48 protein-coding genes and 1 pseudogene (2 of these 49 running past the window's edge) are annotated in these 56523 nt (G+C 65.8%); 20 read left to right on the forward strand and 29 right to left on the reverse strand.

Annotated features, from left to right (window positions below; genetic code table 11):
* Window positions 1-675 carry the 3' portion of an LLM class flavin-dependent oxidoreductase gene (locus ACSUZJ_RS22300; RefSeq protein WP_499416644.1) on the forward strand. The gene continues 312 nt to the left of window position 1, outside the view, so 675 of the gene's 987 nt are visible here — the last part of the coding sequence; its start codon lies beyond the left edge, outside the window; it ends in the stop codon at window positions 673-675.
* 63 nt (window positions 676-738) lie between these two features.
* On the opposite strand, the gene ACSUZJ_RS22305 is transcribed toward ACSUZJ_RS22300, so the two are convergent.
* Complete coding sequence (locus ACSUZJ_RS22305) at window positions 739-1329, reverse strand: isochorismatase family protein (protein ID WP_499411793.1); 591 nt, start codon at window positions 1327-1329, stop codon at window positions 739-741.
* 202 nt (window positions 1330-1531) lie between these two features.
* The gene (locus ACSUZJ_RS22310) at window positions 1532-2668 is read right to left on the reverse strand and encodes a PQQ-dependent sugar dehydrogenase (protein WP_499411794.1); all 1137 of its coding nucleotides are present in this window, start codon (window positions 2666-2668) and stop codon (window positions 1532-1534) included.
* Between the two features lie 166 nt (window positions 2669-2834).
* Here ACSUZJ_RS22310 and mepK point away from each other — a divergent pair, with 166 nt between their 5' ends.
* The 8 genes from mepK to ACSUZJ_RS22350 all read left to right on the forward strand — a co-directional run bounded on the left by mepK (window position 2835) and on the right by ACSUZJ_RS22350 (window position 8926).
* Complete coding sequence (gene mepK / locus ACSUZJ_RS22315; protein ID WP_499411796.1) at window positions 2835-3371, forward strand: peptidoglycan L,D-endopeptidase MepK; 537 nt, start codon at window positions 2835-2837, stop codon at window positions 3369-3371.
* Between the two features lie 5 nt (window positions 3372-3376).
* Window positions 3377-4234 carry a hypothetical protein gene (locus ACSUZJ_RS22320; protein WP_499411797.1) on the forward strand — a complete coding sequence of 286 codons (858 nt, stop codon included), beginning with the start codon at window positions 3377-3379 and terminating at the stop codon, window positions 4232-4234.
* Window positions 4231-4554: a hypothetical protein gene (locus tag ACSUZJ_RS22325; protein WP_499411799.1), complete on the forward strand. Its 324-nt coding sequence runs from the start codon at window positions 4231-4233 to the stop codon at window positions 4552-4554. Before ACSUZJ_RS22320 ends, ACSUZJ_RS22325 begins: the two co-directional genes overlap by 4 nt.
* Window positions 4555-4678: 124 nt before the next feature.
* Window positions 4679-6151 (forward strand): PQQ-dependent sugar dehydrogenase, encoded by a 1473-nt coding sequence (locus tag ACSUZJ_RS22330; protein ID WP_499411800.1) that lies wholly within the window; start codon window positions 4679-4681, stop codon window positions 6149-6151.
* Between the two features lie 18 nt (window positions 6152-6169).
* On the forward strand, window positions 6170-6613 hold the full coding sequence (locus ACSUZJ_RS22335) for a thioesterase family protein (protein WP_499411801.1): 444 nt from the start codon (window positions 6170-6172) through the stop codon (window positions 6611-6613).
* Between the two features lie 80 nt (window positions 6614-6693).
* Complete coding sequence (locus tag ACSUZJ_RS22340) at window positions 6694-7272, forward strand: RNA polymerase sigma factor (RefSeq protein WP_499411803.1); 579 nt, start codon at window positions 6694-6696, stop codon at window positions 7270-7272.
* Between the two features lie 16 nt (window positions 7273-7288).
* Window positions 7289-7792, forward strand: coding sequence for a hypothetical protein (locus tag ACSUZJ_RS22345; RefSeq protein WP_499411804.1), 504 nt, complete (start codon window positions 7289-7291; stop codon window positions 7790-7792).
* A gap of 21 nt (window positions 7793-7813) precedes the next feature.
* Window positions 7814-8926, forward strand: a complete 1113-nt coding sequence (locus ACSUZJ_RS22350; RefSeq protein ID WP_499411805.1) for a hypothetical protein — start codon at window positions 7814-7816, stop codon at window positions 8924-8926.
* 73 nt (window positions 8927-8999) lie between these two features.
* Here the strand turns inward: ACSUZJ_RS22350 and ACSUZJ_RS22355 are convergent, their stop codons facing one another.
* Window positions 9000-9497 carry a DUF3016 domain-containing protein gene (locus tag ACSUZJ_RS22355; RefSeq protein ID WP_499411806.1) on the reverse strand — a complete coding sequence of 166 codons (498 nt, stop codon included), beginning with the start codon at window positions 9495-9497 and terminating at the stop codon, window positions 9000-9002.
* Window positions 9498-9663: 166 nt separating this feature from the next.
* Between ACSUZJ_RS22355 and ACSUZJ_RS22360 the strand changes: the two genes are divergently transcribed.
* Together ACSUZJ_RS22360 and ACSUZJ_RS22365 are read left to right on the forward strand one after the other, a co-directional pair.
* Window positions 9664-10401 carry a DNA-formamidopyrimidine glycosylase family protein gene (locus tag ACSUZJ_RS22360; RefSeq protein WP_499411807.1) on the forward strand — a complete coding sequence of 246 codons (738 nt, stop codon included), beginning with the start codon at window positions 9664-9666 and terminating at the stop codon, window positions 10399-10401.
* 176 nt (window positions 10402-10577) lie between these two features.
* A complete protein-coding gene (locus ACSUZJ_RS22365) occupies window positions 10578-12095 on the forward strand; it encodes a DUF3369 domain-containing protein (RefSeq protein ID WP_499411809.1) in 1518 nt (505 codons plus the stop codon).
* Between the two features lie 238 nt (window positions 12096-12333).
* On the opposite strand, the gene ilvC is transcribed toward ACSUZJ_RS22365, so the two are convergent.
* From ilvC to ilvB, 3 genes and pseudogenes are all read right to left on the reverse strand, one after another.
* On the reverse strand, window positions 12334-13350 hold the full coding sequence (gene ilvC / locus ACSUZJ_RS22370; RefSeq protein ID WP_499411810.1) for a ketol-acid reductoisomerase: 1017 nt from the start codon (window positions 13348-13350) through the stop codon (window positions 12334-12336).
* Between the two features lie 153 nt (window positions 13351-13503).
* Window positions 13504-14490 (reverse strand): annotated as a pseudogene (gene ilvA, locus ACSUZJ_RS22375) (threonine ammonia-lyase, biosynthetic); the annotation flags it as partial.
* A complete protein-coding gene (gene ilvB / locus ACSUZJ_RS22380; RefSeq protein WP_499411812.1) occupies window positions 14480-16273 on the reverse strand; it encodes a biosynthetic-type acetolactate synthase large subunit in 1794 nt (597 codons plus the stop codon). The gene ilvB and the pseudogene ilvA, both read right to left, overlap by 11 nt.
* A 51-nt stretch (window positions 16274-16324) precedes the next feature.
* Between ilvB and ACSUZJ_RS22385 the strand changes: the two genes are divergently transcribed.
* The gene (locus ACSUZJ_RS22385) at window positions 16325-16834 is read left to right on the forward strand and encodes an Lrp/AsnC family transcriptional regulator (RefSeq protein ID WP_499411813.1); all 510 of its coding nucleotides are present in this window, start codon (window positions 16325-16327) and stop codon (window positions 16832-16834) included.
* 295 nt (window positions 16835-17129) lie between these two features.
* On the opposite strand, the gene ACSUZJ_RS22390 is transcribed toward ACSUZJ_RS22385, so the two are convergent.
* On the reverse strand, window positions 17130-19082 hold the full coding sequence (locus ACSUZJ_RS22390; protein ID WP_499411814.1) for a GAF domain-containing sensor histidine kinase: 1953 nt from the start codon (window positions 19080-19082) through the stop codon (window positions 17130-17132).
* A 66-nt stretch (window positions 19083-19148) separates the two neighbouring features.
* Window positions 19149-19304 (reverse strand): hypothetical protein, encoded by a 156-nt coding sequence (locus ACSUZJ_RS22395; RefSeq protein WP_499411816.1) that lies wholly within the window; start codon window positions 19302-19304, stop codon window positions 19149-19151.
* 50 nt (window positions 19305-19354) lie between these two features.
* On the opposite strand from ACSUZJ_RS22395, the gene ACSUZJ_RS22400 reads away from it, so the two are divergent.
* Both ACSUZJ_RS22400 and ACSUZJ_RS22405 read left to right on the forward strand, forming a co-directional pair.
* On the forward strand, window positions 19355-19894 hold the full coding sequence (locus ACSUZJ_RS22400; RefSeq protein ID WP_499411818.1) for a hypothetical protein: 540 nt from the start codon (window positions 19355-19357) through the stop codon (window positions 19892-19894).
* A gap of 15 nt (window positions 19895-19909) precedes the next feature.
* Window positions 19910-20707: a S41 family peptidase gene (locus ACSUZJ_RS22405; protein WP_499411819.1), complete on the forward strand. Its 798-nt coding sequence runs from the start codon at window positions 19910-19912 to the stop codon at window positions 20705-20707.
* Here the strand turns inward: ACSUZJ_RS22405 and ACSUZJ_RS22410 are convergent.
* Both ACSUZJ_RS22410 and ACSUZJ_RS22415 read right to left on the reverse strand, forming a co-directional pair.
* The gene (locus ACSUZJ_RS22410) at window positions 20701-21204 is read right to left on the reverse strand and encodes a hypothetical protein (RefSeq protein ID WP_499411821.1); all 504 of its coding nucleotides are present in this window, start codon (window positions 21202-21204) and stop codon (window positions 20701-20703) included. The genes ACSUZJ_RS22405 and ACSUZJ_RS22410 overlap by 7 nt on opposite strands.
* A gap of 111 nt (window positions 21205-21315) precedes the next feature.
* On the reverse strand, window positions 21316-21537 hold the full coding sequence (locus tag ACSUZJ_RS22415; protein ID WP_499411823.1) for a hypothetical protein: 222 nt from the start codon (window positions 21535-21537) through the stop codon (window positions 21316-21318).
* 427 nt (window positions 21538-21964) lie between these two features.
* Between ACSUZJ_RS22415 and ACSUZJ_RS22420 the strand changes: the two genes are divergently transcribed.
* Entirely contained in the window at window positions 21965-22342 is a 378-nt protein-coding gene (locus ACSUZJ_RS22420) for a hypothetical protein (protein WP_499411824.1), read from the forward strand.
* 308 nt (window positions 22343-22650) lie between these two features.
* Here the strand turns inward: ACSUZJ_RS22420 and queC are convergent, their stop codons facing one another.
* On the reverse strand, window positions 22651-23370 hold the full coding sequence (gene queC / locus ACSUZJ_RS22425) for a 7-cyano-7-deazaguanine synthase QueC (protein WP_499411825.1): 720 nt from the start codon (window positions 23368-23370) through the stop codon (window positions 22651-22653).
* An 85-nt stretch (window positions 23371-23455) separates the two neighbouring features.
* On the opposite strand from queC, the gene ACSUZJ_RS22430 reads away from it, so the two are divergent.
* Window positions 23456-25384: an autotransporter assembly complex protein TamA gene (locus ACSUZJ_RS22430; RefSeq protein ID WP_499411826.1), complete on the forward strand. Its 1929-nt coding sequence runs from the start codon at window positions 23456-23458 to the stop codon at window positions 25382-25384.
* Window positions 25384-29817 (forward strand): translocation/assembly module TamB domain-containing protein, encoded by a 4434-nt coding sequence (locus ACSUZJ_RS22435; RefSeq protein WP_499411827.1) that lies wholly within the window; start codon window positions 25384-25386, stop codon window positions 29815-29817. The genes ACSUZJ_RS22430 and ACSUZJ_RS22435 overlap by 1 nt, the downstream gene beginning before the upstream one ends.
* Before the next feature lie 60 nt (window positions 29818-29877).
* Here ACSUZJ_RS22435 and ACSUZJ_RS22440 read toward each other — a convergent pair whose 3' ends face one another.
* The gene (locus ACSUZJ_RS22440; protein WP_499411829.1) at window positions 29878-30045 is read right to left on the reverse strand and encodes a hypothetical protein; all 168 of its coding nucleotides are present in this window, start codon (window positions 30043-30045) and stop codon (window positions 29878-29880) included.
* Between the two features lie 141 nt (window positions 30046-30186).
* Here ACSUZJ_RS22440 and ACSUZJ_RS22445 point away from each other — a divergent pair, with 141 nt between their 5' ends.
* Window positions 30187-30699, forward strand: a complete 513-nt coding sequence (locus ACSUZJ_RS22445) for a CcdC protein domain-containing protein (RefSeq protein ID WP_499411831.1) — start codon at window positions 30187-30189, stop codon at window positions 30697-30699.
* Window positions 30700-31018: 319 nt separating this feature from the next.
* Here ACSUZJ_RS22445 and ACSUZJ_RS22450 read toward each other — a convergent pair whose 3' ends face one another.
* From ACSUZJ_RS22450 to ACSUZJ_RS22470, 5 genes are all read right to left on the reverse strand, one after another.
* On the reverse strand, window positions 31019-33841 hold the full coding sequence (locus ACSUZJ_RS22450) for an ATP-binding protein (protein ID WP_499411833.1): 2823 nt from the start codon (window positions 33839-33841) through the stop codon (window positions 31019-31021).
* 15 nt (window positions 33842-33856) lie between these two features.
* Entirely contained in the window at window positions 33857-34561 is a 705-nt protein-coding gene (locus tag ACSUZJ_RS22455) for a hypothetical protein (protein ID WP_499411834.1), read from the reverse strand.
* Window positions 34554-35927 carry a hypothetical protein gene (locus tag ACSUZJ_RS22460; protein ID WP_499411835.1) on the reverse strand — a complete coding sequence of 458 codons (1374 nt, stop codon included), beginning with the start codon at window positions 35925-35927 and terminating at the stop codon, window positions 34554-34556. Before ACSUZJ_RS22460 ends, ACSUZJ_RS22455 begins: the two co-directional genes overlap by 8 nt.
* A gap of 327 nt (window positions 35928-36254) precedes the next feature.
* On the reverse strand, window positions 36255-37010 hold the full coding sequence (locus tag ACSUZJ_RS22465; protein WP_499411836.1) for a DUF3108 domain-containing protein: 756 nt from the start codon (window positions 37008-37010) through the stop codon (window positions 36255-36257).
* A 2-nt stretch (window positions 37011-37012) separates the two neighbouring features.
* Complete coding sequence (locus ACSUZJ_RS22470; protein WP_499411837.1) at window positions 37013-38134, reverse strand: DUF3108 domain-containing protein; 1122 nt, start codon at window positions 38132-38134, stop codon at window positions 37013-37015.
* A 111-nt stretch (window positions 38135-38245) separates the two neighbouring features.
* On the opposite strand from ACSUZJ_RS22470, the gene ACSUZJ_RS22475 reads away from it, so the two are divergent.
* A complete protein-coding gene (locus tag ACSUZJ_RS22475; RefSeq protein ID WP_499411839.1) occupies window positions 38246-38860 on the forward strand; it encodes a PhaM family polyhydroxyalkanoate granule multifunctional regulatory protein in 615 nt (204 codons plus the stop codon).
* 154 nt (window positions 38861-39014) lie between these two features.
* On the forward strand, window positions 39015-42305 hold the full coding sequence (locus ACSUZJ_RS22480; protein WP_499411840.1) for a patatin-like phospholipase family protein: 3291 nt from the start codon (window positions 39015-39017) through the stop codon (window positions 42303-42305).
* 213 nt (window positions 42306-42518) lie between these two features.
* Here ACSUZJ_RS22480 and ACSUZJ_RS22485 read toward each other — a convergent pair whose 3' ends face one another.
* From ACSUZJ_RS22485 to ACSUZJ_RS22540, 12 genes are all read right to left on the reverse strand, one after another.
* Window positions 42519-44210, reverse strand: coding sequence for a response regulator (locus ACSUZJ_RS22485; protein ID WP_499411841.1), 1692 nt, complete (start codon window positions 44208-44210; stop codon window positions 42519-42521).
* 8 nt (window positions 44211-44218) lie between these two features.
* Window positions 44219-44926, reverse strand: a complete 708-nt coding sequence (locus tag ACSUZJ_RS22490) for a sensor histidine kinase (RefSeq protein ID WP_499411843.1) — start codon at window positions 44924-44926, stop codon at window positions 44219-44221.
* Window positions 44927-45019: 93 nt separating this feature from the next.
* Window positions 45020-46693, reverse strand: a complete 1674-nt coding sequence (mnmC1, locus tag ACSUZJ_RS22495) for an FAD-dependent 5-carboxymethylaminomethyl-2-thiouridine(34) oxidoreductase MnmC1 (protein ID WP_499411844.1) — start codon at window positions 46691-46693, stop codon at window positions 45020-45022.
* The gene (locus ACSUZJ_RS22500) at window positions 46690-47256 is read right to left on the reverse strand and encodes a DNA-3-methyladenine glycosylase I (RefSeq protein ID WP_499411846.1); all 567 of its coding nucleotides are present in this window, start codon (window positions 47254-47256) and stop codon (window positions 46690-46692) included. The genes mnmC1 and ACSUZJ_RS22500 overlap by 4 nt, the downstream gene beginning before the upstream one ends.
* A 194-nt stretch (window positions 47257-47450) precedes the next feature.
* The gene (locus tag ACSUZJ_RS22505; protein WP_499411848.1) at window positions 47451-48332 is read right to left on the reverse strand and encodes a DUF4142 domain-containing protein; all 882 of its coding nucleotides are present in this window, start codon (window positions 48330-48332) and stop codon (window positions 47451-47453) included.
* Between the two features lie 263 nt (window positions 48333-48595).
* On the reverse strand, window positions 48596-50242 hold the full coding sequence (locus ACSUZJ_RS22510; protein ID WP_499411849.1) for an acid phosphatase: 1647 nt from the start codon (window positions 50240-50242) through the stop codon (window positions 48596-48598).
* Window positions 50243-50384: 142 nt separating this feature from the next.
* A complete protein-coding gene (locus ACSUZJ_RS22515) occupies window positions 50385-52394 on the reverse strand; it encodes a hybrid sensor histidine kinase/response regulator (RefSeq protein ID WP_499411850.1) in 2010 nt (669 codons plus the stop codon).
* Window positions 52395-52593: 199 nt separating this feature from the next.
* Window positions 52594-53697, reverse strand: coding sequence for a hypothetical protein (locus ACSUZJ_RS22520; RefSeq protein WP_499411851.1), 1104 nt, complete (start codon window positions 53695-53697; stop codon window positions 52594-52596).
* A gap of 53 nt (window positions 53698-53750) precedes the next feature.
* Complete coding sequence (locus ACSUZJ_RS22525; RefSeq protein WP_499411852.1) at window positions 53751-54014, reverse strand: PAAR domain-containing protein; 264 nt, start codon at window positions 54012-54014, stop codon at window positions 53751-53753.
* A complete protein-coding gene (locus tag ACSUZJ_RS22530; protein WP_499411854.1) occupies window positions 54011-54847 on the reverse strand; it encodes a hypothetical protein in 837 nt (278 codons plus the stop codon). The genes ACSUZJ_RS22525 and ACSUZJ_RS22530 overlap by 4 nt, the downstream gene beginning before the upstream one ends.
* A gap of 37 nt (window positions 54848-54884) precedes the next feature.
* On the reverse strand, window positions 54885-55859 hold the full coding sequence (locus tag ACSUZJ_RS22535) for a hypothetical protein (RefSeq protein WP_499411855.1): 975 nt from the start codon (window positions 55857-55859) through the stop codon (window positions 54885-54887).
* Window positions 55860-55886: 27 nt separating this feature from the next.
* A protein-coding gene (locus ACSUZJ_RS22540; protein WP_499411856.1) for a hypothetical protein crosses the window boundary here: on the reverse strand, window positions 55887-56523 show its end. The gene runs 917 nt beyond the window's last position; only the last 637 of its 1554 coding nucleotides appear in the window; its start codon lies off the right edge, out of view — the gene reads right to left on this strand; the stop codon is at window positions 55887-55889.

The following is a 56523-nucleotide window of genomic DNA, read 5'->3' on the forward strand; positions in this document are numbered from 1 at the left end:
GGCCTGGGCCGCGCGCCCGGTTCCGACCACGTCACCGCGCGCGCCCTGCGCCGCAACCTGGCCTCGGACGCCGACGAGTTCCCGCAGGACGTCGTCGAACTGCAGGACTACTTCGCCGACTCGCCGCGCCGCCAGGTGAAGGCGGTGCCGGGCGCCGGCCTGAAGGTGCCGCTGTGGATCCTCGGCTCCAGCCTGTTCGGCGCCCAGCTCGCCGCCGCGCTCGGCCTGCCGTACGCCTTCGCCTCGCACTTCGCGCCGCAGATGATGATGCAGGCAATCGAACTGTACCGCGCGAATTTCCGTCCGTCGGCCCAGCTCGACAAACCCTATGTGATGCTCGGCTTTAACGTCTTCGCCGCCGACAGCGACGAGGAAGCCCATTACCAGGCCACCTCGATGCAGCAGGCCTTCGTGAACCTGCGCAGCGGCCGCCCGACGCGCCTGCAGCCGCCGGTGCGCGGCTACCTGGAGCTGCTTGCGCCCCAGGAACGCGCGATGCTCGATTCGGTACTGTCGTGCTCGGCAATCGGCTCGCCCGCCAGCGTGGCGGAACAGCTCAAGGCCTTCATCGCGCACACCCGTGCCGACGAGCTGATGATCACCTCGCAGATCTTCGACCACGCGGCGCGCCTGCGCTCGTACGAGATCACGGCCGAGATCCACAAGGCCGGCTGAGGCGAGACCCAAGCCGGGCCAGGAGGCCGAGGCGCCGCCGGGGCAGACCCGGCGGCGCTTTTTTCATGCGTCGCCGGTGCCGGCCTGCAGCGCGTCGATCAGCTCGCGCGTCTTGCGCACCCGCCCCATGATGCGGAAGGTGTTCTTGCAGGCGAAATCGTGGGCTTCGGCGCTGATGCCGCTCATCGCGTCCTCGGCGAACACGAGCGCGTAACCCAGGTCATGGGCCGCGCGCGCGGTCGACTCGACGCCGATGTTGGTGACGATGCCGCCCAGGATGAGCGTCCTGATGTGGCGGCGGCGCAGCAACTGGTCCAGTTCGGTGCCGTAGAAGGCGCCCCACTGGCGCTTGGTGATGACGATGTCGGTCGCCTCGATGCCGGCCTCGGGCGCGAACTGCGAGGCGTCCGGCGGCGGGGGCGGCGCATCGGCCGCATGCAGGGGCGCGTCCGCCGGGCCCGGCTGCAACTCGTTCAGCAGGACCCGCACGAACACCACCATCGCGCCGCGGCTGCGCATTTCCTGCGCCAGCAGCACGCAGTTGCCGAGCACCTGCTGGCTCGAATACGGCGCCAGCTCGCGCGCCATGTTGCCGTTCTGTAGGTCGATCAGGACCAGCGCGGTGCTGGCCAGGTCTATCTTGAAGTCGTCCATCGTTCCTCCTTGTGTGGCCAAATGCTGTCAAATCACGGACGTAGGGTGGGCGCCCCGTGCCCACGCGTAAACGATGAGAAGACGCTGCGCTTCATGAATGCCAACACGACGCAGGCGTCACGCGTGGGCACGGGGGCGCCCACCCTACAGTGGTCCCCCAGTATCGGCCAAGGCGATGGGTGGCGGCGTCCGTTAGCGGCGCTCAGCCTTTGTCGGGCACGATCCGCAGCAGGCGCGACTTGTCCTCGTCGGTCAGCACGTAGAGCTGGCCGTCCGGACCCTGGCGCACGTCGCGCACGCGGGCGCCGATGTCGAGCTTTTCCTGGCGCACGGCCTTGCCGTCCTTGTCGAAGGCGATGCGGCGCAGGTCCTCGCCGGCCAGGCTGCCGGAGAACAGGCTGCCGCGCCATTGGGGGAAGGCGCTGCCGGTGTACCAGGCCAGGCCCGAGGGGGCGGGCGACGGCGACCAGGCCACCACCGGGTCAACCATGCCCGGTACGCTGTGCTTGCCGATCGGCTCGCGCGAGCTGTAGTCCAGGCCGAAACTCTGCAGCGGCCAGCCGTAGTTCTTGCCGCCCTCGATGCGGTTGATCTCATCGCCGCCGCGCGGGCCATGCTCGCTGGCCCAGACGCGGCCTTCGGGATCGACGGTCAAGCCCTGGATGTTGCGGTGGCCGTAAGACCAGATCTCCGGCAGCGCGCCGGACCTGCCCGCCAGCGGATTGCCGGGCGCCGCCTTGCCCTCCAAAGTCAGGCGCAGGATGGAACCGTTGTGGCTGCCCAGGTTCTGGGCCTGATCGCGCGCCAGCATGTTGCCCACGCGCTGGGGCGGATTGCCGCCGTCGCCGATGCTCATCAACAGGGTGCCGTCGGGCAGCCAGGCGATGCGCGAGCCGAAGTGCTGGCCGCCGCTCTTCGAGGGCGAAGCCTGGAACAGTGTTCTGACGCCGCCGACCTTCCTGCCGTCGAAAACGCCCTGCACGAGGATGGTGCGGTTCTCGCTGCTGGTCCCGTTCGCCATGGTCATGTAGACGCGGACCTTGCCGTCCTTGTCCGCCGGGTGGACCGCGATGTCGAGCAGGCCGCCCTGCCCGCCCGTCATGAGCCTGGGCAGCCCCTCGATCGGCACTGTCGTCACCTGCTTGCCGGCGACCAGGTGCAGGCTGCCTTCCTTGCCGGTGACCAGCATGCGTCCGTCGGGCAGCCAGGCCATGCCCCAGGCGCGCGGCAGGGCGTCGGTGACCGTTTCAAGGCGCCAGCCCTTGACCTCGGGCGGCGCGCCGGTAGCTTCCACCTGGGCCAGCACGGGCAGGGCCGGACCCGCCAGGAGGCCGGCCATGCAGAGGTAACGAATTGACTTCCGAAGTTGACGCAATTGCATGCAATACCCCTTTAAAAGTTGTTAACCTTACGCCATCACATCGCATTTTCGCTCTATTTTCTGCAGAATTAGCGAAATCGGGCTATCATGGCGGTCTTATCTGAACCAGCGCAAAGGATCTTGAATGAACCACCGCCGCTCTTTCCTCAAAGGCTCTGTTGCACTCGTATCGGCGATCAGCCTGCCCGCCCTGGCCAAGACTGCCCAGGCCGCGCCCGGTGAACGTACGCTGCGCCTGTACAACACCCATACTGGCGAAACCGTACGCAGCGTGTTCTGGGCCGAAGGCCAATTCATTCCGGATGCATTGCAGGACATCAACAAGGTGCTGCGCGACCATCGCAATAACCAGATCGCGCCGATCGATCCGCAATTGCTGGTCCTGCTCAACGAAGTCAGCACGAAGTTCGGCAACAACCAGCTGGTACACGTGATTTCCGGCTACCGCTCGCCCGAATCGAACGCCAAGCTGCGCGCCAACAGCACTGGCGTGGCCAAGCACAGCATGCACATGGACGGCAAGGCCATCGACATCCGCCTGCCGGGCAAGGATCTGGCGCAACTGCGCAAGGCCGCCATGGCCATGCGCGGCGGCGGGGTCGGGTACTACCCGGACTCGCAATTCGTCCACATGGACACCGGCCGCGTCCGCTACTGGTAAGCGCCATGCGGCCGCTCGCGTGCTGCATCCTGCTCGCCTGCGCCTTCGCCGCCGTCACCACGGCGGCGAGGGCGCAGGATACCCGTGCCGATACCCCTGCCGACACCCCCGTCGCCACCGTGAACGTCACCTCGACGCGCGACCCGGTCGACAAATCCTACCGCAAGATGATCCGAGGCATGGAACGCTTCGAGCGCGAGCACCGTTTCGCGCCCGCGGCGAACCTGCGCTTCCAGCTGCTGCCGCGCACGCCCGACGTGAAAATGACGGGCATCACCTTGCGCGTGGCCGGCGACACCGTCTCGGTGCCGGTACCGGTGGCGCCCGACAACAGCTTCGTGCTGCCGCGTAACGAGCAGGCCCTGCGCGAAGACGCGGCCGTGCTCGCCAACCGCAAGACCACCAGCATGACGTGGCGCGCCCTGATCAGGACCCCGGGCCTGCCGCCCGACACGCGCCGCCTGGGCGACCTGCGCCTGGAATGCCGGGTTGGCGTCGAGGCCGGACTGGTCTCGAACAGTTCGCCCCTGTTCGGCTGGCTCTCGGATGCCCTCACCACGCCCGAGGGGGTCTGCAACAGCCCGCAAGGCAATTACCTGTTCTTCGCCGACCGCCCCATCTTCGCGGTGCGCCTGCGCGCCGGCGAACGCAGCGAAGTGCTGCCCTTCGACATGCTCTACGCCGGCGGCATCCAGACGCGCGAGATGCTGCCCTTCTGCGACTGCCAGGTGCTGCTCGACCGCACCTATTACGCGCCGATCTGGGACACGAGCTGGCCCGACGACACCCTGGTCGAGTTCGAGTACATGGTCGATGCCGCGCCGCCCGCAGCCGCGGCCCCCGCCGTGGAGGAGAGCCGATGAAGCCGCATGCCCTCGTCCTGGTCCCGGCGCTCGCCCTGGCGCTGCTGGCAGGTTGCGCCACCGGCACGATTCCGGCGGGCACCCAGGTCGCGGCCGAGCGCCTCGCCGCCTCCGTCGTACCCGGCCGCACCACCAGGGCCGAACTGCTCGCGGCCTTCGGCAAGACCAAGGCCGTCGTGTTCGACAGCGGCTTCGAGGCCTGGGTCTACCAGTCCCCGGCCGGCGGTGGGCGCTTTTCCGAATTCGTGATCCTGATCAATCCTTCGGGCGTGGTCGCCAAGACCCGTCAGCGCGCCCCCTCCGTCCCCACGCAGCCCTGAGCCAGGCGGGCAATTTCTCTGGCGCGCCCTCCGCCTACTGGAACAGGTTCTTAATGTGCGCGCCAGACCCGCGTCCGCTGGCAGAATGACACCGTGGATGTGCTCATTCCTGTGGGGGCCTGTCATGCTGGTCGATCGCGCACGGAAGTTCCTGCTGTCCCTCCTGCCCCTGTTGTTCCTGCTGGCCGCCTGTGGTGGCGGTGGCGGCAATCCGGGCAGCGTTCCGGCGCCCGGTCCCGGCGCCAGCACCGGCTCCCTGCAAGTCAACATCACCGCCCTGCCCGCCGGCACGAATGCGGCGGTGCGCGTGACCGGTCCCAACAATTTCACACAAGACTTAACCAGCTCGCAGACACTGAGCGGCCTGGCGCCCGGCAGCTACACGGTTGCCGCCTCGAATGTCACGGTCGGCGCCGCCACCTACACGCCCACGCCGGCCACGCAAAGCGTGAGCGTGAGCGCCGGCGCCACCGCCAGCGCCAGCGTCGCCTACGGCGCCGGCACCCTGGGGCTGACGCTGTCCCAGGTCGGCGGCGACTTCGACGCCCCCACCTTCGTTGCCGCACCCGCCAATGACGAGCGCCTGTTCGTCGTCGAGCGCGGCGGCACCATCCGTGTGCTGCAGAACGGCACGGCGCTGACCGTTCCCTGGCTCGACATCAGCGGCCGCGTCTTCACCGGGGGCGAAGGCGGCCTGCTGTCGATGGCCTTCGACCCCGACTTCGACCGCAACGGCTATTTCTATGTGTATTACACCGATCTGCAGCAGAACATCATAGTCGAGCGCTTCGGCTCCTCGCCGCTGCCGAACGTGGCCGACGCCACCTCGGGCCTGGTGATCCTGCGCCTGCCGCATCCCCAGTACATCAACCACTTCGGCGGCCTGGCCGCCTTCGGACCGGACGGCCTGCTGTATGTCGGCACGGGCGACGGCGGCGGCGCGGGCGACCCTTTCGGCAACGCCCAGAACCTCGCCGTGGGCCTGGGCAAGCTGCTGCGCGTGGACGTGCGCGGCGCCAGCGCCGGCCAGCCCTACAGCATCCCGCCCGGCAACCCCTACCTGAACCAGCCCGGGCGGCTGCCGGAAATCTGGGCGTCGGGACTGCGCAACCCCTGGCGCTTCGCCTTCGACGCCGACCGCCTCTACATTGCCGACGTCGGCCAGGGCGAGCGCGAAGAGGTCAACATCGCGCCACTGTCCGAAGCTGGCCTGAACTACGGCTGGGACATCATGGAAGGCAGGGCCTGCTTCGGCACGGGAAGCTGCGACCGTAGCGGCCTGACCCTGCCCGCCTTCGAGTACGAACACGGCGACAACGACGTCAACGGTTGCTCGATCACCGGCGGCTTCGTCTACCGCGGCAGCGCGCTTCCCGAACTGGCCGGGCATTATTTTTATTCCGACTACTGCGGCGGCTACCTGAAGAGCTTCCTGGCCAGCGGCAACGGCAACAGCAACAGCATCGGCGAACAACGCGACTGGGGCATTGCCTCGCCCGGACGGGTCGTGTCCTTCGGGCGCGACAGCGCCGGCGAGCTGTACATCGTCAGCGGCAATGGCCGCATCTACAAAATTGTGAGGGCTCCCGCCTCCTGATGAGGTTAGAATTCCCTGATGGCACGCTTACATCTCAATTTCCCCGAAGACCAGTATTACTATTCCACGCCCTTGACGGTGCGCGTCACCGACATCAACGGCGCCAACCACCTCGGCAATGACTCGATGATCTCGATGATCTCCGAGGCGCGGGCCCGTTTCCTGTTCGAGTTCGGCGTCCCCGAAACCGAGCGCGACGGCACCGGCATCATCGTCACCGACCTGGCCACGACCTACCGCGCCGAGGCACATGCGCGCGACCAGCTGCTGTTCGAGGTCGGCGTGATGGACTTCAACAAGTATGGCGGAGACATCATCTTCCGCATCACCCGCCCGCGCGACAGGAAACTGGTCGCCATGGCCAAGTCCGGCTTCGTCTTCTTTAACTACAAGACCAGCCAGGTGGTCGCCATGCCGGAAGACTTCCGCAACAAGTTCGATCGCGTGAACTGGATCGACTGAAAACGCCGCGCCCGGGGAGCGCGACAAAATAGCTGGAACTTTCCGGCCTGCCGAGCGGAATACGGGTGAGAGATGACACCATGACCATCACACCCGCCACCCCTGACGATGACCTACTGCGCCGGATGCGCGCCGGAGACGCCGCCGCCTTCGCGGCGCTGTACCGGCGCCACCAGGGCCCGCTGTACCGCTTCGCCCTGCTGCGTTGCGGCTCGGCCGACACTGCCGCCGACATCGTGCAGGAATGCTTCATGGGCCTGCTGACCGGGCGCTTCGCCTTCGATGCGCTGCGCGGCAGCCTGCAGCATTTCCTGTTCGGCGTGGCGCGCCTGCTGATCCTCAAGCACGAGGAGCCGCGCCGGCGCGAGTCGCCCCTGCCGGACCCCGACCTGGACGACGGCGCATCCGAACCGCCCTGCGAAGCGGCCGGCCCCCTGGGCCGGGTGCTGGCCGACGAAACCGCCGAGGAAGTGCGGCGCGCGCTGGCCCGGCTGGCGCCGCACTACCGCGACGTCCTCATCCTCTACGAACTGCACGACCTGTCCTATCTCGAGATCGCCACGATCTGCCAGGTCGACATCGGCACCGTGCGCTCGCGCCTGTCGCGCGGCCGCGCCGCCCTCGCCAAACACCTGCGCGCCCACGCCGGCGCCGCCTGAGATGGAAGCTGCACGCATGGAACCCGACGACACCCCCGAACTCGACGCCCGCCTGGCCGCGCTGCGCGGCGCGATGAACGGCATCGATACGCCGCGCTGCGTGGAAAAGGAATTGATGCAGGCCTTCGCCGCACAGTTCCCGCCCCGGCAGCCCTGGTACCGCCGCCTGCTACCGAAGCTGAGCCTGCCCGAATGGGGCGCGGCGGGCGCCTGCGCAGCCGTGACCGCGGTGGTGCTGGCCACCCTGCTGGCGCCGCCCCGCCCCGCCGACGAACTGGCCCTGCGCACGCCGCCCTGGCGCCTGGAGAACGGCGCCGCCTTCATCGCCCTCGACTCGGTCGAGCGCATCGAGCAGGAGCCCGAGCCGCGCCTGGTCGAGGCCGAGGTGCCGCGCGCCATGCTCGCCGCGCTCGGCCTGCCGGTCGCTCCCGAGCAGGCGGGCGAGGCGGTGCGCGCCGAAATGCTGGTCGCGGCCGACGGCGAACCGCTGGCGCTGCGCCTGACTTCCATTCACGACTGATCCACCTTGACGAGGACAAGCATGAACACCAGACCCCTGCTGCTGGCCGCCCTGCTGGCCGGTTTCCTTTCCCCCGCCCTGGCCGAGGAAGAGGCCGATGCGCCCCTGCGCGTGGTGCAACACGAACACATGCGTGTGGACGACATGGGTGCGGGCGACATGCGCTTCCATGAACTGCGCCTCCACGGCCGGGCGGTGAAGAACGCGCCCTACAGCGCCCAGGCGGTCTCCGAGCGCATCCAGCAACTGGCCGACGGCAACCAGATCGAGCGCCGCACGCGTTCGGCCAGCTACCGCGACAGCGCCGGCCGCACCCGGCTGGAAGTCCTCGACGACAAGGGCGAGCTGCGCAACGTGACCATCAACGACCCGGTCGCCAACGCCACCTGGATCCTCAATCCGCGCACGCGCACCGCGACCAGGCTGCCGCGTCCCGGCATCGCGCGTGCGGAGGCTGTCGCCGCGCGCGAAGCCGCCCAGGCCGCCCGCGCTTCGGCCGATGCTGCGCGCAGTGCTGCCGAGGCCTCGCGCGGTGCGGCGGAGGCGGCGCGGGCGCGCGTCGAGCAGTTGCGCCGCGAGGGCAGGCTGCCGCAGGTCGAGCAGCGCGAGGGGCCGAACGGACGCGAGATCGTGGTGCGCCGCGTCGAGCGCGATGCCGGCGGTACGCGCGAGACGGTGCGTGTGATCGAATTGCCGAAACCGGGGCCGAACGCGGGCCCGGACGCGCGCGCCTTTGCCGCGCGCATCGGACCGCTGGTCGCCGGCGCGGCCGGGGACGGCAAATGGGCCGCCAAGGCCGTCAGCCGCGAGCTCGGCACCCGCGAATTCGATGGCATCAAGGCCGAGGGCAGGCTGCGCAGCTACGAGATCCCGGCCGGCGAGATCGGCAACCGCGCCCCCATCGTGGTCGCCGACGAGAGCTGGTATGCGCCGGACCTGCAGATGACGGTCTACGCCAAACACAGCGACCCGCGCAGCGGCGAATTCGTCTACCGGCTGGAAAATGTAAAACGCGGCGAACCGGAGGCCGCGCTGTTCGCGGTGCCGGGCGATTACACGGTGCGCGACGTGCAGGCCGTGGCCGAGCACCGCGTGAGCAGGAAGGAAGAAGCGGCGAAAGGGGAAGGGAAATAAAAAGCGCCGGCTGCCCGGACCACGATGGGGCCAGGCAGCCGGCGTCCGCTTCTTTACCGTTGGCGTGCGCTGCTCAGCGGCGCGCGGCGCGGTCGCGCGGCATGATGGTCGAGTAGAACCATTCGTCGACCATGCGCTTCTCGAAGCGCAGCGGGTCGCTGTCGCCGGCACGCACCATGCGGTCCATGAAACCCATGTCGCGCAGCTGGGCGTCGCCGCTGCGCAGCACGCGACCGTCCTGCTCGACCGTGTAGTGCAGGTCGATACGCGGCCAGTCGGGACCATTGCTGCGCACCACGCGCAGGTCGCGCCCGCCACGGCCCGGGAATTCGCGGCCGGCCAGGTCGACGTCCTTGACGTCGATGCGCAGGTCCTGCCCCGGCGGCAGTTGCGCGCCCAGCTTGGCGAAATGCTCGGTCAGGCTCTTCAGCGTTTCTTCGCGCTCCCAGGGCGTGAACGGCACATCCGTAAAGCGGTCGGGCTCGATGTAGTTGACGGTCACGCCGGCGGACGCGGCGCCGGCCAGCGCCAGCAGCCCGGCAGCAGCCAGGTGTCGAATCACAGTCTTCATGGCGATTCCTTTCTTGGGTAATCTTTTTACCGTTCAAATATACGCCGGTTTGGCGGGGTCTGCCCGGGGTGTCTCGTCTCTCGCCGGTAAATCCTGTTTCGAATTGTTAGTCCTCGCACAGCCGGACCGGACAGGCAGGGGCAGAATGGCCGCAAGGAGGTCAACCGTGCCCGAAGGACCATCGCTCGTCATCTTGAAGGAAGCAACCACCGGCTTCGTCGGCCAGACCATCGTCGAGGCCGGCGGCAACGTCAGGGCCATCGATCCTGCGCGCCTGGTCGGCCAGACCATCGTCTCGCTGCGCACCTGGGGCAAGCATTTCCTGATCGAACTACCGACCATGGTGGTGCGCATCCACTTCCTGCTGTTCGGCACCTACCGGGTGAACGAAAGGCGCGACAAGCCGCCCAGGCTTTACCTGCGCACGGCCGATGGCGGCGAACTGAATTTCTACGCCTGCGCGATCCGCGAGATCGATGCCGACCTCGACAGCCAGTACGACTGGAGCGCCGACGTGATGTCGGATGCCTGGGACCCGAAACGGGCGCGCAAGAAGCTGCGCGCCCAACCCGGGATGCTGGCCTGCGACGCCCTGCTCGACCAGGACATCTTCTCGGGCGTGGGCAACATCATCAAGAACGAGGTGCTGTTTCGCATCCGCGTCCATCCGCTCTCGACAATGGGCGCGCTGCCGGCCCCCAAGCTGCGCGCCCTGGTCGAAGAAGCCCGTCAATACAGTTTCGATTTCCTGGCGTGGAAAAAGGAATATGTGCTCAAGCAGCACTGGCTGGCCCACGCCAAGACGACCTGCCCGCGCTGCCATATCCCCTTCAAGAAGGCCCACCTCGGCCGCACCAACCGGCGCAGTTTCTTCTGTGAGCGTTGCCAGAAGCGCTATGAATGAGTCTTTCCTCCAACATTAAGCATATTGCCGGCGGAACGCTTCTATTGCCTGTTGTTAAGGAAGTGAAGGCGTACTACAATCGATTCGCCTGTATATTGATCAGGCGCAATACCACTCATCATCGTTGTATTTCATCGACTCGTTTGTAGCGCCCCTTTAACGGTATCGGAAACGCCATGTCTTTTCTGTCTGCAGCCGCGCCCAAGCTCGCCCCGTGGAAAGTTCTCCTCGTCGACGACGAACCCGACATCCACGACATCACCAAGCTGACGCTGAGCCGGTTCCGCCTCGATGGGCGGGCGCTGACTTTCCTGCACGCCTACAGCGGCGTGGAGGCCAAGGAAATCCTGGCGCGCGAAGAGAACATCGCCCTGGTTTTCCTCGACGTGGTGATGGAGCGCGAAGACAGCGGCCTGGAAGTGGCGCGCTGGATGCGCCAGGACCTGGACAACCAGTTCACCCGCATCGTGCTGCGCACCGGTCAGCCGGGCCAGGCGCCGGAAGAACGCGTGATCGTCGACTACGACATCAACGACTACAAGGAAAAGACCGAGCTCGATCGGACCAAACTGTTTACCACGACCTTCGCGGCGCTGCGCGCCTACCGCGACATCATGAAGGTCGAGGATGCGCGCCGCGTCCAGCAGAGCTACCGCGAAGGCCTGGAGCGCGTGATCGCGGCGTCGAGCCACATCTTCCAGCAACGCAACCTGAAGGACTTCGCCAGCGGCCTGCTGCAACAGGTCGTCGCGCTGCTTCGCCTGGAGCAGAGCATGCTGCTGCGCCTGAAGGGCGCCAGCGTGATCACCGGCGAGAGCCAGTACGAGGTGCTGGCCCGCATCGGCGACTTCGACAAGGATGGTGGCAAGGAGGCGATCGGCCCCGAACTGCTGGCCCAGCTCGACGAGGCGCGCCACAACCGCATCTCCAAGCTGCACGGCGACACCTACGTCGGCTACTTCCCGAACAACAGCGGCAAGGCCTCCCTCCTCGTGCTGCACGGGGTCGAGGAAATCTCGGAAATCGACGCCCAATTGCTCGAGGTGTTCTGCTCGGGCGTGGCGATCGCCTTCGACAACATCCTGCTGAACCAGGAAATCACCGATACCCAGGCCGAGCTCATCCTGCGCCTGGGCGACGTGGTCGAATCGCGCTCGAACGAGGCCGGCAACCACGTGCGCCGCATGTCCCAGGTCTGCCACATGCTGGCCCAGGCCTCCGGCATGCCGGACGACGAAACCGCGACCCTGATGCACGCCGCGCCGATGCACGACGTCGGCAAGATCGCTACCCCCGACGCCGTGCTGCTGAAACCTGGCCGCCTGACGCCGGAGGAATGGGAAATCATGAAGCAGCACCCGACGGTCGGCCTGCAGATCCTGGACGGCTCGACCCGCCCGATCCTGAAAGCCGCCGCCGTGATCGCCCACCAGCACCACGAGAAGTTCGACGGCACCGGTTACCCGCAAGGCCTGAAGGGCGAAGATATCCACCCCTACGCCCGCATCGTCGCCGTGGCCGACGTCTTCGACGCCCTCAGCCACGAGCGCTGCTACAAGGAAGCCTGGCCGGTCGAACAGGTGACCGACTACCTGCGCGAAGTGGCGGGCAAGCACCTCGACCCGTATTACGTCGACCTCTTGATCAAGAACATGGACAAGGCGGTGGAGATCAACCGGCAATGGCCGGATTGATTCAGCGACTTCGAACGTAGGGTGGCGCCCCGGTGCCCACCGAGAGCAGGCGTCAGCTTAGCCATCGTAGGTAGTCTGCTACACCCGGGCGACCGATTTGCCTGCGGCTTCGGCACCACTGTACAGAACGAAAAAGCTGTCACTAATCAATGGGAACAAGCAGACAAGCGCACCAACCGATGACATTGCTTAGATCACGATAACTGTCACTACCCTGCAGAGCGCGCCGAAAGCCAGCTTAGTTCTTCGACTGATCCACCAGCTTGTTCTTCGCGATCCACGGCATCATCGCGCGCAGCTTGGCGCCGACTTCCTCGATCTGGTGCTCGGCGGTCAGGCGGCGGCGCGAGATCAGGGTCGGGGCGCCGGCCTTGTTCTCGAGGATGAAGCTCTTCGCGTACTCGCCGGTCTGGATGTCCTTCAGGCACTGCTTCATCGCCTCTTTCGTCGCCGAGGTGACGACCTTCGGACCGGTCACGTACTCGCCGTATTCGGCGTTGTTCGAGATCGAGTAGTTCATGTTGGCGATGCCGCCTTCGTAGATCAGGTCGACGATCAGCTTCAGTTCGTGCAGGCACTCGAAGTAGGCCATCTCGGGCGCGTAGCCGGCTTCCACCAGGGTCTCGAAGCCGGCCTTGATCAGCTCGACGGTGCCGCCGCACAGCACGGCCTGTTCGCCGAACAGGTCGGTCTCGGTCTCTTCGCGGAAGTTGGTCTCGATGATGCCGGCGCGGCCGCCGCCATTGGCCATGGCATACGACAGCGCGATGTCGCGCGCCGCGCCCGACTTGTCCTGGTAGACCGCGACCAAGTGCGGCACGCCGCCGCCCTGCTTGTAGGTATTGCGCACGGTGTGGCCCGGGGCCTTCGGCGCGATCATGATGACGTCGAGGTCGGCGCGCGGCACGACCTGGCCGTAGTGGACGTTGAAGCCGTGGGCAAAGGCGAGGACTGCGCCCTGCTTCGCGTTCGGCTCGACGTTTTCCTTGTAGACCTGGGCGATGTTCTCGTCCGGCAGCAGGATCATGATGACGTCGGCATTCTTGACGGCCTCGTCGACCTCGGCGACCTTCAGGCCGGCCTGTTCGACCTTGTTCCAGGAAGCGCCGCCGCGGCGCAGGCCGACGGTGACGTTGACGCCCGATTCGCTCAGGTTCTGCGCGTGGGCGTGGCCTTGCGAGCCGTAGCCGATGATGGCGACGTTCTTGCCTTTGATGAGGGAGAGGTCGCAATCTTTGTCATAAAAAATTTTCATAGCAATCAATGTTAGCTTGTTTTGATGCAAATACTCATTGTCATCGCGTGCACGCCGCGTTCCTTAGTTGCGCCTCACAGACGACTTCAAGGCACGGGAAGCACATCAATGACCACCTGCTGAGATAGTGGTGCGCATGTCTCTGTTCATGCCAGCTCGTTCGGAGACGAATTTCAGACGCGAAAAGTCGATATTTGCGCCGCTGGCGATTGCAATCAGGGCCTTGTCGCAAACGGGCACTCCGATTGCTTCTTGATCCCTTACATATGCCTTCATGCCGGCCACTGCCAACGCTCCCGATGGTTCGAGGATCCCGCGCGTATCCTTGAACACATCCTCGATCGCTGTGCAGATATCATCGGTATCCACCACGATGACCTCGTCTACCACTTTCTGGACAATACGAAAGGTTTCCTCGCCAACGAGCTGCACAGCAGTGCCATCGGAAAAAAGTCCCACTTCTGGCAAGGTGATCCGTTTATTCGCTTTCAAGCTGCGTGCCATCGCATTGGAGTCACTTGCCTGGACGCCGATGATCCTCGTGTCTGGGCGGCATTCTTTGACGTACGCACCAACGCCGGCGATAAGCCCCCCTCCGCCGACCGGAACAAAGATTGCATGGATGGGGTCGGGGTGCTGATGCAGAATTTCCATTCCAACCGTCCCTTGTCCAGAGATGACGTCAGGATCGTCGAAAGGATGTATGAACGTTAACTTTCGTTCGGACGCCAGCGTGAAGGCGTGGTTTGCCGCGTCTGAATAGGACCGTCCATGCAGTACGATGTCGACAAAATTGCCCCCGTGCCGCTTAACCGCATCGACCTTGACGACGGGTGCTGTTACAGGCATGACAATCGTGGCGCGGCAACGCAACAGTGCGGCCGATAACGCGACGCCCTGCGCATGGTTCCCTGCTGAGGCGCAGACGACTCCGCACTGCCGCTGTACTGGCTGTAGACGTGCCATCTTGTTATAGGCACCCCGCAGCTTAAAGCTGAAGACGGGCTGCATGTCCTCACGTTTGAGATACACACGGTTTCCCGTGTGAAGAGAAAGCGATGGAGCATATTCCAACGCGGTCACCTCGGCAACGTCATAGACCCGGGCTGCGAGAATTTTTCTCAAGTAGTCAGCTGTCATCAACAGCTCCGTATAGCTCGTCTTTCGACAGCATGACCTCATGATGACCGCGACCAGCCGGGATCATTGGAAAACAGTTCTCAGTCTGCTCGACCGCCACATCGAGAAGAAATGGCCCGTCGGTTGACAAGCATTCCTCGAGTGCGGTCTCGAGATCGCGTGCATGCACGACCCGGCGTCCGCGCCAGCCGAACGCCCGCGCCAGTGCCACGAAATCAGGCAAGGCGTCTGACCAGCTGTGGCTGTAGCGTCCTCCGTGATGGAGCTCCTGCCACTGGCGCACCATGCCCATGCAGCCGTTATTTGAAAGCACGATCTTGACCGGGCAACGGTGCTGGACAGCAGTCGCCAGCTCCTGAATGTTCATGAGAATGGAAGCATCGCCGCTGATGCAGGTGACTAATGCTTGAGGGTGGGCAATCTGCGCGCCGATCGCGGCCGGCAGGCCATAGCCCATCGTGCCCGCACCACCCGACGTCAGCCAGCGTCGCGGCTTGTCGAAGCCCAAGTACTGGGCAGCCCACATCTGATGTTGCCCGACGTCGGTCGAGACAATGGCGTCTTTGCCGACGAGCTGTTTTGCGAGGGTGTGCATCAGCATTTGTGGTGAAATGCTCCGTCCGGTGCGCGCGAATGCAAGACAGTTGACCTCGCGCCAACGCTGGATCCGGCGCCACCACTCCTGAGTAGGAACAAGGGCCGCTTTAGAAACGTCGAGCCACTTCTCAAGTTCGGCCAAGACCACATGACAGTCTCCGGCGAGCCCAACATCCGCTTTCACGAGCTTTCCGATCGAGGCCGGGTCGATATCGATGTGGATGATTTTTGCATGCGGACAAAACTGATCCAATCGTCCAGTTACCCGATCATCAAATCGTGCGCCGACACAGACAACCAGATCGGCCGCATTCATAGCCAGGTTCGCTTCCAGCGTTCCGTGCATGCCCAGCATGCCCAACCAACGATGATCGGAGGCCGGGAACGCGCCCAGCCCCATGAGAGTCAACGTGCAGGGGGCATCTTTCTTCCGCACGATGCTAGCGAACTTTTCACAGGCTGCGTTGCCTGCGTTGATCAGGCCTCCGCCACCATAGAAGACCGGTCTACGCGACGCCGCGATCAGAGCGGCCGCCGCTTCGAACTGGGCATCGGTATTCTCCAGCAAGCGCGCGTGCCGCCTTCGCACCGATGGAGCCGGCGCAAAAAGCGCTTCCGGCCGAAGCGCGAATTCCTGTGCCTGGATGTTTTTCGGTACATCGACCAGCACCGGACCAGGCTTGCCTTGCGTCGCCTGGCCGATTGCTTCGCGCACCGTATTCGCAATGTCGCCATAGGCTTCGATCTTCGCATTCCACTTCGTGACCGTACGCGAAATGCCGATCGCGTCGCACTCCTGGAATGCGTTCGTTCCGATGAGATGGGTGGCAACCTGGCCGCTGATGCACAGCACCGGGATCGAATCGCAGAGGGCATCGAGCAGGCCAGATGTCGTGTTCGCAATGCCTGGCCCGGAGGTGACGAACACTACACCCAAACGCCCCGTCGACCTGGCATATCCTTCCGCAGCGTGTACTGCGGCCTGCTCGTGCCTGACTAGCACGTGGCGTAGGCGAGGCTCCCGATACAAGGCGTCATACAGTGGAAGCACGGCGCCGCCGGGGTAACCGAACACAGTATCAACGCCTGCCTCTATCAATATCGACAGCAAGACCTGTGCTCCGGTAAGCGTGACACAGGGAACGACCGGCACTGGAGCGCCGGGATTATTCAATAAGGTAGTCATACGAAAATTGTATAGACGACGCCCCTGAAAGTGCTTCATAATTTCAGGAATATGCAAGCTTTTACGGAAAATTTTATGGAAAATGGGGCGGAAACAGGAAAAATATTCGACCGGCAAGATCTGGCGATATTGCGCATCCTGCTTGCAGACTCACGCACACCTCTACAGGAAATCGGTAATGTGGTCGGACTGTCGACAACGTCTTGCTGGAATCGTATAAAGCGCATGATGGATGCCGGCGCGATCCAGGCGTATACGATCAAGGTCGATCTTGCGAAGATCGGCTATCAGGACTCGGTGATCGTTCAGGTAACGCTTGGCAGCCATAGCCAGGAAACGCTGAATGCGTTTGGTAGTGCCCTTCAGTCGATTCCCGAAGTTCTCGAAGCTTTCCTTATTTCAGGAGATTACGACTACTTCATCAGAATCGCGGTAAAAGACACCAGGGATTACGAGCGTCTACTGCGCGAGAAGCTGTACATGATTCCTGGCATCCGCCACAGTAAGTCGAGCTTTGTTCTCCGCACTTTGAAGAAAGAGGACACGCCGCTTACCAGTTGAAACCCGTTGCGTGTTGATTGCGGTCTGTGCGGTTGTCAGGAATCGGCGAGATGCGGAAATAAATTTCAGTTAGATTTGCAGCTATAACAAGATCCGGATCAAGCTGGGGGTCTTTACGCGGTCGTTATGACCTTGTTCTTCGACGTTTCGGTCAGGAGAAAGTTTTCTGCATCCGCCTCATTTGAAACCCTGCGGGGGTGCGTGCCGGAACTGAACGCGTGGACGGCGCGCCTGCCGCGACCACGCGTCGACTTCGGGTGGAGCCGTCCACCCTGCAACCCACCAGACATGCTCCTCAGGCCGCCAGCTTCTCGACCCGCACGCTGCGCGGGAAACTCAGCGAATAACGCAAGCCCTGCCCAGGCGCACTATCTACCTGCACGGTGCCGCCCAGCGCCCCCGTCACCAGGTTGAACAGGATGTGCGCCCCCAGCCCGCTGCCGCCGCTGCCGCGCTTGGTGGTGAAGAAGGGATCGAACAGTTTATCCAGCGATTCCTTGTCCATGCCGGCGCCGTCGTCCGTATAGCTGAAGGCGACCGTATTGCCCTCGAGCGCGGCGCGGATCGCGATATGGCCGGGCTGGTCGCGCTCGAAGCCGTGCACAAGAGAATTGACGACCATGTTGGTGACGATCTGCGACACCGCGCCGGGGAAGCTGTCCATCACCAGGTCGGGCGGACAGTCGACCTCGACCTTGATCGGGCGGCCCTTGAGCTTGGGCTGCAGCGAGAGCAGCACCTCGTTGATGTAGGCGCGCAGGTTGAAGCTGCGGATGTCGCCCGAGGACTGGTCCACCGCCACCTGCTTGAACGAGCGCACCAGGGCCGCGGCGCGCTGGGTGTTGGTGGTCATGATGCGCAGCGACTGGTCGACGATGTCGAAAAAGCTGTTCAGGCTCTCTTCCGTCATCTCGCCGGCCGCCAGTTCCCCGCGCGTCAGGCGCAATTCCTCGACCAGGTGGCTGGTCGCGGTCACGCAGATGCCCAGCGGGGTATTGATCTCGTGCGCGACCCCGGCCACCAGTTCGCCCAGCGAGGCGAGCTTTTCCTTGCGCACCAGTTCGCCCTGGGCCTGCTGCAACTGGGTCAGCGCGCTGTTCAGGGCCGCGTTCTGCTCCTCCAGCAGCTCCTTGGTCTTGCGCATCCTGCGATCGGCCTCCATGCGCGCGATCGCCACCGCGACGTGGCTGGCGATGAAGGCCAGCAGGTCGAGGTCGGCCCTGGTGTAGACGGTCGCCGGGTCGTAGCTCTGCACGATCAGCACGCCGTAGGGCTTGTCGTGCACCAGCATCGGTGCGCCCATCCAGCTCGCGATATCGACATTGCCGAAGATGCCCGCAACCTGTCCACTGGCCACCAGGCGCGCGAAGCTGCCGGCGTCGTGCAGTTGCGGCTGTTTCGAGGCCAGCAGCCAGGAGCACATGCCCTGGCCGTAGGGGAAACGCCCGAGCGGCGGCGCGGCATCCTTCTGGTCGACGAAATACGGGATGCTGATTTCCCGCGTGTCGGGGTGATACAGGCCGATCATGAAGTTCTCGGCCACCATCAGTTCGCCGATGATGCGGTGCAGGCTGGCCATCAGCGCGTTGGTGTCGAGGGCGCCGGCCGACAGGTTGGCGATCTGGTACAGGGCGTGCTGCACCTGCTCGGCGCGGCGGCGCTCGGCCACCTCGTGCGCCAGGCGCGCGGTGCGCTCCTGCACGGCGCGCTCGAGCCGGTCCATGCTCTGCAGGCTTTGCAGCGCCACCGAGACGTGGTTCGCGATCACGGCGAACAGCGCCTGGTCCTCGTCGCCGTAGGTGTGTTCCGGGGTATAGCTCTGGATGACGATGGCGCCCAGCGGCAGGTGCTGCTGGTCGAGCAGCGGGCACCCCATCCAGTGCTCGGCCGCGCTGCCGGCGCCGAAGCTCGAGCCATCGCGCTCGCGCGCGTGGAAGTCCTCGGCCGTCATGATCAGCGACTGGCGGTTCAGGATCACCCAGGCGGTGGGCGACTCGTCTGGCGAGGCCAGGCGCACCGGCTGGTTCAGCTCCGGGCCCTCGTCGGATTCGTCGACAAAATACACGAAGCGCACCGTCCCTTCGTCGCGGTCCGACAGCGCCACATAGAAATTGGCCGCGTACATGATGCGGCCGAGGGCGCGGTGCACCGCGCGGATGAATTCGCTGATATCGCTGCAACTGGTCGAGGTCTGCCCGATGTCGAGCAGCATCGACTGGACCGCTTCCAGCCGGTCGAGACGTTCCATGTTTTCCCCAGTGAATTAATGCAGTAGGGAAATATTAGCAGCAGTTGCGCTGGATCAATAGTCCTTTTACCTTACCTCAGCGGGGCGCAGCGAGAAGACAACGGTCAGCGCATCCAACAGCCGAACTTCATTGTGAGAATCAATCTTCCCGCAGCCGGCCTGATGGCCAGCGATGAGCGGTGACTTGTACGGCGGAGAGAAAATCAGCTTGACGGTGAGCACGAGCCATATGCTCAACTATACAATGGCCGTTTTCATAACACGAGGGTTCCATGCGACAAGCAATTCGCCTCCTGGTCATCGGCATGCTGGCCGGCACCGTCCACGCGGCCGAGCCAGTGCTGACGGCCGAGCAACTCCAGCAGGACCTGCAGTTCATGCGCCAGGCGATCGCCGAGATCCATCCCGATCCGGGCTTCTCGTTCGCGCCAAGGCAACTGGCGATGGCCCTGGATGCGGCGCAGGGACAGCTCTCGACACCGATGGACCGCGATGCGGCCTGGCGCGTGCTGGCGAAGATGAACCCGCAATTCGCCGATGCCCACTTGGCCCTGCTGCAGCCGGAGCGGGACAAGCAGGTCGGGGCGCATCTGGCGGCAGGCGGCGCCTTCTTCCCTTACGAGGTGCGGGTCTCGCCCGAGGGGCAATTGTTCATTCGTGCCGAGCTGGGCGGGAAAGCGAGCAGCCTGGCGGGCAAGCGCATCGAGCAGGTCAACGGCGTGCCGGCGAACCAGGTCGTGCAGGAACTCCTGCAACGGGTGCATGGCGACACGGCCGCGTTCCAGCTTGAGGTGCTATCGCGCCGCTTCTGATTCTATTATTGGAAAATGTTCGGCGCCCCCGCCTCCTACACGCTGGTGCAGGACGGCAAGCAGTTCAGTCTTGCAGCCAGTACGGCGCGTCCCGAATGGCTCATCGGCGCCGATGCGGCAGATTTCGACCAGGTGTACCGTTTCGAGCTGCTCGGCAAGGACACGGCCCTGCTGACGATCAACCAATTTACCTGGCCGGACAAGGCAAGGTTTTATGCCTTCACGGCGGATGCCTTTGCCCGCATGCGCGCAGCCGGCGTCGCGAACCTCCTGATCGACGTGCGCGAGAACGGCGGCGGCGACGACGACATGTGGAAGGAAGGTGTGCTGCCCTACATCGCCACCCGCCCCTACCGCCATGCCTCGACCTATGTGAAAAAGGTGATCCCGGGCCGCGCCAGCGCGACGGAAAAGGTGGGCGACGTGGTGCACGGGACGCTCGAGAGCTGGGAACAGCCGCAGCCGGACAATCCCCTGCTGTTCAGGGGCCGCGTCTACGTGCTGGTGGGCGGCATGACCTACTCGTCGGCCGTACTGTTCAGTAACGTGATGCAGGATTTCGGATTCGGCCAATTGGTCGGCGCACGCGGCTATGCGCGTGCCCGCCAGAGCGGCGGCATCCAGGTCCGGTCGCTGCCGAATACGAAGCTCGAAATCGTGGTGCCGCGCTTCGTGCTGGACCGCCCCTCGGGAGCGCGCACGCCGGCGCTGGTGACACCCGACATCGTGCTGCCCGACGATCCCTTCAACCGGCGCGCCCTGGTCGATGCGCTGTTGCAGCGCATCGAGCAGCCGCGGTCATCGACTTACTGACGCGGCGCGCGGAAGTCGTTCTCGATCCAGGCCAGGGCCGAGGCCGGGGTCAGCTTGAAGGTGGCGGCCACGCGCGCCTGGGCGACCTGCTCGCCCATCTCGTCGATGGCGGCCAGGATCGCATACGGATCGTCGTCGTCGGGCACGATGTCGAGCGTCACCTTCAGCTCGCCCTGTTCGGTCGAGACCACGGTGCTCTTGTGCAGCATCGCGTGCAGGTGCTGCTCGTGGCGGCGGATGACCTCCGAAGCCGTCTTGACCAGGGTATTGAAGGCGTTCGTATCGAGCGGCTTGGGGTTCTTCTTGTCGCGCCCCATGGTCCAGGGGCCGACCAGCGCCGGCTCCGGCTGGCCATCCTTGTACATGGCGACCGCCCAGCCTTCGTCGTCCTCGTTCTTGATCACGCGCGCGGTCCAGCCGTTGCCTTTCCACAGGCGCGGTTCCTGGACGGGCGCATCGTCGTCGCCCGCTTCCAGGTCATTCACATCGTCATTCATTGCTTGCTGCTTCCATCTGCCGGGCTCGTGCCCAAAGCAAGATCATAGAGGAAATCACGCAAGCCGGTACAGAGGGCGGCAATTGGCGAGCCGGGGTGGCTCATATCCGGCTCATATGCGCATGCCGGGCTGGCGCGGCGGGCGCACAGGCGGCGGCAAGGGGGTGCGCAGCGGGTCGATGTTGGGCTGCCGCGGCGCTTCGCGATTGAAAGGGTTGATGATGATCGGCGGTATGGTAGGCGGTGCCGATGGCGGTCCCTTCGGTCCACCACCCGCCCAGGCCGGATGGTCGGTGTAGTGCTGCAAGATCGTCGTCGGTTTGACAGGATGCATGGGAGCCCTCCTACAACAAAAGCAGGCTGTCAGTATAGGTGGCGAGCCGCGCAATGCAAGGTCAGAAAGACATGTGAAAGTTGACCGGGCGTCGACCGCCGCCCTCTCCGAAAAGGCCGCGCTTGCGCGCTGCCGTTTCTCAGGAATTTGACCGGACGTCGGCCGCCGTCCTCTCCGAAAAGGCCGCGCTCGCGCGCCGCCGTTTCTCCACAAGTTGACCGGGCGTCGGCCGCTGGCTTTTCAACAAGGCCGCGCTTGCGCGCCGCCTTTTCTACCGACAAGCTTCGACATGCTCATCCGGAACAGCGTTTATCGCGCCTGGGCGCGCTCCGGCCCGCCGAAAATGCAGATCGTCGCAGGCGGCTGGCCCGGTGGGCCACGTGGGCCTACAGTAGGGCCATACCACCTGAATCACGAGGAAAACATCATGAAAAAGATCGTCCCCTACATCGTCCTGATCCTGTGCGCGCTGCTGCTGTGGGATCTGCTGTTCACCTTTGGCGACGCCAGCTTCCACATCGACGGCGACGAGGTCGACGGTCCGCTGGGCGCCGCGCTGGCGCTGCTGTTCGGGGCCGGAGGCACGATCATCGGCGTGCTGGTGACGATCGTGGTGGGGGCGGTGCTGGCGGTGGTGTTCGCCGGCGTCGGGGTGGTCCTGGTCGGGGCGCTGGCGGTGGCGGCCTTCGCCGTGACGGCCGCGATCGTGCCCTTCTTCCTGCCGCTGCTGCTGCCGCTGGCCGTGATCTGGTACCTGGTGCACCGCTCGCGCAGGAACCGCATGCAGCGCGAGGCGGCCGTGTAATCCTGGCCCTTGAATGGAAATGGAAAAGGCGCCGTTCACCGGCGCCTTTTTTACTCTCCGCACGCAGCATCGTAGGGTGGGCACGCTGTGCCCACGCGTTACGTACGCATCCTTTCTGCGTTGGCTGCAACTTCTCGCCCGCTAACGTCAGTCCCGACTGGATTGCGTCCATCGCATACTGTGCGGGCGATTAATTCAAGCATGTGACTACCGGCCATGTGCGTAACGCGTGGGCACGGAGTGCCCACCCTACGTTAAAGGCCGCTCCAAGCTTAACTGAACGGCATTACCGGTGATCCAGCGCGTTTTTATTCCCCGCGCGCGGCCTTGTCGGCGGCGAACTGTTCATAGCCGCGGGCGCGCAGTGCGCAGGCCGGGCAGGTGCCGCAACCGTAGCCCCAGTCGTGGCGCGCGCCGCGCTCGCCCAGGTAGCAGGTATGCGTCTCGAAGCGGACCAGGTCGACCAGCGCCTGGCCGCCGGCCTGTTCGGCCAGTTCCCAGGTCTGCTTCTTGTCGATCCACATCAGCGGCGTCTCCACCTTCAGGCGCGTCGCCATGCCCAGGTTGAGCGCCACCTGCAGCGCTTTCATTGTGTCGTCGCGGCAATCCGGATAACCCGAGAAATCGGTCTCGCACATGCCGCCCACCAGCACGGTCAGGCCGCGCCGGTAAGCCACGGTCGCCGCCACCGTCATGAACAATAAATTCCGGCCCGGAACGAAGGTGTTCGGCAGGCCGTTCGCCTGCATCTCGATGGCGACATTGCTGGTGAGTGCCGTGTCGGAAATGCGCGAGATCAGCGACAGGTCGATCATGTGGTCCTCGCCCAGGCGCGCATTCCATTCGGGCGACAGTTCGCGCATCTTTTGCAGGACCGTCGGGCGCACGTCGAGCTCGATCGCGTGGCGCTGGCCATAGTCGAAACCGATGGTCTCGACGCGTGCATAACGCTGCAGGGCCCAGGCCAGGCAGGTGGTGGAATCTTGTCCGCCGCTGAAGAGGACGAGGGCGGTATCGGTTGCGTGCATAGGGGTCTTTTCGGAAGTTAAACGTTCGCCAGCTTCTTTGCAATTCCGTTAAGATGACCTCAGCATTGACACTGAATGGAGAGACATGACTCTCGCAACATCCGACCGGACCATCGCGGCGCCAGGGCGATTGCGGATTTTGGCACAAATCGTGCTGTCCGTGTATGCCGTACTGGGCGCCCAGGCCGCGCTCGCCCAGGGCATCAACTACAACGTGCGCATCGATGCACCCGGACAACTCGACGACCTGCTCGAAGAGAACCTCGACCTGCTGCGCTGGCGCGGCAATTCGCGGGTCGACCTCGAGCAACTGCAGCGCCTGGTGCGCGATGCGCCGGAACAGGCAAGGACCCTGATCGCCACCGAAGGCTATTACTCGCCCAAGATCTCGGCCGGGCTCGACACCAGCGGCGGCACGCCGGTCGCCCGCATCATCGTCGAGCCGGGCGAGCCGACCGTCGTCGCCGACGTCGACCTGGTGCTGCAGGGCTTCGTGCCTTTCGAGGAAGGCGGCGCACCGTATGATGCGGCAGCCCTGCGCAACCGCTGGTCGCTGCCGGTCGGCGCGCGTTTCCGCCAGGCCGACTGGGAAGCCGCCAAGCGCGACCTGCTGCGCCAGGTGATGCAGTCGCGCTTCCCGCGCGCCCAGCTGGTCGAGACCAGCGCCACGGTCGATCCCGACACGCGCCGGGCCTCGCTGCGCGTGGTGATCGACAGCGGTCCCGAGATGCGCTTCGGCGAGCTGCGCATCCGCGGCCTGAAGCGCTATCCGCCAAGCGTCATCACCAACCTGAACAAGATCAAGCCGGGCGACGAATACAGCGAGGCGGCGCTGCAGGCGCTGCAGTCGCGCCTGCAGGAAACCGGCTACTTCTCGACGGTGGAAGTGAGCGCCGACATGCGCGCCGTGCTCGCCGCCGAGCTGAAGGAAATGAAGGAAGACAACGACGATGTCGCTCCGGCAGCACAAGCTGACGGAGCGACACCGCCCTTGGCCAATACTCCCACCGTCCCGGGCCAGGCCGCCACCGGCGTGAAACCGCCAACGCCCGGCCCGACCGTGCTGCCGGTACTGGTGCGCGTCACCGAGAACAAGCAGAAGAACGTCGAGGTCGGCCTCGGCTTCTCGACCAATACCGGCGGCCGCGCCCAGCTGAGCTACGACGACCTGAACGTGTTCGGCAAGCGCATGAAGAGCGACCTCATCTACGAACAGAAGCGCCAGAGCGCCCGCGCCGATTTTTATTGGCCGACCACGACCAACGGCTACAACGACAGCGTCGGCGGCGGCATCGAGCGCGAGGACGTGCGCGGCGAGGTCACCACCACCGCCAGCGTGTCCGCACGCCGCGCCTGGGGCACGCCGGAGCTGGAGCGCAGCCTCACGCTCGAGGTGCTGGCCGAGAAACGCGAAGTCGCCGGCCTCGAGAATACCTACAGCAAGAGCATTCCGCTCACCTACAGCGTCACCCGCCGCAAGCTCGACAACCTGATCCTGCCGACCCGCGGCTATGCGCTGAACTGGCAGGTGGGCGTGGCGCCGTTGCCGCTCTTCACCGACGAGAAATTCATCCGCGCCTATACCCGCGGCGTGTATTACCGCCCGGTCGGCGAGAGCGGGACCCTGATCCTGCGCGGCGAACTCGGCGGCGTGTTCTCGAAGGACAAGGACGGCGTGCCGAGCAGCTTCCTGTTCCGCGCCGGCGGCGACCAGTCGGTGCGCGGCTACGGCTACCAGCAGCTCGGCGTGCGCGAAGGCGAAGCCATCGTCGGCGGGCGCTACCTGCTCACCGCCGGCGCCGAATACCAGTACTGGTTCCGTCCGCCCTGGGGCGTGGCCGTGTTCTACGACGCCGGCAATGCCGGCGACAAGTTCGGCGACCTGCACCCGAAATCGGGCTACGGCATCGGCGCGCGCTGGCGCAGCCCGGTCGGCCCAATCAATGTCGACGTCGCCTATGGCCATGCGGTCAAGAAGGCGCGCCTGCACTTTTCACTTGGATTCACGTTCTGATGGACGCCGACAACAACCCCACTCCACAGACCCCGGCCAAGCCGCCGAAGGTGCGGCGCTGGCCGCGCCGGGTCGCCATCGGCCTGGTCGCAACCGGCGTCGTGATCGGCGGCGCGCTCTGGTACCTGGGCCGCGAAACCACGCTGCAGATGATCGCCGAACGCGCCGCCCGCGCCACCGGCGGCAAGCTCACCCTGACCGGCATCCGCGGCTCGCTCTACGGCGCGATGCACATCGACCGCATGGTCTGGCGCACCGACGAGCAACTGATCGTCGCGACGAACATCGACCTCGACTGGTCGCCGCGGCAGTTGCTCTCCAGCGGCATCGAGGTCAGCAAGCTGCACGCGGCCGATTTGCGCATGGAAACCCTGCGCGAGAGCGAGGAGCCGAGCAAGATGCCGGCCTCGCTCGCGTCGCCCTTCCCGATCTCGCTCGACGATGCGCGCCTGGCCAAAGCCACCTTTGTGAGCAAGGGCGCCGCCACCGAGATCACGAATATCCGCCTGCGCCTGCACGGCGACAAGGTGCAGTGGCAGTTGCGCGACGCGGCGGCCAGCACGCCCTGGGGCCAGCTCGCCGCGGGCGGCAGCATCGGCGCGACGCGTCCGTTCAAGCTCGACGCCAACGCCAGCCTCTCCGGCACCCCGGTGGGCTCGGCCGGCACCCCGGCGCAACTGAAACTGCATGCCGGCGGCGACCTGAACCTGACCACCCTGGACGCCACCGGCAATGCCGGGCGCGCCGGCGGCGAAGCGCGCATCGCGCTGTCCCCGTTCGCCGAGATCCCGCTGCGCAGCATGAACCTGAACGCGCGCAACATCGATCCGGGCTTCTTCGATCCCTCGCTGCCGACCGCCGACATGACGCTGGCGATCGCGGCGCGCCTGGACGAGAAGCGCAACATCTCCGGCAGCGTCAACCTCGTCAACGACGGCCCGGCCGGCACCATCGACCAGCAGCGCCTGCCGCTGCGCGCAATGCGCGGCCAGCTCGGCGGCAACCTGGACGCCATGCAGCTGAGCGACGTGCTGGTCGACCTCGGCGCAGCCGGGAACTTTACCGGCAGCGGCAGCGTGCAGCGCGGCGAGGACGAGGAAGGCCTGGGCACCGCGAAGTTCGCCCTGCACACCGACCGCCTCGACCTGAGGCAGATCCACGGCAGCATGAAGCCGACCAAAATCGCCGGCGATATCGCGGTGGCCAACGTCGGCACCACCCAGACCCTGGACCTGAAGCTCGTGGACGCCGGCCTGCGCCTGGCGGCGCGCGCAAAACTCGCGAACAACGTGCTCGACCTGACGGAGGCACGGCTGTCGGCCGGCAGCGGCAGCATCGCTCTCAGCGGCAACATGAACCTCGCCGAGGACAAGGCCTTCAAGCTCAACGCCAACGCCAGCCGCTTCAACCCGGCCGCGCTGGGCGACTATCCGCAGGCCGACATCAACGCCAACATCAACGCCACCGGCGTGCTGGCGCCCGCGTGGAAGGTCAACGCCGACTTCGCGCTGCGCCCGAGCCGCCTGTTCGACCAGCCCCTGTCCGGACGCGGCAAGCTGGCGGCCGACGCGAAACACGTGAGCGGCGTCGACGCCACCCTGGCCCTGGGCCAGAACAGCGTCGACCTGCGCGGCGCCTTCGGGGCGCCCGGCGAGAAGCTGAACTGGCGCGTCGACGGCCGCCAGCTCGCCGCCCTGCGCCGCGACCTCTACGGCGCAGTGCTTGCCAGCGGCGTCGTCACCGGCAGCATGGACGCGCCGCGCACCACCTTCGCGCTCGACGCCAACGGCCTGGGCTGGGTCGCGGCGCAGCGCAAGGCCAACACCAGCAACCTCCACGTGAACGGTGAAGCCTGGCTCGCGGGCGGCAAGGAAGCGCGTTTCGTCGAGGTCAAGGCGAACGGCAACATGGCGCGCTTCAACCCGGCCGCCTTCGGCAGCCCCCTCCCCGGCAGCATCAACGGCGCCTTTGCCGCCAGCGGCCGCTCGGGCGCCGACTGGCGCGGCGCGCTCGACCTGAATGTCACGGATTCGACGCTGGCGAAGTCGCCGTTCTGGGGCCATGCGCGCCTGAACGCGGACCGCCGCCACATCTCGAACACCGACGTCGACCTGCACGTGGGCCCGAACGTCATCGCGGCCAACGGCAGCTTCGGCGCGGGCCGCGACGTGCTCGACTGGCGCATCGACGCCACCCAGCTCGCCGCCCTCGGCCCCGACTTCGGCGGCGCCCTGCGCGGCAACGGCAAGCTCACCGGCACCATGGACACGCCTTCGCTGAGCGCCGCGCTGGAAGGCCAGAACCTGAAGGTCCTCGGCGCCCACACGCTGCGTTCGCTGCGCGCCAGCGCCAACCTCGGCTCCGGCCGCGGCGGCGCCGATCCCCTGGTCAGCGACATCCAGATCGTGGACTTCGCCAGCGGCGAGACCCGCATCGCCGCCGCCAGCCTGCAGACGAACGGCACGCGCGCGGCCCACACGCTGCGCGCCGCCGCCCGTGGCGACGCCTTCGACGCCCTGGTCGAGGTGCGCGGCGGCTGGAAGGCCAACACCTGGGACGGCACGCTGGCGACCCTGCAGAACAAGGGCCGCTACGCGATGACGCTGGCCCAGCCGGTGCCCCTGCGCATCGGCGTGGCGCCGGGCGCCGGCGTGATGGGCCTGGCGAGACCCGAGACGCTCGCCTTCAACGGCGCGGTAATCCGCCTGCCCTCGGGCACCGTGAACATCGCCTCGCTCACCAAGACCGGCCCGCGCTGGAGCAGCCGCGGCGCGGCGGCCGGCGTGCCGCTGAACTACCTGGCCCAGTTCTCGCCGGCCCTGCGCGAGAACGTCCAGGGCAACCTGACCCTGGGCGCCGACTGGACGCTCGACCTGCGCACCGCCAGCGGCACCGGCGGCGCGCCGGCCCTGGCCGGCGGCGTGCACGTGTTCCGCGAGGGCGGCGACGCCATCGTCGGCGCCGACGTGCCTGTGGCCCTGGGCCTACGCACGTTCGACCTGCGCGCCGACGTGCAGGGCAGCTCGCTGCGCACCCAGCTCGCGCTGGACGGCGCCCGCACCGGCAGCGCCCGCGTCGACGGCACGGTCCAGATGCTCGGCGGGCGCGTCGACCAGGACAGCCCGCTGCGCATGACGGCGAACGCCGACATGGCCTCGATCGCCTGGCTGGCGCCGCTGGCCGGGCAGCGCGACCTCGAGCTCGACGGCAGCCTGAAGCTGGCGCTGACCGGTGGCGGCACCATCGGCACGCCTTCGCTGAGCGGCACCGTCAACGGCGACGCCCTCGCCGTGCGCTGGCCGGAACAAGGTGTACGCCTGCGTAACGGCCAGCTGCGCGCGCAACTGGCGGGTGACCGCCTGCTGCTGCAGCGCCTGTATCTGGAAGGTGTACAGGGCAACGCCACGGCCGACGGCTCGGTGCGCTTCGGCGCCGACGGCGCCATGCAGCTGCGCCTGGTGGCGAACAAGCTCGAGGCGCTGTCGCGTCCTGACCGCACTGTGGTCGTCTCCGGCGAAGCCAACCTGGTGCGCGACGCCGAGCGCTTCACGCTCGACGGCCGCTTCAGGGCCGACCGCGCCCTGATCGAATTCGCGCCGCAAGGCCGGCCGACCATGTCCGAGGACGTGATCGTGCTGGGACGTGGTACGCCTGCCCCGCCGCAGAAGAAGGAAGCGGAAGTGCCGCTGTCGATCAACCTGGCCGCCGACCTGGGCGACGACTTCCACCTGCGTGGCCTGGGCATCGACGCCTACCTGGCCGGCAGCGCCCGCGTGCGCATGGTCGGCAGCGGCGACCCGCGGGTGAACGGCACCATCCGCGTCGTCAGCGGCACCTATGCGGCCTACGGCCAGAAACTGACCATCGACCGCGGCGTGCTGACCTTCAGCGGCCGCTACGACAATCCGGCGCTCGACGTGCTGGCGGTGCGCAAGCAGCCCGAAGGCACGCAGCTGAGCGAAACCAATGTCGAGGCGGGCGTCCAGGTGCGCGGCACGGCCCAGTCGCCGCAGGCGCGCCTGGTGTCGACGCCTTCGGTGCCGGACAGCGAGAAGCTCTCGTGGCTGGTGCTGGGCCACGGCATGGAAGGCACGACCGGCAACGAGAAGGACGTGCTGACGGCGGCCGCTGGCGCCCTGCTCGGCGGAAAGGGCGGCACCGGCGGCATCACGACCAAGCTGGCCAATTCGCTCGGCGTGGACGAACTCGGCCTGGCCCAGGGCCGCAACGGCGACGCCGAGGGCCTGGCGAACACGGTGGTCACGGTCGGCAAGCGCATTTCCTCGCGCGCCTATCTCAGCTTCGAGCAAGGCGCGACCACGGCCTCGAGCCTGGTGCGCCTGCGCTACAAGCTGAACCCGCGCTGGACGCTGCAGTTCCAGACCGGCACGAATACGGCGCTTGACGTGCTGTATGCGTGGGCCTTCGACTAGGAACCTGCCGCCACGCCCAGGGCGTGGCGCTAAATCTTGTATCAGGCGCGCCGGGTCTGCCTAGTGCAGGCTCGGCTTCGGATCGGGAACCGGGTCCTCGCTCTGTGGCGTGTGGATCGGGGTATGGTGCGGGTGCGGTGCGTCGAAAGGCTCGGGCAGCGGTTCCTCGATCGGCACCGGGTCCGGGGCGCGGTGGAAACGTACCGGCATTGGCGTAACTGGAATCATGTTCGGGGTCTCCTGGTTCATGGGAGTTAACACCTTAGCATGGGTGTACGCAGGCCGACGCCCGGATGGCGGCGCCCCGTCCGCCGGACCGACAGGTGCTCGTTTACAATGCCGGCTTCGCTTCCACCGCTTTCGACCACGATGAACATCACCACCCTCGCCCTGCTGCTCCTGACTCCCATCCTGGTGTGGCGCATCTACGCGCGCCTGAAGGCGCAGATGGCGCGCCAGCGTTCGATCATGTCGCGCCACTACACCGGCATCCTGGTGTTCGGGGCGATGATCCTGGTGTCGCTGTCGGAAGTGCTGGCGCGGCCGATGGAACTGGGCGCACTGGCCGCGGGCACGGCGCTCGGCGTGTTCTGGGGGCACTTCGGCCTGCGCCGTACGAAGTACGAGGACACCCAGGAAGGCTACTTCTTCACCCCGCCGATGCGGCTCGGGATCGTGATGGCCATGATCCTGGTCGCGCGCGTGCTCTACATCGGCGTCGAGCTGTACACGCTGCAGGGCTCGGGCGCCACCGCGCCGCGCTTCACCGACAGCCCGCTGAGCATGCTGTGCGTGGGGCTGACCGGCGGCTACTTCCTGGCGTTTTCGGTCGGGCTGCTGCTGTGGCGGCGCAAGCTGCGGCGGGCGATCGAGCAGGGTTGAGCTTCGGTGTATTGACGGCACCGGACCGCTTTTCTGCACGGCCGCGGGTTTGCGGACGCACGTAATTATTCGCTCCGGGTGCGTGTCGGCACGCTCCGCACCGCGTGGGCACAGGTGCCCACTCTACGTGTCGCGACCGATCTGCCGTTAGCACTGGAACGTTGACCGTAGGGTGGGCACTCCGTGCCCACGCGTAAGGATGAGCAGACGGAACGGAATTCCGGTCGAAACCGGAGCGACGCTCCAGCCGATTCAAGGGCGTTCACGAAACACGTCCATCATCCACAATGAACAAGGGGCCCAGCGGGCCCCTTCTCTTTTACGCGGCTTTCGCCTCTTCCTTCCTTCTCTGCAGCACGAAGATCGGCTGCGCCCACTGCGTGTCCTTCTTCTTCTTGCTCGTGATGAGCGTCAGTTCCGAAGGGTCGTAGACGTCGGTGTTGTGGGTCAGCGGCGTCGTCATCAGGTACTGGGCGTCGGTGTTCTTGAGGAACTCGCCAACCAGCTGGATGTTGCGGATGTCCAGGTGCGCGAAGGGTTCGTCGATGAACACGAAGCCGCCCGAGCCCTCTTCCGACTTCAAGAGGCCGATCAAGAGCACCAGCGACTTCATCACCTGCTGGCCGCCCGAGGCTTCGCCGTCGTTCATGCCGATCTGGTCCTTGCCGTCGAACTTGAAGCGCACGTGCAGGCCCGCTTGCGCCAGCTGCACGTCGTCGTTCTCCAGGCGCACCGGGTCGGCCTGCACGTCGATGCCGGCCAGTTCGCCCAGCTCCTTGATGTTCTTCGAGTAGGTCTTGATCGTGTAGCGCAGGCGCTCGATGTAGGCGCCGCGCGCGTTGGCCGTGGCCTCGATCGCGCGGTTGTTCTGGTAGCGGCGCTCCTCGGTCTCGCTCTGGCGGCCGGCGAGCTGCTCGTTCAGGCGTGCGTACTGGTCGATGACGGTGGCATCCTGTTCCCAGTCGTTACGCGAGAGCGCGTGTTCCAGCGAACCGAGACGCAGGTTGACCTGGTGCGCGTTCTGGTGCTGGGACACCAGGGCCGCCCGGCGCGCCGGGTTCTTCCAGGCCGCCGGGATGCTGCGCCAGCCGCGGCGCATCTCCAGCAGGGCCTTGGCGTGCTCGGCGCGCTGCTCGATCTGGCGGCGGTGGTTCAGGCGCAGGCCCGCTTCGGCTTCCGACAGCGCCATGCGCGCGTTTTGCCACACGGTGTCGGCGCGGGTGCGCGCGACCGTCGCGTTCTTGGTGAGCGTTTGCAGTTCGCCCAGGCGCGCGCCGACTTCCAGGCGCTCGGCCTTCAGCGGCGCAATGCTGCGCAGTGCTTCCTCGAACTCGGCCTGGCGCGCCGCCAGTTCCTTGGCCGCGTCCACGCCGGCGATGCGCGCCTTCAGCGCACCGACTTCCGAGGCCAGCTTGCTGATGGTGAGCGTGAGCGCGTCTTCCTTCGCTTCCAGGCCAGGCAGCGCCTTCTGGATCGCTTCCAGGCGCTGGGTCTTGCCCGCCGCGCCGAAACGGTAGCGCGCAGGCTCGACGTAGAGCGAGCGGCCGCCGCGGCGTTCGCGGTGGTAGGCGTCCGGCGTGATCCACTCGTCCGCGCCCGACTTGAAGCCGGCATCGACCGAGTCGACGCGGTCGATGCGCGCCAGCTGGTCGATCAGCCAACTTGGGGCCGGGGCCGAGAAGTGCACCACCGACAGCAGGCTGTCGTCCTTCATTTTTGGTGCTTCGATGCAGTCCGGGACGATGAAGTGGCGATAACGTTCCTTTTCCGCCAGGCGGTAGGCCGCCGGCGCATCCTTGGCGCGCTCGAGCAGCACCACCGAAGCGTAGCCGCCCAGGACACCCTCGACCGCGCCTTGCCATTTCGGGTCCGTCACTTCGACGATGTCCGACAGCATGGCGTGCGGGATACCCTCGTCACGCAGCGCGCGGCGCATCTGGCGCTGGGCTTCCGGCTCCGGCATCGCGCTCTTGCCCTGCAGGGCCGAGATGGTCTGCATCTCGATGGCGATCCTGCTCGATACCGCCTCGCGCGCGGCCTTCTGGCGCGCCAGTTCGGCTTCCTTCTCTTCGAGCTGGCTCGCCACTTCGGCGATGTCGGCGCCGGCGTCCGCCGCCAGCTTCTGCAGGCGCTCCTTCTGCTCGAGCAGGTTTTCCAGGGGTTTCAGTTTCTGGTTGATGGCCGTCAAGCGGCCCGCCAGTTCCGTGCCTTCCTTCTCCAGCTGGGTTTCCTGCTGCTGGGCTTCGGTCAGCGCGCGCTGCTGGGCGGCCAGGGCCTGGCGCTTCTCGGCCAGCTGGCTGTCCGCCTGCTGCATGGGTTTGCGCTGCTCGCGCAGGTGGCGGCTCATGTTCGCCGCTTTTTCGCGCGCCTCGTGGTATTCCAGGCTGGGCAGCACTTCTTCGCGCAGCTCGCGCTTTTCCTTGTGCAGGTCTTCCCACTGGTGGTAGTTGGCCACGCGCAGGCGCAGGCCCTCGAGGTTGATGCGCGAGGTTTCAAGTTCCGCCTCGAAGCGCTTCAGTTCGGTCTCGGTGTCGCGCTGGTGGCGCTTGGCTTCGTCGTAGGCGTCCAGCACTTCCTTGTCGCCGAAGACCTGGAACACCAGGTCGAGCAGCTGGCGTGGCGCGTATTCGCACAATTTGTCGGTCTCGCCCTGCTCCAGGGCCAGCACCTTCGACATGGCCGGCGACAGGCCGGCCGAGGCCAGGCGCTTCCGGTAGTTTTCCACGCCCAGCCAGTCGGTGGCTTCGGTCACTTCCTCGATGTCGACGTTACCGGGGCGCATCAGGTACTGGCGCTTCCAGTCGCCGCCGTTCTTCTGCACCTGGCAGAACAGGGTCACTTCGTCGTCGCTGAAGAAGCCCGAGTGGCGGAAAGGACGGTTCGAGAGCTGGCGCCCGACCGGCTTGTTGTCGACCACGGCGCGCAGCCAGGCGCTTTGCTGGCCCGAGTGGCGCGCATAGTGCTTGTAGGTGCGGCCCATCGAGCAGTCGAGGCCGAACAGGGTGCGCAGCGCGTCGAGCAGCGTGGTCTTGCCGGAGCCGTTCTGGCCGGCGATGGTGATGATCTTGGCGTCGAGCGGGATGTTCTTGATCCGCTGCCAGTAATCCCAGTGGACCAGTTCGAGTGATTTAATGTGGAACATGGTGTCTCAGTTCGCTCAGCTTGGATTATCGAGAGGCTCGGCATCGAGCTCGGCGTCGTTGGCGGCGTCGGCCGCGGTGCGGCGTACCGCGGCCAGCGGGGCGCGCTTGAACACGTCCGACAGGGCGCCGTTGATGATGCGCTCCTTCAGCAGGTCGGTGTCCATCATCAGGTCGAGCAAGGGGCCTTCCAGGATCACGTCGCCGCGGCGCTCGATGAAGCCGAGTTTCGACAGCACGCCCAGGTTCATGTCCATGCGCGTCTTCTTGCCCAGCTTGTCGCCGAAGTCCGACAGCAGCGCGGTGTAGGAGATGCCGATCGAGGTGTCCTCGGCGCGCGGGATCGGCGCGTCCTTGTCGAACATGTCGGTCTGGTCGTCCACGATCGTGGTGTGGGTTTCCTGGCGCTCGCGCTTGGGCAGGATAATCTGGGCCCACAGCACCACCAGCAGGGCCACGCCGTCGCGCGTCAGGCCGAAGTTATTGTTCTGCCAGATGTCCTTGGCGCCGAAGATCTTCGGCTCGACGTTGCGGTGCAGGGCGATCGTCACATGGTCGGCGTACACGTTGTCGAGGAGCTTGAGGCCCGATTCCAGCAGGCGCTTGTCGACTTCGGCGCGGAAGGTCTCGTCCGACAGCGCGCGCTTGACCATCTTGTCGTCGCGGCGCAGCGTCTGGTGCGTGAGCAGGCGGGCAATCAGGATTTGTGCGTCGTCATTCATTCGGCGTGCCGCTTTCGAGATCTAGGTCTAGTGAGAGGGTTGCAAAGGACATGGCGGCCACTTCCGGATCGTCGAGCTGGACCATCTCGTCCTTCGCCTCGAACTTGATCGGCAGGCGCGCCAGTTCCGCGGTGGCGCCTTGCAGGCTGGCTTCGGCGGCGTCGCCCAGCAGCGGCAGCAGCGAGGCGCGGTAGGAGGCGACGGCGAACGAGGCCGGCAGCAGCGACTCGTGCAGCTCGACCTTCTTGGGGCCGGTCTCGGAAAACTCGGGGAAGTTGCCGAGGTTGGCGAAGTCGGCCAGCTTGGTGATCCAGTCGTCGAGCTCCGCCTGCATCGCCGGGTTGTCGTTGATGGTCAGCGGCGCGTCCTGGCCGCTCGGCAGGCCCTTCTGGCCGACGGTCACCACGCGCTCGGCCAGCAGCTCGGTCTCGGCCACGTCGATCATCTCGGCCGGCGTGCCGAACAGCGGCACCACCGGGCGGTCGATCGCGCCTTCGGCGAGACTCGCCAGGTCCTCGTGCGCCAGCAGCCAGCGCTTCACGTCGGTGGTCGACAGGCCGGACTGGCCCAGGTGCACGCGCTGGCGCTCGATCTGGTTCAGCGCACGAGAAAACATGCCTTGCATGTTGAGCAAGGCGCTTTGTGCCCTGCCGATCGCCTGCGCCGCCTTGTGGGTCGCGGAATCGGCGCGTTCGTCGGACGTGATGGCGCGCAGGATCACGGAGCCCTTCTCGACCCAGTCGCAGGCCATGTGCCACTTCGCCTGGGAATTGCGCAGCTTGAATTCGGAACCGGAAGCGATGGCGTCGCGGAACTCCTCGGTCAGCTCGACCAGGCGGCCCAGCAAATGCTTCAATTGCTCGACCGTGACCCCGCCCACGGCCTGGGCGCCGGCCACCTGCGACAGCAGGAAGCCCATCTCGGCCTCGTCGTCCTCGGGCTTGCCCAGCGCCAGCAGGGTGTCGAGCGCGGACAGGACGTTGCGGGCCAGCGGCGTGATGCGGTACACGCCGTTCGGCGCATCCCAGGCCAAGAGGCCATGGGTGCGCAGGCGGTTCAGCACTGTCTCCAGGCTTTCCGGGATCAGGTAGGCGAGCTTCTGGTTGATGTCGGCACGTGAAAAGGCCGAGCTGGCGGTGTCGGCGGCCAGCTCCCGCAGCACCAGCAGGCGCACCAGCACGCCGTCCTGGCTGCCGTGGAACAGCGCCGAGAAGGCGGACAGCATGGGCTGCGCCTTCTTGAGGTGAAACACCTGCTCGATTTCGTCCGGCGCGATGCCGGAATGGAAATGCGCCTGGAGCGGATCCAGCTCGTCCTGCGCAGTGCCATGGGGTTCCGCGGCGGAGGCCGCCTGTGTGTCGATCATCGTTGGGATACCAGTCTGCAAGCGGACCGCACTGCCTGAGCAGGCAAGTCGAAGTGTCCGCGGGGGGCGCCAGTATAACAGTTCAGGCTGCTTAATCGGCAGCAATATTCCGCCACAGGTCGGCCGGTTTTGTACAAACGACACATTCGCACGGCGCCCCGGCACCGCGGCACAGACCAGAAGTAAAGCTTATTAGACGCCTTCTTTTATGAGATTTTCATATGGAGGCTCTGCGAGGGGCGCGTTCTGATCGGCAAGCCGCCGAGTGAAGAGCCGATGTCCGCCCAGGCATCGGCTTTTTAATGCTGCGTCTTCATTGCTGCGTAATTATTTGCGCGTAATGCGCGTGACCGTCTGCTCGATCGTGTCGCGCTCGTCCTCGAAGCGCAGTTTCACCGGATACCACTCCTGGGACGGCGCCAGCCAGATCTCGACGTTGTCGCCGCGGCTGTCGCGCGGCTCGCGTTTCACGTGGACGGTGTCCAGTTCGCCCATGGCGGTGCGGATCTTTTCCTGCTTGACGACCCTGAAGGTCCAGGGCTCGGCGTCACGGCGCCCGGCCACGACGAACGTCCATTCGCTGCCCGGCTTGAACTTCGCCTCGCCGGCGGCGCGCGCGACCGCGGCCAGTTGCCAGGTGACCGAGGCGCGGTCCTGCTCGCCACCCTTCATCGCATACGGCTGTTTCGCTTCGGTAAACACGATCGTTTTGGCCTCGCGATTGAAGTTGGTAGTGGTGGCGTCCTTGCGATAGCGCTTCTCGGTAAAAGTGTCGGGGGCCAGGCCGTAGGCATCGACGACACCCTGGCTGCGGTATTCGTTCAGCTTGCCCAGCAGGGCCACGCGCGCCTCGACATTGACGTCGTACTTGCCGTCGCCAGCGCGCCAGGTGATCAGGGCGTCGCCCTTCAGGCCGATGCCGCGCTGCTGGGCGTTCAGTTCATAAGCCAGGTCGGCCGACGGCGGCAGTTCGACCGTGCGCTTCACGGGCGCGGCCGGGGCGGCGGCCGTCGCGTTCAGGCTCAAGGCCAGCAGGCCAGCGCCGGCTGCGGTGGCATAGCGCATCAATAGATTGCTTCGCATTATCATTTTCCTGTATCGGTGAAGGCTATATTATTCACGGTTTGCGTGGTGACTGCACCGTTGGCCTCCGTATTGCGAATCTGCACCGGATACCAGCCACGCGCCGGCGCCAGCCAGATGTCCAGGCGCGAACGGTAGGAGCCTTCTTTTGGCGGACGCGACAGGTGCCAGGTCTGCAGCCGGCCGAGCTTGGTGTCGATCTCTTCCTGGCCCACGACGATGAAGCGGAAGACGGCGGCGTCGCGGTCTTCGCCGACCTGGATGTCTATATCGCCCGTCAATTGTCCAACATCGCCGCGCGCGATGGCGGCCAGTTGCAGCGGAACACTGGCCTTGTCCTGCGCGCCCGGCGTCAAGGGATAGGATTTCTGCGAGGCCGAGAACGTGATCCTGTTGGCGCTCCAGTCGAAGTGGGTGGCGGTCATGGCGCGGCCGCGGCGCTTTTCCGTCATCTTCACGGGCGCGAAGCCGGTGGCCGCGACCGCCCCTTCGCTATTCAGCACCGCCAGGTTGACGCGCGTGAACACGACCCGGATGCCGGCTTCGAAACTGATGTGGTAAGTGTCCTCGCCATAGCGCCAGGCCAGCTGCGCTTCGCCGCTCCACTGGGTGCCGTCCGCATCCGTGCGCGCGACGTCCATCGTGATCGCGGCCGGCGGCGGCATGTCGACCTTGTAGCGGCGCGGTTCCGGTGGCGGCGGCGCGGCGGGCGCCGGTTCGGGCGGCGCGGGCTCGAGCGCCGCGACCGCCGGCGCCGGCGCCGCCGGCGCGCCCGCTGCCGGCTTGCCTTCGCCGACACCACCTTCGCCTGGCGCGACCGGCGGGCCGATGGCGTCGTCGGCCAACACCGGCCCGGCCTCGATCGGCAGCTCGGGAAGCGCGGGCAGCGGCGGTGGCGGCAAGGGCTTCGGGAGCGGCGCCGGCGGCACCTCGGGCGGCGGCGCCGGGACGGGCTCGCGCAGCAGGCGGGTCTGGACCATTTCCATTGCGCCGGTGGGGGTGACGCTGCGCGGCAAACCGGCATAGCCTCCCATCCAGGCGAACAGCAGCGCATGCAGCAGCACCACGAGTGTGCCCAGCAGCAGCGCGCGGCGCCGTATGGAAATGTAGGAAACGATACCCATGACCCTAGTGTAACCTTCCACGCCCCTGCTTGCCGCCCAGCAGCTTGCGGCCAGCCTTTGAACCACAGTTATTTATCTGCTACGCTACAGCCACAACCAACGGAGACCACCATGCTCAAACCTCCCTCGCAGAATATGCCTGGCATGACGGATACGCTCGAGTTCGTGAAGAACCTGTGGGGCAGCATGAATGTGCCCGGCGCCGGCATGGGCGGGATGCCCGGCCTGGGTTCGGCCGGGATGACCGGGCTGTCCACGGACGATCTCGACAAGCGGATCACCGACCTGAAGGCGGTCGAAAACTGGCTCAACCTCAACCTGTCGATGCTGCGCACCTCGATCCAGGCGCTCGAAGTGCAGCGCGGCACCATCGCGGCGCTCAAGTCGATGAGCGACAGCATGGTCCAGGCCATGGGCAAGCAGGGCGACCAGACGGCCTCGGTCCCGCCCTTCTCCGCTTTCTTCTCGCCCAACGGCACCCAGGAAGCGGGCACCAGCATGCCGGGCGCCGGCGCCGATCCTGCGGCGGCACCCGATGGGCCCATGCCGGCCGCCGTCGCATGGTGGAATTTGCTGCAGGAACAGTTCCGCCAGGCCGTGGCCAGCACCATGCCGGCCGACGGCGGCGCCAATCCCGAGGCCAAGCCGCCCAAGGAGCAGCCCGCCAAGGAGCCGACCGACATGGGCGGGCCGCGCCAGAATCGCACGAAAGCCGATAAAAGCTAATGCTTGCAGCAATACCGCGCCGCCGCCAGCCCTTCCTTTGATTTGACGGGCATCACACGCGCCCCAGCCGTGCTGAACTTGAAGCATGGCTGGGGCGCTTGACTTTCGACGCTGCTGACGTTTCCGGCCCGCATGTTTTTCGTAGGGGCTGGCCATGTCCACTGTCGATTTCTCCCATCTGACGGCCGCGCAAGTGGCCGACCTGCGGCGCAAGCTCGAGAGCGCCGGCTGCACCGTGCCACCCCATGCCGCTACGCTCGCGGAACTGGACGACGCGATCGCCGCCTTCCGCAAGCAGCAGGGCATCGCGACGAGCGGCCCGCTCGACGAGGCGACCTGGCGCCGCCTCGATGCCGTCAGCGGCAGCGTGTTCAGCGAAGTCTTCCAGAACGAGCTCGACCTGCTGCGCCCGCGCCCGGACGGCGATCCGAAGCAACTCATGCCGGCCTGCTCCGCCGAACTGCTGCAGCGTTCTCACGGGGCGGCGCTGGCCGGACTGGCGCTGTCCGGCGGCGGCGTACGCAGCGCCACCTTCAACCTGGGCGCCCTGCAGGCGCTGGCCGAACTGCGCCTGCTGCGCGACTTCGATTATTTGTCGACGGTATCGGGCGGCGGCTTCATCGGCGGCTGGCTCTCGAAGTGCATCCGCGAGCGCCAGGGCGACGTGCGCGCGGTCGAGGCCCTGCTCACGCCCGGCGCCAGCGGCCAGGCCGTACCCTCGGAGCCGGTGGAGATCCAGTTCCTGCGCCAGTACAGCAACTACCTGACGCCGAGAAGCGGGACCTTCAGCGCCGATACCTGGACCCTGATCGGCACCTACGTGCGCAATACCTGCCTGAACCTGGCGATGCTGGTGGCCTGGCTGTGCGCCCTCCTGATCCTGCCGCGCTTCGCGGTCTGGGGCGTGCACCGCATCGTCAAGCCGGGCGGCCCTTGGGCCGCCTGGTCCGACGCCGCCTGGCTGCTGGGCGTCACCCTGTTCCTGGGCGCCGTTTTCTGCATCGCATTGAGCATTTCAAGCAAGCCGGAAAGCTCGCGCGGCCTGCGCCGCTTCCCGCTCGAGCAGGGAGCGGTCCTGGTCTGCATCAACCTGCCGCTGCTGGCGGCGGGCTTCCTGGTCAGCATCGGACTGTGGCGCCACGGCGGCGTGGTGCCGGCGCTCTGGGAACACGGCCTGCCGGCGCGTTTCGAGGGCTGGGGCCTGGCCTGGCTGCTGGTGCCGGGCCTGGTCTACTACATCGTCTGGGCCAGCGGCTGGTACCTGGCGCACGACCGCACCAGCCCCTACCGGAACGTGGGCTACGTCGTCTGCGGCGCCGGCGCCGCGGCGGTGCTGGCGCTGTCGCTCAAGGCGGCGCTGGCCTTCGCGCCGGACACCGTGGCCCACCTGATGCCCTTGAAGTGGGCGCAGCTGCTGGCCTGGCCCCTGATCCCGGCGATGATGGCGGCGCTCCTGGTCGGCGCCGGCGCGCTGGCGCTGGAACGGCGGCTCGGGCGCGGCCGCTGCATCCCCGATGTCTCGCGCGCCGAACTGCAGGAAGGCTTCATCCACTTCGCCTGCGCCATCGGCGCGCTGGCCGTGGGCACCCTGCTGCTGCTGGCCGGCCTGTCGCTGCTGCCGAATCCCCAGCAGCACCGGATCCTGAACAATGCGATCGCGCTGGCGAGCTTCGGCATGCCCTTGATGATGACGCTGTTCTCGGTGACGATGACGCTGATGATCGGCCTGATCGGCTCGCTCTACAGCGACGCCAGCCGCGAGTGGTGGAGCCGCCAGGGCGCCTGGTCCTCGATCTTCTCGCTGGTCTGGGTGGCGATGTTCGGCGTGGCCTTCTTCGGGGCGCCGCTGCTGCACTGGGCCTGGCTCACCTTCGACCCGCTCGCCAACGCCGGCACCGCGATCGGCTGGCTGGTGATGACCTGGCTGGGCCTGAAGGCCGGCAGCGGCAGCGCTACCGGTTCCCCGGCGGGCAACTGCGCCAAGCGCGAGCTGGTGGCGCGCCTGGCGCCCTATTTCTTCACCGTCGGCGTGTTCGCGCTGTTGTCCAGCCTGGTCCAGGCCAGTGTCGCCATGCCCGACCAGCGCTGCCCGAAACCGATCTCGCTGCCCTGCATCTACGCCGCGCATGCGAACGCCACGCTGGCGGCCAGCGGCAGCACGCTCCTGATCGCCTTCGGCTTCTTCCTGGGCGCGGCCCTGCTGCTCGGCTGGCGCGTCGACATCAACAAGTTCTCGCTCTACATGCTGTACCGGAACCGCCTGGTGCGCGCCTATTTCGGCGCCAGCAGCCGCATGCGCAAGCCCCATCCCTTCACCGGCTTCGATCCGGACGACGACCCGCAGCTGGCCGACATGGCCAACCAGCGCCCCTACCACATCGTCAACACGGCGCTGAACCTGGTCAGCGGCGAAGAGCTGGCCTGGCAGACGAGAAAAGCCGCCTCCTTCGTGTTCACGCCGCGCTTTTGCGGCTTCGAGATGCCGCTGATGCCGGCCCAGGGGCCGAACCAGGGCCTGCGCGACGCCCAGCGCGGCGCCTACCGGCCGACGCGCGAATATGCCTCCAAGGCCGGCGCCTCCGACATCGACGCCACCGTGCGCCTGGGCATGGCGGTGGCGCTGTCGGGCGCGGCGGCCAGCCCCAACATGGGCACGCATTCGTCGCCGCCCCTGAACTTCCTGATGACGATGTTCAACGTGCGCCTGGGGCGCTGGTGCCCCAACCCACGCAAGGCGACCTGGACCCACTCCTCGCCCGGCATCGGCCTGTTCAGCCTGATTTCCGAGCTGTTCGGCATGACCAACGCCGACGCCAACTACGTCTACCTGTCCGACGGCGGGCATTTCGAGAACCTCGGTATTTATGAACTGGTGCGGCGGCGCTGCCGCCTGATCGTCGCGGTGGACGTGGCCAGCGACCGCGAGATGGCTTTCGAGGACCTGGGCAACGCGATCCGCAAGTGCGCCACCGACCTGCACGTGAGCATCGACCTGGACGTGTCGAAGATGGACCTGAAGGCGGGAACCGGCCTGTGCGGCGGCAGCTGCGCGGTGGGCGCGGTGCGCTACAGCCACGTGGACCCGGACGGCGCCGACGGCACGCTCCTGTACATCAAGCCGGCCATCGTCGGCTCGGAAAACGCGGACGTGCTCAACTACCGCAAGGCCCATCCCGACTACCCGCACCAGAGCACGGCCGACCAGTGGTTCGACGAGGCCCAGTTCGAGAGTTACCGGGCGCTGGGCTACCACATCGTCAAGTCGGCGCTCAGCAGCGCTGCAGCGGCATCGCGGCGGGCCGATGGCGGACATGACGTGGCGAAGCTGTGCGCGCATCTGCTGCGCGAGCATGGGCTGGCGCCCGCGCCGATCGTGCCGGCAAGGCCGGCCTGCGGATGCGGCACGCAAGGCGTGTGCGGCTGCGGGCGCGATGCGTTCAGGTAGATCCGTAGGGTGGGCACCCCGTGCCCACGCGGAACGCGGCACATTGTTTGCGCGGCGACGATTGACACAATGCGCACATTACAACGGTTCCGGGGATGCCCCATTCACGGTTCCGTAGTTGCCGATCGGTTTGATGCCACGACTACCCGGGAACGCAAACGCACGTACCGCCTGGGCACAGAGTGCCTACGCCGGCCGCGCCCACCCTACGGGTCAAGCCGCGGACTCGGGTGGCGGCGACTCCGCCGCTGAGGTCACTTCTTCGACCTTCGGCGCCAGCGCCGCCAGCTGCTCCATCAGCTGCGCAAAACGCTGCTGCCCCGGCTGCAGGCGGTCGACGTGGGCCAGCACCTCATGCGCCTCGGCCGCGAGCGCTTCGTCGTAGCCCTTCTCGCGCATGTGCGACAGCAGCACCTGAGCCGCGTTGAACAGGATGCGCTGGTTGTTCGGCAGTTTTTCGCGCGCGCTGCGCATCCACCTGACCGCCTCGCCCAGCTTGCCGGTCTTCCAGAGCAGCACACCCTGGTTCATCAGGTCCGCGGCCTGCTTCTTCGCCGCGCGGATCAGCTCTTCGCCCTCCTCGTCCATGCGCGCCTTTTCAAAAATCGCCTGGACCTCCTCGAGCAGCACCGCGTTGTCGTGGTTGTTGCGGGTGACGTAGCACAGCAGGTCGACCGGCGCTTCCTTGACGCCGACGGCGAACAGCAGCGTCGCCATCTCCAGGCAGGTCGGCACGTCGGGCCGCTCGGGGTGCGCAGCCAGCAGGGCCTCGAGTTCGTCGCCGGCCTTGCGCGCAAGGCGGTAGTCGCCGCTCTCGTGGTAGACCAGGCCCTCGGTGATCTTGGCGCGCAGGGCGATGTCGGCATGCTCGGCGCCGAACTCGCGCTGCGCCGTCGCGAGCAAGGCCAGCGCTTCCTTCGGATCGTTCTTCAGCCCGCACACGCGCGCCAGGCCGAGGTAGGCGTCCGGCGTCCGGCGTACCGAATACTCGCCGACCGCGATGCATCTGCGGAAGGCCTTCTCGGCCAGTCCCACGTTGCCCAGCTTCAGGCAGATCTTCCCGAGATTGCGCTGGCGCGGCACGGAATTGGGCGAGAGCCTGGCGGCGCGTTCGAGGATGGAACAGGCCTCCTCGAGCTTGCCCATCTGCTGGTAGACCTGGGCCAGCTGGTCGTAGGCGTCGATGTAGTAGCGGTTCTCGGCGATCACGCCGAGGAACATCTGGCGGGCCTGATCCAGTTCGCCATCGGCCATGCGGATCTTTGCCAGGCCGGCGCGCGCCCACTGGTATTCGCGCTGGGCCAGCACGCGCTCGTAGGCTTCACGCGCCCGTTCCGGCTCGCCGCTTTTCTCCATCAGGCGCGCCTTCATGCGCAGCAGCTCGATCTCGTGCACGCGGCTGGCCGCGATCTGTTCGTCGCACAGGCGCGCGGCGCGCAGGTAGTCCTTCTCGGCATAGGCCTGGTCGACCGGGCGGAACACCTGCTTGCGGTGCCAGGCGCGGTTCAGGCGCGTGAGCAGCACGCCCTCGGTGATCGGCTTGACCAGGTAGGCGTCGGGCTGGTGCTCGGCCGCACCCATGACCGACTCGACGCTCTTCTCGGCCGACACCATCATCCACACGCTCGAGGGCAGCAGCAGGTTGCGCACGCGCGCTTCTTCCAGCACCTGCTGGCCGTTCTTGCCGTCGCCGAGGTTGAAGTCGCACAGCACCACGTCGTAGCGGAGCTTGGCCAGCAGGGCGATCGCTTCGCCGCCGCTGGCCGCCTGGTCGATGTTGCGCGCGCCCAGGCTGCGCAGGCTTTCGCGCAGCAGCTGGCGCACGCCGATGAAGTCGTCGACGACCAGGTAGTTCTTGCCGGCCCAGTCGAGCTGCTCGGCCTTGCGCTCGACAGGCTGATTCATCGGCGCGTTCATGGCAGGGTCAGCACGAAGCAGCCGCCGCCGAGCCGGCCGCCGTTCTCGAGATGTACGCTGCCGACGCGGCCGCGGTGGCGGTGCATGCCTGCCACTTCGCGCGCGAAATACAGGCCGAGGCCGGCGCTGTTGGTCTGGAAATTGACGCCGCTGGCCACCCCGCTCAGGCCTGCGGCGCCGGCCTCGAGCAGGGATTGCGGAAAGCCGGCGCCATTGTCCTCGACGCGGATCTCGAGCAGGTCACCGTCCTGGCGCAGCGCCAGGCGGATGCGGTCGCGCGTGTAGTGCACCGCGTTGTTGACGGCATGCGAGACCACGCCGACGATCAGGTCCTCGTCGAGGTGCCAGATGAGCTCGGGGTCGACCTCGACGTCCAGCACGATGCCGCGCGCCTCCAGCAGCACCCGGCTCAGCGCCGTCACCTGCTCCACCAGCTCGGCGGCCGCGATCGGCTGCACGTCGAAGGGATATTCCGGCTGGCCGACCTGCTTGTACAGGGCCAGCAGTTGCATCAGGTTGTCGTTCAGGCGGCGCGTCTGGTACAGCATCTGCGCCATCTGCGGATACGCCTTTTCCGCCTGCGGCGACGCCGCGTCGAGCAGCCCCTCGAGCGTCCCCGAGAGCACGCTGATCGAGTTCTTCATGTCGTGCGCGGTCGAGGCGAGGAATAGCGCGAGCTGCTGGGAGTGTTGGGTGTCGTCCATGCGCCGGCGCCCTCCTTCCGGCGCAAAAGTTGCCACACGCCAATTATACGCACAGAAGGCGGCGCCTCCGCCTTGCGCGCAAGCAGGCAGAGCTCAATCCGGCATCAGAAGCTGCGGAGCACGGCTCCTGCGGCGTGCGCGCAACACGAAGCGGGCCGGATCGAGGGCATCCACCAGCGCCGCCTCCAGCGGCAGCGGCTCGTTTTCCAGCTTTGCCGCCAGCAGTTCGGCGCACAGCGGCGCCCAGATCAGGCCGCGCGAGGCATAGCCGAGCAGGCCGTACAGGCCCGGATGACGCGGCACGTCGCGCAGGCGTTCGGTACTGCCTGCCGCCTCGAAGTCGGGCAGCGCGCCCACCAGCGGCAGACGGTCCGGCGCCACGCAGCGAAAACCCACCCGGCCTTGCAGCGGCGCGCCGGCGCCAGCCGCGGGATCGGACACCAGGGCCTGCAGGCGCGCGATGTTTTCCTGCTGGCTGGCCGGGCGCAGCTCGGGGTCGGCGTCGAGGTCGTAGGTGGCGCCGGCACAGGCGATGCCGTTCGCGGCCGGGGTCAGGTAGGCTTCGCGGCACAGCACGAAGGGCAGCGCCGGCAGCGTTGCTGCATCGAAGTGGGTCACCTGGCCGCGCAGCGCCGCCAGCGGCAGGCGCGCCGCCTGTTCGAAACGGGTGGATGCCGCGCCGCCGGCCAGCACCACGGTCGGGGCCTGGGCGACGACGCTGCCATCGCTCCCACGCACCAGCCATTCATCCTCGGCGCGTTCGAGCGTCACGCTGCCGGCATCGAAGCGCTGCACCAGACGCTCGCCGCAGGCCTCCAGCATGGCCGCGCAGACGCTGCCGGGACGCGCCCAGCCGCCCTGGCGGAACAGCCAGGCCCCATCCGGCGCCGGCAGGCCGAGCAGGGCCTGCGCTTGCGGTCCTTCCAGCCACTCGGCGAACGCGCGGGGATAGGCGCCGGCGGCGGCGATCGTGCGCGACACCCGCGCGTGTTCCGCGTCGCGCGCCAGCTGCATCACGCCGCAGGCCGCGCCCTCGATCGCGCGCCCGATACCGCCGATGCTGTCCCAGTAGCGCAGCGCGTACAGGTAGGCCGCGCGCGTCAGGCGGGTCGGGATGTTGTCGTCTTTTGAGAGCAGCGGCATGAAGATGCCGGCCAGGTTGCCCGAGGCTTCCATCGCCGCGCGCGGATGGCGCTCGACCAGGGTCACCTGCCAGCCGCGTGCGCACAGCTTGTGCGCGGCGGCGCACCCGGCCAGGCCCGCGCCGATCACGACCGCCCGGCGCGGCGGCACCGGCGTCAGGGGCTGGCGCGGCTTGCGGCTGGCGAAACGTGCGCTGCGCCCGGGCTCGTCGAACACGAAGCCCTGTGCGGCGAGCGCCGCGGCTTGTTCGCCCGTAAGCGCTTCGGCATGCAGGAGCGCATCGCCGGCGACGAGGCGCGCCAGCGCGCGGGCAAATCCCGTCCCGCAGTCCTCCACCCCGGCCAGGATCGCACAATCGATGCGCGCCACCAGCTGGGCCAGGGCGGCGTCCAGCGGCGCGCACAGCAGGTCGAGCGTGACGCCATCGTCCGGTTGGGGGATGCGGTGGAAGCCGGGCAGCAGGCCCTCCACCAGTGCGACGATGTGCAGGCGCGCGGGACGCAGCGGGTCGGCGCGCCAGGCCGCGACCAGGGCGCGCACTTGCGCGCCGTCGCCGTAGCGCGTGTACAGCACGGTATAGCGTTCGCGGCCCTGCCAGGACATCGATGGCGGAAACGGAGTCACGCCGCTCCCGCGTGACGGAAGCAATGCGGCGCGTGGTCGTCGACCATGCCAATGCCCTGCATGTAGGCGTAGACGATGGTCGAGCCGACGAACTTGAAACCGCGTTTCGACAAGTCCTTCGAGATGCGGTCGGACAGGTCCGTCTTGCTGGGCCGCGTGCCCTCGCTCCAGTCGCCGACAATTGGCTTGCCGTCGACCCAGGCCCACAGGTAGCTGTCCAGGGTCTGGCCTCCGGCGCGCAGCGCCAGGTAGGCCCGGGCGTTGCCGATCGCCGCCGCCACCTTCAGGCGGTTGCGCACGATGCCGGGGTTGGCCAGCAACTCGGCGACCTTGGCCTCGTCGTAGCGGGCGATCTTCTCGGCGTCCCAGTCGTCGAAGGCGGCACGGTAGCTGTCGCGCTTGTTGAGGATGGTTTCCCAGGACAGCCCGGCCTGGGCGCCTTCGAGGTTGAGCATTTCGAACAGGCGGCGCTCGTCATGGCAGGGCGTGCCCCACTCGTGATCGTGGTAGTCGAGGTAGCGGGGATTGGCCGGATTGGCCCAGCTGCAGCGATTGGTCGTCATGGCCGGAAGTATACGCCAGGCCGTGCTCCAGGAGGGTGATCGAGGGGATTGGTAGGGATGAGCGGGGACAAGCAAGGGATGAGCGAAGGATAAGAAACTACGCGCGCGACAACCGGGCAAGCCGCCTTGCGGCAGCTTGCCCATGACAAGCGCAGGCAGCTTGCGCCCGCCTGCTTGCCTGCTTGGTTGCCGGCTTACTTGCCCGACTTGGTGCCCGACTTCGCGGTCGACATCTGCTGCGCGGCCTTCAGGTGCTGCTCGACGGTCGGCAGCATCTTGGTCGCCAGGCCCTTGACCTCGGCATCCTTGGCGGACTTCTGGTTCTTCTGCAGCAGCTTGTGGGCTTCCTTGTGCGAAGCCACGCCCCCGACCTTCATGTACTCGCGGTCGAAGGCGTCGCCGCTCAGCTTTTCCAGCTTGGCCGACATGGCCTTGTGCTTGGCGTCGAGCTCGGTCGGCAGGGTCACGCCCTTGGCCTGGGCCACGGTCTGCACTTCCTGCAGGGCCTTGGTGTGGTCGTCGATCATCTGCTGGGCGTAGGTCTTCACTTCCGGATTCTGGCTCTTGCTTTGCGCCAGCTTGCCCATTTCGATCTCGGCCATGTTCACCATCGCCATGTCCATGATGCCCTTGCGATCGGCCTTGCTGACGTTCGCGCTGCCGGTGGCGCCGGCCGTGCCCGAAGCGCCCGAGGACTGGCTCGACATGCCGGCCGCGCCGGTGCCGGTGCTGCCGCTCATGCCGGCGCTGCCGCTGGCGCTGCCGCTCTGGCCATGGGCGGCGCCGTGCGAGGCGGAGGACGAACCGGAGGAAGTCGAGCCGCTGCCGGTCTGGCCGGCGGTACTGGAACCGACCTGGCCGCTGCGGTCTTCCATGCCCTGGCTGTTGGTGTTGTCGACCGCGCCGTCACGGGCCGACTTGCCGGTCAGGTTCTGGCCACCCTGGCCCTGCTGTTTTTGCAGTTCGGTGGCGCTCTGCGTGGAAGAAGTGGTCTGTGCCTGGACGCCATAAGCGCCGAACATGGCCGCTACTGCCGATACGGCGAGCAGTCCTTTCAATACCTTGTTTTTTTGCATGATGCTCTCCTTGGTTGGGGAAGGAGCCGGTATCACGTCTCCTGTGCCGGCGCTCCTGTTCAAATGACATCGGCATGCCTGCGTGCCGCCCGCGCCGCGAATGCGGCAACGAATCGGCAACCGAGCCGAAAAGGAGTGTATCGCCGCGTTTCCGAAGCCAGCGCGCGTTAGCCGGTTGGCAATTTTCCCGACGAACGCAAGAAAAATGGCCGGCGCGGGAAGCCCGGCCGGCCATGGAAACGGAAAACCAGGACGCCTGTGGATCAGCGGAAGCGCAGCGTCGCCGTCAGGTCGCCCGGCCCGCGAGCGCCGCGCGCCTTGAAGGCGGCATCGCGCGCGGCCAGGCCTTCCAGCTGCGGCAGGCCGTGCAGGCGCGTGATGAAGCGCAGGATCGAGGTGGTGTCGTAGAAGTTATGGTCGACCGCCCCCTTCTTCGCGTGCGGCGACACCACGATCGCCGGGATGCGCGAGCCCGGGCCCCAGCGGTCGCCCTCGGGCGGCGCCACGTGGTCCCACCAGCCGCCGTTCTCGTCGAAGGTGATGACCACCACCATGTCCTTCCACTGCGGCGACTTTTTAAGGTGCTCGATCACGTTGGCGATGTGGGCGTCGCCCGACTCGATGTCGGAGTAGCCGGCGTGCAGGTTCAGGTTGCCCTGCGGCTTGTAGAAAGCGACCGCCGGCAGCTTGCCAGCCACCGCGTCGGCGATGAAACGGTTCGAGATCGGGCTGTCGCCCAGGCCGCCGTCGCGCAGGTGTTCCTCGCGCGCCTTCGTGCCCGGCGCGAACTGCTTGAAGTAGTTGAAGGGCTGGTGGTGATGCTGGAAGTTCGGACGCTGGCCAGCGCCGCGGCCGTCGATCGCCGCCTGCCAGGCGCCGCCGTACCAGGCCCAGCTCACGCCTGCGCGCGAGAGCAGGTCGCCGATGGTGTCGTAGCTTTGCGGCGGCAGCACCGAGGGATCGTTCGGATCGGCGATGCTGGCGTCGCCGCCCGGCGCCGGACGCACCCAGCTCGGCTGGTAGGGCGGCGCCATGGTGTTCACGGCATAGCCGTCCGGCGTGATCGCGCCGGCGTTGACGAACTTCGGCTTGCCCTCGAGCGCGCTCTTCGGCGAATCCGGCGCCACGGCCAGGCGCCGGCCCTGCGGACCGTCTTCCAGCACCGCGATCTTCTTCTTCGCCGGGGTCTCGGCGGCGTGGAAGAATTCCGGTGTGCGCCCGCTGATCAGGAACTGGTGGTTCAGGTAGGAGCCGCCGAAGGCGCCCATGAAGAAGTTGTCGCACAGCGTGTACTCGCGCGCGATCTGCCACAGGCCCAGGTGCTTCTCGGTCTCGCCGTAGTAGCCCATTACCAGCCCTCCCGAGTCGCCCCAGGCGACGAAACCGTCGTTCCTGCCGCCGTTGATCTGCATCTGGTTGTGATAGAAGTTGTGCACCAGGTCGCGCGTGACCAAGGCCTCTGGTAGCGGCTGGCCCTCGGCGTCTACTAATTTCCACGGGCCGTTCGGCAGGTTCGCGATCCTGTCTTCGCCGATCTGGTATTCCTTGCCGCCGATGTCCTGGCGTCCGGGCACCATGCCGCCCCACACTTTCGGCAGGGTCGGCAGGACCGAACCGTCGCGGTCCTTCTGCGGCGCGCTGGCCGGCATCGGCGCGGCCAGGCCCGGGAAGTTGGCGAACAGGTTGTTGAAGCTGCGATTCTCGAGGTAGATCACGACCACGTTCTTGACGTGCGCCTTGAGCTTGGCGTCGAGCGAGGCGGCCGGCCCGGCGGCGCGCTTCGAAGCAGCCGGTGCGGCCCCGGCGGCCACCGGCAGCGTGCTGCCGATGCCCACTGCGGCGGCGGCCTGGAAGATGCGCCGGCGGCCCGGGCTTGCGGGTTGCTGGTCCTTGGTGTCGTGGTCTTGCACTTGCTTCTCCTGTGGTTCAGCTCGGGAAGCAGGGATTATCGTTTTTTTCTTTCCTAAGGGGAACAGCTATCGCGTGGTCCGTCGCTTCGGCAAGACGCCGGGCGGCAGGACAAGGTCGCGGAGACGACAGCGGGGAAGGAGTTCAGGGCCGGGCGGCGCCGGCCGTGGCGGCGCTGCGCGTGCCCGCGTCCAGCAGCGCGGCCACCGCCTCCACCAGCAGTGCCGGCGTGACCGGCTTGACGATGTAGTCGGTGAAGCCGCAGGCAAAGGCGCGTTCGCGGTCTTCCTTGCGGGCGAAGGCCGACAGCGCCAGCGCCGGCACCATGCACAGCTCGGTATCGGCGAGCGCGCGCACCCGGCGGATCAGCTCGAAGCCATCCATGTCGGGCATGCCGATGTCGCTGATCAGGAGCTGGGGCCGCCGCTCCTGCAGCAGGCTCAGCGCCTCGGGCGGCGTGCCGGCGGCGATCACCTCGGCGCCGCTGCCCTGCAGGATGGCGCGCACCACCTCGAGCGAATCGGCGTCGTCGTCGAGCGCGAGAATGGTCGTGCCGCTGAGGTCGGGCAGCGCCGCGGCGGCGGCGGCGGCCTGCGCAGCGCCGGGCGCGGCGTCGGGTGCGCGCCCCCAGTCCGGCAGCGCCGGCTGGAGCGGCAGGTGCACGGTGAAGGTCGCGCCCTGCCCTTCGCCGGCGCTGTCGACGCCGACCGAGCCGCCGTGCAGCTCGACCAGCTGGCGCACGATCGACAGACCGAGCCCGAGGCCGCCGTGCTGGCGCGTGGTCGAAGTGTCAGCCTGGCGGAAACGGTCGAACACATAGGGCAGGAAGTCGCTGCGGATGCCGGCGCCCGTGTCGCGCACGCGCACGGCGACCTGCTCGCCCTCGCGCCGCAGCGACACCTGCACTTCGCCCCCGGGCTGGGTGAACTTGATCGCGTTCGACACCAGGTTCCACATCACCTGCTGCATGCGGTCGGCGTCGGCCAGCACCGGGCCGGCCTCGGGATCGAGGTCGGCGTCCAGACGGATGCGCCTGGCCAAGGCCGTCGGACGCAGCGACTCGACCACCGCGCCGACGAAGTCGCCTGGCTGCACCGGCTGCAGGTCGAGCCGCACCTTGCCCGACAGGATGCGGCTCATGTCGAGCAGGTCGTCGATCAGCTGCACCTGGGCGCGCGCGTTGCGTTCGATCGTCTGCAAGCCCTTGCTCAACATCTCTTCGCCGACCGGCCCCTTCTGCGCCAGCAGCTGCGACCAGCCGAGGATGGCGTTGAGCGGGGTGCGCAGCTCGTGCGAAACGGTCGACAGGAATTCGTCCTTCAGCTGGTTGATGCGTTCCGCCTCGACGCGCGCCTCGACTTCGTGCAGGTACAGCGCCTTGCGCTCCTCCGCGATCGCCAGCGAGGCGTCGAGACTGGCCGCGCGCGCCTGCAACCGCGCGTCGTACACCGACACCAGCAGGGCGACGAGCAGGATACCGACGATGACGGCGGTGACGATCAGTGCCAGGTTGTGGGGGTTGATCCAGCCGTTGGCGGCCAGGCAGATGCTGCCCATCGGGAAATGGGCAGCCGCCATGCCGGTGTAATGCATGCCGGCGATGGCAAAACCCATCACGACCGCGGCCGCAAGCTGTACCAGCCAGGCGCCCGACGCTCCCTGGCGCAGGCGGAAGGCAATCCACAGCGCGCCGGCCGACGAGGCGATGGCGATCAGCACCGAGAGCGCGAACAGCAGCGGATCGTACTGGATGCCGGGAACCATGCGCATCGCCGCCATGCCCGTGTAGTGCATCGCGTTGATACCCACGCCCATCAGGATGGCGCTCGAGGCGAGATGGCGCGGCGTCAGCGTGGGCGCGCGCAGCTGCCACAGCGCCATGCCGGACACCAGCACCGGCAGCAGCAGCGATAGTACGGTGAGCGGCAGGTCGTAGCCGAGCTGGATCGGCAGGCGGAAGGCGAGCATGCCGATGAAGTGCATGGCCCAGATGCCGCCACCCATCGCCAGCGCGCCGCCGGCGGTCCAGGCCCAGCTGGCGTAGCCGTGCGCCTGCTTGACGCGGCCGGCCACGCTGAGCGCGGTATAGGACGCGAACACGGCGACCAGTACCGACACCAGCACGAGCGATGGATCGTAGCTTCCGATGAGCATGGGTTGAAGGACCTCCTGGAACATGGCGTCGCCGGCGCCGAGCCTGCTTGTCGTCAATACAGGCGTAACTATCAGTATAGAACGGCTTCAGCCAGGCGCGGCGCGTCGGCACGGAAAGTGTTTCCGTAAAGCTACATATGATACTGCTTATAAGGTTTACGCATGCGTAAGGGCTGGCGTAGACGCCGGAACCACTTACCTACAGTTGCTCGACCGGCAGATACTTGAGCCCTGCCTTCGAGTGCGGATTCGAAATCTTGTCGAGATAGGCACAGGCTGCGCACCAGTGGCCCTGGCGAACCGTACCGGCTGGAGCATGCCAACGATGGCCTCGGTGACATTCCCAATGCAGCTTGGTTGAGTTGTTCTTGTAGTGCTCGGACAGGCACAGGCCGCCACGTTCCCGTGCCAACCTGTGCATCTCTTCGATGCTCAGCCGCATTCGGTCATGCGCACAGGTCGGGCACCATGTTCCCCGAAAGATCCGTTTGCCAGAGGCCTGCCATTCGTGCCCATGCTGGCAACGGAACCAGTATTGGCTTCGAGCCTGCACGTATTCGGAAGCAAGGCAAATGCCCAGCTTGGCCTGTGCCGCAGCCTGCAGTCGAGCCAGGCCATCGGGCAACCGGTAGAGAACGCGCTTCTCCGCATTGGCACACATCCTGCACCAGGAACCGCGCACGATCTCCGCGCCTTCAGCCTGCCAGTGATGGCCCTTCGCACAGGAGAAACGATACCGTGCATGCAGCCCGGCGTACTCGTCATCGAGCAGCTTGCCGCCCTTGCGGGTTGCCATGTCCTGCATGCGGAAGTAGCCGTCCTTGCGCAGCATTCTTTTACTATGTTCCTGTTGCGCGCATCGCCGACACCAGCTTCCTTCACCCATCACTTTACGCGGAACGGCTTTCCAGACATGCCCATGCGCACACTGAAATTGATGCCGTGCGCCGCTGCCTTGCCAGACAGTATCCAGGCACTGCCCACCCTTGGCTTGTGCAGTGGATTTGAGTTGCGCCAGGCGATGCGCATCTCGGCACTCGGGGCAGGAAACCGCATGATGCGCGACGAATGAGGCGCTGCGCATGAATACATGCCCATGAGCGCAACGGAAGGGATAGCTTGCCTTCCAGCCCGTCCAACTGGACGACAGGCAGGTCAGTCCCGCCGCCGCTGCGGCCACGTACAGCCTGTTCAAGGGTGATGACGCCATCTGCACTTTCGCTTTCGCTGCCGTCGACGTCGTCGGACAATCTGTCGTGCCGGGGTTTATCTCGTCCATAGAACAATCAACTTGCAGCGTCATTTATCGTCCAGTTACCGGATTGCAGCAGTCGAGCTGTCTCGTTTGTAACGGCGTCACACCTTCCCCGAAGTCAGTACTGACGAAATAAGCGAGGCGCCGCACGAGGTCTTGTGGCCTTCAAATGCCACTGGTTTGCCGCCTTCCAGCACCAGCGGATCGCCTTGTGCGATGACGCAGTTCGAATGTCCCTTGATCGGGCAAATGCAGGCGTCACCCTGGCGGGCTACTGGAATGCCGTTCACGAATGCCACGCCGGAGGCAGCGATTACCCTGCCGCCGTGGCTGGTCGAGTCACCGAGTCGGATTACGCCTTTCATGTTTGAGCTGCTTTCGTGAAAGACTCGTTCTTCAAGTTAAGGTAACGCCCGGAACGAATAACCGGATGCCAGGTAGTGGTCACTGCGACGGTCTCAGGCGAGGGGAACATGCATTTCTCAGTTCTCAGTTCGTCGACGGTCCTGACAACGCGGTACACAGGCTGCATCGTCCCCCCCTTGATTGCAAAAGTCAGGCTATAGCGCTCCAAGCCGCTACTGGGATACCATACTCCTGTCCAGGGAACCCTGTCTCCCGTACGGCATGCGATTGACAAGTCAATGACATATTCTGGAAGCGGATCAGGAAGCGCACAAACGAGATGTTCGCCGAATTTTTCGACATAGTCTTCATACCTTCCAATGATGTCACCTCCCGGATAACCGTCATCATCGTCACTCCGCTCTGGACAATCCGGGTTCGGATGAAAGAAACTGTCGGCGCCAGTTAGCGCATTAACTAGTGCTGATTCGATCCGCCAGCAATACCTACCCAGTCGTTCAAGCCTTCCACTGCTGAAGTCCTGCAACCTAGCAAGTTCGGACCACCCAGTTTTTTCGATAATGTTGCGTATATCGCTATGGATCCAACCAGCGGTCTCGAATACACATTGATAATCGTCGAACTGTGCAGGTATCACACCTCGTCTGAACCCACGAGCACGCTCAATGAACTTGTCGACCATTTCCTTGTCGGGTGCAACCCGTATACCCTCGCGAGTTCGCGTGGAAGCATACAGACTTGCGACTTCTTCACACTCCCGTGCAGCGGCCCCGAAGAATTCGGCCGAAGTAAACAGATTCCAGATTTCAGCTTCCACATGAAGATTTCGCATAACTTTTGCTTTCGTATCGATCGGAATTTCTTACGATCTATCGATCAGATACCCAACGCCAAACGGTGTATCCGTATGCGGACTTAAGGTCTAGCATAGGCTCGCCGGCTTCATAGAGTCTTTGGGCCGCGCCCGGATCGGTTGGTTGCCAGATTCCTGCTTTCGGGCAGGGTTGACCGGCTTTCGCCCATAGCTCTCTGTCCGGCTCAGGTCGGCGACCACATGGGACTACCGGATGCCAAGTAGTGGCGACCGCAACAGTTTCTGGATAGGGGAACATTACTCCTTCGGCCTTGAGCTCCGCCTTTGTCTTAGTGATCCGAAATACTGGCTGCATTCTCAATCCTTTGATGGCAAAGGTGAGACTATGTTTTTCCAGTCCGGTGCCGGGATACCATACTCCTGTCCAAGGCACTTCCTCTCCCGTCTTGCATTCAACTGACTGGTCGATGAGATATTCCGGCAGCAAATCAGGAAGCTTGGAAAATAATGGCCCCTTATTCCAGCTGAGATAGCTGTTATACCAACTGACAATATCTTCACCAGGAAACCCATCATCATCATCCCGTCGCCCTCGGGAGGCAGGATTTGTATCAAAGAAGTTTTTTCCCTTGACCATTGCATTATTAAGAGCGTTCTCTATCAAACCAGCATATGCTAATACTCGACCGATCCTGACGCCGCTAAATTCCCGATATTCGACCTCGCCCATCCAACTGTGCAGCGGTTGCTCCATAATGCCCCGAACGTCACCACTTACAGAGCGAGCTGTGTTCCAGATCAGTTCATAGTCTCCCAACTTGGCCAGTTCGGCACCACGCCTAAAGTCACGTGCGAGCGTTTTGAACATGTCGGCAATTTGATTGTTTCTCCCAAAATTAACGACATGTTTTGAAATGGCAAGATTACTGAACCATTTTAATGTTTCGTCGCATTCTTGTGCGGCGGCCTCATAAAACTCTGTTGAAGTGAATAGATTCCAAATCGCGGCCTCTAGATGCAGATTGCGCATTTAACCCCCAAAAAAAAATTCCATGAATTACTCTGATGTTGGCACTGTGAGCAGAATTCGCTTTGCTTCCTGCGGCGTATAATCTGTCGCTCCCCACCCGGTCGCGACTGGGCCTTTAATGCGTGCGTCTGTAATTCGCGCACGCAGCTTTACTGGAGTCATCTCGCCGGTCACATCAGTGAATTCGATCCGGCGATCGACATTACTACCGTCGTTGGCAATCTCTCCGGTTTCACGGTTCACCCTGGGCATTGCCTGTACCATTTCGTCGCGCGAACCAGGAAAGAAAACAATTTGCTCACCTCCCCCCTCCAAGTAATATTTAGTCCCCTTTAGCTCTTGACTAGCTGCTGGACCTCGCCATACTGGAAGAGATTCACCGGCCTTAACTTCGTATTCCACGACCCAGCCATTCTGATTCCACTCGGGTTTGACAGCAAATCTTTTACGCCATTCATCTCTATTTTTAATAGCCTTAAATTCCGCTTCCGACATCCAAAAAATCCCACCTCCCTCATTAGACGGGTCTACAATACGGTATAGCTTAGCCGGGCCTTTAATGCTTCCAGCTCGCATACCTCCGCCGTTACGAGCAAAGGTTTTAACGATCCAGTCTTGAAGGGGCGGATGCCGAGGATATTCTTTCACCAAGCCCTCAATCGCT

Origin of the sequence: Telluria sp. B2 (assembly GCF_051789535.1) — a bacterium.
GTDB lineage: Bacteria > Pseudomonadota > Gammaproteobacteria > Burkholderiales > Burkholderiaceae_D > Telluria.

What these genes read in the sequence shown, in the direction of transcription:
- ACSUZJ_RS22385 (WP_499411813.1), top strand. Translation starts at nt 16,325, where the DNA reads ATGCAAGCTTTTACGGAAAATTTTATGGAAAATGGGGCGGAAACAGGA.
- ACSUZJ_RS22345 (WP_499411804.1), top strand. Translation starts at nt 7,289, where the DNA reads ATGGAACCCGACGACACCCCCGAACTCGACGCCCGCCTGGCCGCGCTG.
- ACSUZJ_RS22500 (WP_499411846.1), bottom strand. Translation starts at nt 47,256, where the DNA reads ATGACGACCAATCGCTGCAGCTGGGCCAATCCGGCCAATCCCCGCTAC.
- ACSUZJ_RS22400 (WP_499411818.1), top strand. Translation starts at nt 19,355, where the DNA reads ATGCGACAAGCAATTCGCCTCCTGGTCATCGGCATGCTGGCCGGCACC.
- ACSUZJ_RS22355 (WP_499411806.1), bottom strand. Translation starts at nt 9,497, where the DNA reads ATGAAGACTGTGATTCGACACCTGGCTGCTGCCGGGCTGCTGGCGCTG.
- ACSUZJ_RS22415 (WP_499411823.1), bottom strand. Translation starts at nt 21,537, where the DNA reads ATGCATCCTGTCAAACCGACGACGATCTTGCAGCACTACACCGACCAT.
- ACSUZJ_RS22450 (WP_499411833.1), bottom strand. Translation starts at nt 33,841, where the DNA reads ATGTTCCACATTAAATCACTCGAACTGGTCCACTGGGATTACTGGCAG.
- ACSUZJ_RS22350 (WP_499411805.1), top strand. Translation starts at nt 7,814, where the DNA reads ATGAACACCAGACCCCTGCTGCTGGCCGCCCTGCTGGCCGGTTTCCTT.
- ACSUZJ_RS22365 (WP_499411809.1), top strand. Translation starts at nt 10,578, where the DNA reads ATGTCTTTTCTGTCTGCAGCCGCGCCCAAGCTCGCCCCGTGGAAAGTT.
- ACSUZJ_RS22330 (WP_499411800.1), top strand. Translation starts at nt 4,679, where the DNA reads ATGCTGGTCGATCGCGCACGGAAGTTCCTGCTGTCCCTCCTGCCCCTG.
- ACSUZJ_RS22435 (WP_499411827.1), top strand. Translation starts at nt 25,384, where the DNA reads ATGGACGCCGACAACAACCCCACTCCACAGACCCCGGCCAAGCCGCCG.
- ACSUZJ_RS22515 (WP_499411850.1), bottom strand. Translation starts at nt 52,394, where the DNA reads ATGCTCATCGGAAGCTACGATCCATCGCTCGTGCTGGTGTCGGTACTG.
- ACSUZJ_RS22525 (WP_499411852.1), bottom strand. Translation starts at nt 54,014, where the DNA reads ATGAAAGGCGTAATCCGACTCGGTGACTCGACCAGCCACGGCGGCAGG.
- ilvB (WP_499411812.1), bottom strand. Translation starts at nt 16,273, where the DNA reads ATGACTACCTTATTGAATAATCCCGGCGCTCCAGTGCCGGTCGTTCCC.
- ACSUZJ_RS22535 (WP_499411855.1), bottom strand. Translation starts at nt 55,859, where the DNA reads ATGCGCAATCTGCATCTAGAGGCCGCGATTTGGAATCTATTCACTTCA.
- ACSUZJ_RS22310 (WP_499411794.1), bottom strand. Translation starts at nt 2,668, where the DNA reads ATGGCCGGCCTCCTGGCGGGTCCGGCCCTGCCCGTGCTGGCCCAGGTG.
- ACSUZJ_RS22305 (WP_499411793.1), bottom strand. Translation starts at nt 1,329, where the DNA reads ATGGACGACTTCAAGATAGACCTGGCCAGCACCGCGCTGGTCCTGATC.
- queC (WP_499411825.1), bottom strand. Translation starts at nt 23,370, where the DNA reads ATGCACGCAACCGATACCGCCCTCGTCCTCTTCAGCGGCGGACAAGAT.
- ACSUZJ_RS22455 (WP_499411834.1), bottom strand. Translation starts at nt 34,561, where the DNA reads ATGAATGACGACGCACAAATCCTGATTGCCCGCCTGCTCACGCACCAG.
- ACSUZJ_RS22475 (WP_499411839.1), top strand. Translation starts at nt 38,246, where the DNA reads ATGCTCAAACCTCCCTCGCAGAATATGCCTGGCATGACGGATACGCTC.
- ACSUZJ_RS22465 (WP_499411836.1), bottom strand. Translation starts at nt 37,010, where the DNA reads ATGCGAAGCAATCTATTGATGCGCTATGCCACCGCAGCCGGCGCTGGC.
- ACSUZJ_RS22410 (WP_499411821.1), bottom strand. Translation starts at nt 21,204, where the DNA reads ATGAATGACGATGTGAATGACCTGGAAGCGGGCGACGACGATGCGCCC.
- ACSUZJ_RS22520 (WP_499411851.1), bottom strand. Translation starts at nt 53,697, where the DNA reads ATGACGCTGCAAGTTGATTGTTCTATGGACGAGATAAACCCCGGCACG.
- ACSUZJ_RS22340 (WP_499411803.1), top strand. Translation starts at nt 6,694, where the DNA reads ATGACCATCACACCCGCCACCCCTGACGATGACCTACTGCGCCGGATG.
- ACSUZJ_RS22320 (WP_499411797.1), top strand. Translation starts at nt 3,377, where the DNA reads ATGCGGCCGCTCGCGTGCTGCATCCTGCTCGCCTGCGCCTTCGCCGCC.
- ACSUZJ_RS22335 (WP_499411801.1), top strand. Translation starts at nt 6,170, where the DNA reads ATGGCACGCTTACATCTCAATTTCCCCGAAGACCAGTATTACTATTCC.
- ilvC (WP_499411810.1), bottom strand. Translation starts at nt 13,350, where the DNA reads ATGAAAATTTTTTATGACAAAGATTGCGACCTCTCCCTCATCAAAGGC.
- ACSUZJ_RS22460 (WP_499411835.1), bottom strand. Translation starts at nt 35,927, where the DNA reads ATGATCGACACACAGGCGGCCTCCGCCGCGGAACCCCATGGCACTGCG.
- ACSUZJ_RS22480 (WP_499411840.1), top strand. Translation starts at nt 39,015, where the DNA reads ATGTCCACTGTCGATTTCTCCCATCTGACGGCCGCGCAAGTGGCCGAC.
- ACSUZJ_RS22440 (WP_499411829.1), bottom strand. Translation starts at nt 30,045, where the DNA reads ATGATTCCAGTTACGCCAATGCCGGTACGTTTCCACCGCGCCCCGGAC.
- ACSUZJ_RS22530 (WP_499411854.1), bottom strand. Translation starts at nt 54,847, where the DNA reads ATGCGAAATCTTCATGTGGAAGCTGAAATCTGGAATCTGTTTACTTCG.
- ACSUZJ_RS22490 (WP_499411843.1), bottom strand. Translation starts at nt 44,926, where the DNA reads ATGGACGACACCCAACACTCCCAGCAGCTCGCGCTATTCCTCGCCTCG.
- mepK (WP_499411796.1), top strand. Translation starts at nt 2,835, where the DNA reads ATGAACCACCGCCGCTCTTTCCTCAAAGGCTCTGTTGCACTCGTATCG.
- ACSUZJ_RS22485 (WP_499411841.1), bottom strand. Translation starts at nt 44,210, where the DNA reads ATGAATCAGCCTGTCGAGCGCAAGGCCGAGCAGCTCGACTGGGCCGGC.
- ACSUZJ_RS22405 (WP_499411819.1), top strand. Translation starts at nt 19,910, where the DNA reads ATGTTCGGCGCCCCCGCCTCCTACACGCTGGTGCAGGACGGCAAGCAG.
- ACSUZJ_RS22445 (WP_499411831.1), top strand. Translation starts at nt 30,187, where the DNA reads ATGAACATCACCACCCTCGCCCTGCTGCTCCTGACTCCCATCCTGGTG.
- ACSUZJ_RS22470 (WP_499411837.1), bottom strand. Translation starts at nt 38,134, where the DNA reads ATGGGTATCGTTTCCTACATTTCCATACGGCGCCGCGCGCTGCTGCTG.
- ACSUZJ_RS22390 (WP_499411814.1), bottom strand. Translation starts at nt 19,082, where the DNA reads ATGGAACGTCTCGACCGGCTGGAAGCGGTCCAGTCGATGCTGCTCGAC.
- ACSUZJ_RS22430 (WP_499411826.1), top strand. Translation starts at nt 23,456, where the DNA reads ATGACTCTCGCAACATCCGACCGGACCATCGCGGCGCCAGGGCGATTG.
- ACSUZJ_RS22420 (WP_499411824.1), top strand. Translation starts at nt 21,965, where the DNA reads ATGAAAAAGATCGTCCCCTACATCGTCCTGATCCTGTGCGCGCTGCTG.
- ACSUZJ_RS22325 (WP_499411799.1), top strand. Translation starts at nt 4,231, where the DNA reads ATGAAGCCGCATGCCCTCGTCCTGGTCCCGGCGCTCGCCCTGGCGCTG.
- ACSUZJ_RS22505 (WP_499411848.1), bottom strand. Translation starts at nt 48,332, where the DNA reads ATGCAAAAAAACAAGGTATTGAAAGGACTGCTCGCCGTATCGGCAGTA.